The sequence below is a fragment of the Rhodococcus maanshanensis NBRC 100610 genome (assembly GCF_001894865.1).
In the GTDB taxonomy this organism is placed as follows: Bacteria; Actinomycetota; Actinomycetes; order Mycobacteriales; family Mycobacteriaceae; genus Rhodococcus_G; species Rhodococcus_G maanshanensis.
This window is the reverse complement of the sequence record NZ_BCXA01000016.1, coordinates 115,343-160,102: the sequence shown is the minus strand read 5'-3', so window position 1 is coordinate 160,102 and position 44,760 is coordinate 115,343. Positions and strand designations below refer to the sequence as shown.

The following is a 44,760-nucleotide window of genomic DNA, read 5'->3' as shown; positions in this document are numbered from 1 at the left end:
AAGTCGGAGTCCATGGACAAGTTGATCGCCATGGATCTGTCGTTCTCGCAGGCGCGAACTCTGTTCATGCTGGCGCAACACGGAGAACCCGTGGCGATCAACGAGGTGGCCGAGCGACTGCGGTTCTCGGTCGCGGCCGCGGGTCGCAACATCGACCAGTTGGTGAACCAGGGGCTCGTGGATCGTCGCGAGGACCCCAAGGACCGCCGCATCAAGAGGATTTCGTTGTCGGAGGCCGGTCGTAGCATCGCGTCCGGCCACATCGACAGCAAGAAGGACGAGCTGCGAGCCTTCGCCGCCCGTCTGTCGGACTCGGACCGTGACCGGCTGTACGAGTCGCTGAAACCCATTCTCGCGGGAGATGTTCTGCGAGCCAATTGTCAGGAGAACCCATGACGACGCCGACACCTCCGGGCGCCCCCGCGGCCTCGGACAAGATCGACGGCGCAGTTCTGAAGGTCGCAAGCGTGGTGGTGCTCGGCGCCATCATGTCGATCCTCGACGTGACGGTCGTGAGCGTGGCACTGCCGACGTTCATGTCCGAGTTCGACGCGACCTACGCAACCGTCGCGTGGACCATGACCGCCTACACCCTGGCCCTGGCGACCGTCATCCCCGTGACGGGCTGGGCCGCGGACCGGTTCGGCACCAAGCGCCTCTACATGACGGCGCTGGTGCTGTTCGTCGGCGCGTCGGTGCTGTGTTCGATGGCATGGAACATCGAGTCGCTGATCGGCTTCCGGGTCCTGCAGGGCCTCGGTGGCGGCATGCTGATGCCGCTCGGCATGACGATCATGACCCGCGCCGCTGGCCCCCACCGCGTCGGTCGCGTGATGGCGGTGCTCGGCATCCCGATGATGCTCGGTCCCATCGGTGGGCCGATCCTGGGCGGCTGGCTGATCGAGAGCGCGAGCTGGCACTGGATCTTCCTGATCAACCTGCCGGTCGGCATCGTCGCACTGACCGCAGCGTTCGTACTGCTGCCCAAGGACCAGCCGAGCCCGTCCCAGTCCTTCGACTTCGTCGGCATGCTGCTGCTCTCGCCCGGTCTCGCACTCTTCCTGTTCGGTGTGTCCTCGATCCCGGAAACCGGGACCGTTGCGGCCTCGCGGGTGCTGATCCCGGCCGTGATCGGCCTGGCGCTGGTCATCGGCTTCGTGTTCCACGGGCTCCGCGCCGCTCATCCGCTGATCGACCTGCGCCTGTTCAAGAACCGCAGGCTCACCATCGCGGTCGTCACCTCGACGATGTTCGTGATCGCGTTCATGGGTGCCGGGCTGCTGTTCCCGAGCTACTTCCTCCAGGTTCGTGGTGAGACCACGCTGGCGGCGGGTCTGCTGCTGGCGCCGCAGGGCATCGGCGCCATGCTCACCATGCCGGTGGCGGGCACGCTCGTCGACAAGATCGGTCCCGGCAAGATCGTGCTGACGGGCATCACGCTGATCTCGATCGGCATGGCGGTGTTCACGCAGGTGGGTGCCGACACCTCGTATGTGTTGCTGCTCGGCGCGCTGTTCGTGATGGGCCTCGGCATGGGCTGCACCATGATGCCGATCATGACGGCGGCGATGCAGACCCTGACCGACGAGACGGTGGCCCGCGGTTCGACGCTGATGAACATCGTTCAGCAGGTCGCCGGCTCCATCGGAACCGCGACCATGTCGGTGGTGCTCACCAACCAGATGTTGGCGCGCCCGCTGGCGGGGCCCGCCACCGCGGCTGCGCACGATCCGTCGATCGCGGAGAAGATGCCGCCCGGTGCGATCGAGCAGGGCCTGAACGCCGCGGCCGACGCGTTCGGCAACACCTTCACGGTCGCCCTCGTGCTGATCCTGCTGACGCTGATCCCGGCGTTCCTGTTGCCGCGGAGCAAGCCCGCGGCCCCGGCCGACGCGACCCAGGTGATGGTTCACTGAGTCCCTGGGACCCCTCGACTCAACCGACGATGGCCCGCACCCCCGAGGGGGTGCGGGCCATCGTCGTTTCGTGCCCTCGGCCCTAGTTCCCGGCCGCGGGGCGGATCAGGACTCGAATCCGGCTGCGCCGCCGCCGTTCGCGCCGCCGCCTGCGTTGCCGCCGATGGTGCCGCCGAGCGAGCCGCTGTCGAACTGGCCGCCGAACACCGAGGAGAACAGGGACGAGAAGAGGGCAGAGAAGGACATTGAGTACTCCTGTCGCGTGGTGAGCGACGCCGGTCGGCGTCGAGTCCCATTGGTACGCCGGGCACCGGGTCGATCGCTGGGAGTGACGGCGGATTAGGGGCCGATTAGGGGACGCCGATCGGGGCCCGGCGGCGGCTGCCCCGATGGGTCCGGCATCCCCTATCCACAGCCCCGGGTATGCGGTGCGGAATATCCCGGAGCCCCGCGCGGTTCGAAGTTCATGCAAACGTATTGAAATAGCGGACGCGTTCAATCCAGCTCGAGGGAGTCATCATGCAGATCGGAATCTTCAGCGTCGGCGACGTCACGCCGGACCCCACCACGGGGCGGGCGCCGACCGAGCACGAGCGCATCAAGGCGATGACGACCATCGCCAAGCACGCGGAGGACGTGGGCCTCGATGTCTTCGCGACGGGCGAGCACCACAACCCGCCATTCGTCCCGTCCTCGCCGACGACCATGCTCGGATTCCTCGCCGCTCAGACCGAGAACCTGATCCTGTCCACCTCGACGACCCTGATCACCACCAACGACCCGGTGAAGATCGCCGAGGACTACGCGATGCTGCAGCATCTCGCCGAGGGCCGTGTCGACCTGATGATGGGCCGCGGCAACACCGCCCCCGTGTACCCCTGGTTCGGCAAGGACATCCGGGAGGGGATCCCGCTCGCGCTGGAGAACTACCAGCTGCTGCGCCGGTTGTGGGACGAGGACGTGGTGAACTGGCAGGGCCGGTTCCGAACCCCGCTCGAGGGGTTCACCTCCACGCCGCGTCCGCTCGACGGGATCGCCCCGTTCGTGTGGCACGGCTCGATCCGCAGCCCGGAGATCGCCGAGATCGCCGCGTTCCACGGCGACGGCTTCTTCGCCAACAACATCTTCTGGCCGAAGGAGCACTACATCGCGCTGATCAACCTGTACCGCGAGCGGTTCGAGCACTACGGGCACGGCAGCGCCGACCAGGCCATCGTCGGTCTCGGCGGGCAGGTGTTCATGCGGAAGAACTCGCAGGACGCGGTCGCGGAGTTCCGCCCCTACTTCGACAACGCGCCGGTCTACGGTCACGGCCCCTCGCTGGAGGAGTTCACCGAGCAGACCCCGCTGACCGTCGGCACGCCCGAGCAGGTGATCGAGAAGACGCTGGCCTTCGCGGACTACTTCGGCGACTACCAGCGCCAGCTTTTCCTGATCGACCACGCGGGCCTGCCGCTGAAGACGGTGCTCGAGCAGCTCGACCTCCTCGGCTCCGAGGTCGCCCCCGTGCTGCGGCGCGAGTTCGCGGCCCGGCGCCCGGCACACGTGCCGGAGAACCCGCCGACGCACGCGAGCCTGCTGGCGCAGCGGAACGGTCGCGTCGGCACCCTCGAGGCGACGACCGATGCCGCCCACTGAGCGGGCCGGTGGCGGGCGGCCGCGCAGCACGACCGAGCTGGCCGCCGATGCGTGGGAGGCGTTGTTCCGTGCCCAGGTGGCACTGATGCGCCGGTTCGAGTCGGCTGACGCATGGGATCCACTCGGCCGCCGTGAGTACGACGTGCTGTTCACGCTCAGCCGCCGCGAGGGCGCACGGGCCCGGCTGCACGAGCTGAACAGGGAGATCCTGTTGACCCAGCCGTCCCTCAGTCGCATGGTCGAGCGACTCGAGCAGGCCGGGCTGCTGGACCGGCTGCCGGATCCGCAGGACAGACGGGGCACCATCGTGGCGCTCACGGAACAGGGGCGAGCCGTGCAGCGCAGCATCGGCAGGCGGCACGCCGCGCAGATCCGGCGCCACGTCGGCACCGCGCTCGACCGTGCGGAGCTCGAGGAGCTCGAGCGACTGACGACGAAACTGCGACTGGCGCAGGAATAGTCGGGGGCGGGGTCAGGCTTCGCCCGCGAGGGCGGCGACCTCACGCGCGCAGCCCCAGGACAGGGTCACCCCGGCGCCGCCGTGCCCGTAGCAGCAGATGATCCGGCGTGCGCCGGGCAGCGCCTCCAGTCGCACCGACGGCCGGGTCGGACGGAGGCCGACGCCGCGCGAGAGGACCGGTGCGTCCCGCAGCTCCGGCACCAGGGCGTAGCACCGCTCGAGGATCGCGCGCTCGGTGTCGAGATCGACCGCCGTGTCGACGGACCCGAGCTCGGCGGTGCCGCCGCACACCACGTCCTCGAACCGCGGTACCACGTAGGTCATCCCGTCCGGATTGTCGTCGTCGATCAGCCAGTCGGTCAGCCCGGGGTTGGCCACGCGCACCACCTGACCACGCAGCGGGATCAGTGGGGCGTCCCCGGTCAGCGCGGCCGACCGCAGCCCGGCCGCGACCACGATCAGCTCGCCGGTGACCTGCGTGAGGTCGTCGACCCGTCTCCGGATCACCCGGACGCCCGCCGCTTCGCACCGGCGGGCCAGCCACGGCAGGTAGCGGCCCATGTCGATGACCGGGACCTCGCAGCGCACCCCGCTCGTCACGCCGGACGGCAGTTCCTCGCCCGGGATCACCCGATGCCCCGTGACAGCGGGGATCCACCAGCGGTCCGGCGCAGCGGACCGCTCGAGCACCGTGCCGGTCCGCAGGGTCACGCCTGCCGACGGGTCCGACGTCAGGACGGCGAACACCGTCGCGGACTCGGCCGACCAGCGCAGCACGGCGTCGGCGGGTGCCGCCTCATAGGGGAACCAGATCGCGGCCGCGACCGCGGATGTGGTGTCGGCGATCGGATCGGCCGTCAGCACGGTGACGTCGTGTCCCGACCGCGCCAGTTCGAGCGCGCAGGTCAGCCCGATCACGCCGCCGCCGATCACGGTGGCCTCGGTGCTCATGCGGATGCGCCGGTCCGGCCGAGGTCGATCACCGAGGCGGTGCCCTGGGCGGCGGCACAGAGCACCGGCCCGTTCTCGGTGTCCGCATAGATCTCGCAGCGGCACAGTGCCTGCCTGCGGCCCGAACTCACCGCCGTCGCCTCAGCACGCAACGCGGTACCCATCGCCGGACGGAGGTAGGTGATGCTGAACCCGGACGTGACGATGCTAGGGCCGAGCACGCTGCCTGCCGCGAAGGTGAGCGCATTGTCCGCCGCATAGGACAGCACACCGCCGTGCACGAACCCGTGCTGCTGCAGCAGTTCCTGCCGGATCGGGATCGTGAGGGTGGCGGCGCCGTCGGTGAAGGCCGTCAACCGGGCGCCGACCAGGGTGCTGAACGGCTGCGCGGCCAGGGTTTCCGCGGCCTCGTCGAGAGAAAGGGTCACGAGCAATCACTCCCGGTGTCGGTGACGAATCACAAGCGGTGCATGAATGCGATGGTGCCACGTCGACGGCTCCGCGGTTCGTCGGGGAAAACCCGCATCGCGCACCGGCGAGGCGCACCGACGGTGTCGGTGGCCCGCGTTACCGTCGTAGAGACGCCACACCGGAAGACGGAAGAAGGCGCAAGATGGGCACTGTATCCGGTCCCACACACCAGCCAGGCGAGCCCGTGGATTCGGGCGACTCGGAGTACGCCGGGGAATGGCACTTCTACGCGGTGGTCGGAACCACCGTGCAGGGTAGGCACACCCTCGCCAGGTTCGGACCGCGGCCGACCGCGCTCGACGCGCTCCGGCTCGCGATCCACGCGGTGAACCACACGGCGTTCTCGCTGCTCGAGCAGGGAGTGAACGGCGACCCGTGCGCCGACATCCGCCTGCTGGAGCGGCTACCGATCACAGAATTCACCATCGAACGCCACCACCGTACGACCAGGGTGGCCGATCGGCGTTGGGCGCTGACCGGGCGCAAGCACCATCGGAAGAGCAGCAGGCGAGAGCGGCCCGCGGTGGCCTGACGGCGCTGCCGATGCCCGCCCACCTCAGGATCGCGCGAGGTGGAACCAGCGCGGGTTCGCCCGCAGGACCGCCGGCGGCAGCGCGTCGGTGTCCGCGACGTCGGAGATCATCCGCCACCCGGCGAACGTGCGTTCCACCTCGGCGCGGTCCGTGCCACGGGGGAGCGGCCCCCTTCGGCCCGGACCGAATGCGAACATCAGCAGGCTCGCCCCCGGCTCGGTGATCCGGGTGACCTCGTCGGCGTAGTCGACCCGCTCGCCGGCGGTGAGACCGTGAAAGCACCCGATGTCGAGCACGAACCGGTAACCGCGCCCGACCGATTTCTCGAGTTCGGTGACATCGCCGAGCATGAATGTCGCCTCGACCCCTGCCTCTTCGGCGCGCGCTCGGGCGCGGGCCACCGCCAGCGGCACGGCGTCGATTCCGGTCACCCGCCAGCCGCGGCGGGCCAATTCGATCGTGTGAGCGCCGGTCCCGCAGCCCGCGTCGAGCGCCTTCCCCGGCGGTCCCACCGACGCGTCCTGACTGTCGAGGAGCGCCGCCAGCTGCGCGCCGATCGACCGGCCTGCCCACTCCCACGGCGTGAGTCCGAGCCGGTAGGCCAGCCGGTACCCGGCGATCACGACTGCCTTCTCTGCGGTCCCCACGCGTCGAAGTCGGGCGCCGCGGGTTCGATTCGGGGTTCGGCCATCGCAGATCCTCTCGCCGGTGCCAGTGTGCTCCCCGGAAAATCGGTCTGTCCAGGGTCGACGGGCGTGCCGGCGGTCGCCGCCTGTCCAGGTGCGCGATGGCAGGACACTGTCCCAAAATAAGAACGTGTTCTATATTTGGGGTGAGTGTCCGCGCAGTCGCGGCGCCGTCTTCCGTGCCGCACGTAGCGCACGATCCGCCGATCAAGGGGAGTTCCCGACATGTACGAGTGGTCTGACACCGACCTGATGTTCCGCGACGCCCTGCGTGGCTTCATCGAGAAGGAGATCAAGCCGCACGTCGACAAGCTCGAGTCCGGCGAGCTCCCCCCGTTCGAGATCATCCGCAAGATGTACGCCACCTTCGGTATGGACGAGATGGCCAGCGAGGCACTGGAAAAGGCGTTCGCGAAGGAGGAGGCGAAGGAGCGCGGCGAAACGCTGCCCGAATCCGGCGAGAAGGGCGGCGGCTTCAGCGGCGCGGGCAGCATGGGCGTGATCCTCAACAGCGAGCTCGCGGGCGTGAGCCTCGGCCTGGTCGCGTCGATGGGCGTGAGCCTTGGCCTCACGGTCGGCACCCTGCGCAGCCGCGGCACCCTCGCGCAGAAGAAGCGCTGGCTGCCCGAGCTGGTCACCATGGAGAAGGTCGGCGCGTGGGCGATCACCGAGCCCGATTCCGGCTCGGATGCGTTCGGCGGCATGAAGTCCTACGTCCGGCGCGACGGCGAGGACTACATCCTCAACGGCCAGAAGACCTTCATCACCAACGGCCCGTACGCCGACGTGACCATCGTCTACGCCAAGCTCGACGAGGGCGACTCCTCCGTGGATCGGCGGGACCGCAAGGTGCTCGGCTTCGTGCTCGACAAGGGCATGGAGGGCTTCACCCAGAGCCCGCCGTTCAAGAAGATGGGCATGAACTCGTCGCCCACGGGCGAGCTGTTCTTCGACAACGTCCGGATCAGCAAGGACCGGCTGCTCGGCGAGACCGAGAACCCCGCCAAGGGCGATGGCAAGGAGAGCGCCAAGGAGTCCTTCGCGGCGGAGCGGATCGGCATCGCCTCACTCGCGCTCGGGATCATCAACGAGTGCCAGCGGCTGTGCATCGACTACGCCAAGACCCGCAAGCTGTGGGGCAAGGAGATCGCGCAGTTCCAGCTGATCCAGCTCAAGCTTGCCGAGATGGAGGTCGCGCGCCTCAACGTGCAGAACATGGTGTTCAACGCGATCGAGCGCACTGCCGCGGGCAACAAGGTGACCCTCGCCGAGGCATCGGCGATGAAGCTGTACTCCTCGCGCGCCGCCACCGAGGTCGCCATGGAGGCCGTCCAGCTGTTCGGCGGCAACGGCTACATGGCCGAGTACAAGGTGGAGCAGCTCGCGCGCGACGCCAAGTCGCTGATGATCTACGCGGGCAGCAACGAGATCCAGGTGACGCACATCGCGAAGGGCCTGCTGGGCGGCTGACCTCAGGTGGGAGGGAGTTCCTCCCTGGTGATGATGGTCTCGGGGGGTGTCGCTGCCTCAAAGTTGTAGGTGTTCAAGAGAACACGGTATCGCCGAGAGGGATACCGAAACACCTATCAAGGAGGCAATCATGTTGGCACTCATTCTCGCTGCGGTCGGGGCAGTCGCGACCTTCATCCTCAGCAGCGATGCGACCATCAAGCACGACGTCCGACGGCTCACCGACTGAGTGAGGCGACTGTGACTCAGCTTCCCGACACCATGGACAACATCGCACGCGCCGAGCGCACACAGGACCAGGCAGATCGGGCACAGCGCAGCACAGAAACGCCAGACGCCCCCGGCCGGTGGATCGACACCAGCCGGGGGCGTCTGCGCGCCCGGCTGTCCGCCCGGGGGCGCCACCCTGTGGCCTGGCTCTATTCCACCGTGACCCGGCGCCGCGGGGTCGGCGGATCCACTCGGACGCCACAGGGGGCGAACGAGGTTCTCGAACGCGTCGCCGCCTTGCCGATCTGCGTCTGGACCTATGGGTACGATCACGAATCGGTTCGGCACATGGGGCCGATGGCGCAGGACTTCGCCGCGGCCTTCGGTCTCGGCTACACGGACAGGGGAATCCACCCGGTCGACGCCAACGGTGTGTGCATGGCGAGCATTCAGGCGTTGCACCGGAGGCTCATGGCACTGGAGGCAGAAGTGACCGAATTGCGGAAGGGAACCCGGTGACGCCAACCGGCACGGTCGTCAGGCCGTCAGTTGATAGAAGCGCCAGAAACCGAAGCCGTCGATCGGGAGTATCTCGAATCCGGTGAATCCTGCCTCAAAGGCATAGCCGCGGAGTGTGTCCGGGCGCATGACGGTGCCGGTGGCGGCGGTCGGCCGGTGGCTCATTCCGTCCGGCAGGCAGATGAGCAGGCTGAAGCCGTACATCAGCCGTTCGATCTCGTCGCCTGGAGCATCGAAGGAGTCGGCGACCGCCTCGTCCATGATGACGACGCGACCTCCTGGGATCAGCGACCGCCTGGCCGCGGCGAGCACCTCGACGGGGTTCGGCATGTCGTGCACGCACTCGAAGGCGAAGACGCAGCGGAAGGTGGACGCGGGTAGCCGGGCCGCATCGCCGCAGTGGAAGGCGACGCGAGGAGCTGTGTCCGGGTTCGCCTGGCTGGTGCTCGAGGCCAGTCGCACCGAGGCCTCGTCGATGTCGAACCCGTCCACGGTGGCAGCGGGGTACGCCCGGGCCAGCGCGATCGTCGACCAGCCACCGCCGCAGCCCAGGTCGGCGATGCGGGTGCCCGGCTCGCGCAGCAGCGCGTCCAGGTCGGGAACCGACCGCAGTGCCTCCGGCAGGGCCCGCTCATACCAGGGGCGGTTCATCTCGGCCTGCGATTCGCGGGCGTCGGCTCCGTACTGTGCCCAGCCGACCCCGCCGCCCAATCGATACGCCTCGAGCAGCGCGGGCATCTGTTCGGCTGCGGCGCAGAGCATCCGGGCCAGCGGTGCGAGATAGGCGAGGCTGGACCCGTCGGTGAGCACCTCCGCCGCTGCCGATGGCAGCGTGAATCGTCGGGGTTCGTCGGAGTCAACCTCGATCAGACCCGTGACGGCCTGTTGCTCCAGCCATTCCCGCGCGTACCGAGGGTGGGTGTCGGTGCGGACGGCGAGTTCTTCCGGCGTCGCCGGGCCGTCGACCCGGAGACTCCGGTACCAGCCGAGGCGGTCGCCCAGGTGGATGGACAGCAGGTCGACGGTGCCGAGTGCGGCCTCGACGATGCGTTGCGCGAGAGCGTCGGCAGTGGCGACCGGTTGCGTTGTGGACATGAGCCCTCTCCCGCGTCTGAAGAAACGACGGATGCGTCCCTCCCGGACCATCGTCGTCCGTTCGCGGCGTGCTGTCACGGGTCGAGCAGGCGGAGAGTCGGGATCAGCCCGTGGCGTCGGTACTGGCGAGCTCCTCGACCCGGCGGCGCAGGGTGGACTCGGTGTGTTTGATGGCCGTTCCCACGATCGGCTCGACGATCTTCGCGAGCACCTTGCCCGCGAGTCCGCCCGGCAGGGAGTACTCGAAATCCACCGTCATCTCGGTGCTGTCGTCGCCCGCCGGGGCGAAGCGCCACGTCGATGTATTCGAGATCCCGTCTACCGAGGCCAGCGTGATCAGCCGGTCCTGTTCCCACTCGGTGATCGTGACCCTGGAGTTCAGTGATTTGGGGCCGAGTTGCATGGTGGCGTCGAAGGTCGCCCCGAGTCCATGGGTCTGCTCGCCGACCGGCTCGAAGCGGGTCACCCCGAACATCCACGCGGGCACATTCTTGTAGTCGTCCACATAGGCGAAGCCGGCGTGCACCGGAGCCTTCGCGACCGCGGTGATGTGGATGGTGCCCATGTCTCTCCTCGTACTGACGTCGGCCCTGATGGCCACAACTAGACGGTACTAGGTTTCACAGTTACTTGGATATGGGTTCGGCTTTGGGTTCTGTCGGCTTCATTACAGTTGAGAGCATGGAGCAGCGTGAGCGGGACGGCCAGGGCAGGCCGCTCAACGCGCGCCCCCGCGACGGGCTGGGCAGGCCGTTGGCGCGCGGCGCCGAGGGTGTCGCGCGGGTGCCGGAGGGAATCCTGCTGACGCCTGCGGAGGCGATTGCGGAGGCCCAGCGACTGCTGGACGCGGGGAGGCCGTTCCACGCACACGAGGTGCTCGAGGGTTCGTGGAAATCGGCGCCGGATTCCGAACGTGAGCTCTGGCAGGGTCTTGCTCAGCTTGCGGTGGGCCTGACGCATCTGTTGCGCGGCAATACCATCGGCGCCCAGTCGCTGCTGCGGCGCGGCCAGGGCCGGATTCGAGGGTTCGAGCTCGATCCTCCGCATGGACTCGACGTCGCCGGCCTGGTGGCCTGGGCACAGGGCCTGCTGGACGCACTTGCGGCCGGAGGTGTCACGAGTCAGGAGCAGGCGGCGCCGCGGCTGTTGCGCGCGCCCGGGTGACGGGCGATCGATCAACCGCGCCGCCGCAGGTCCGTGCGTGAGACGCACGGACCCGCGCCGTCGATCACGGAAAGGTGCTGCCTACGAAATGATCGCCGGTGCTGCTGCCGACGAACTGCTGGTCGGCGCCCGCCGGAGCGAGCCCGAGAAGGCCCTTCAGGGTGGCCATCAGTGTGCTCAGATCGGACGATCCCATAACTCACTCCTCGTGTTCTCGATGTTTCCGGACGCGCCCCCGAACGCGGCGCGGTCCAGTTCTACCGCACACGTCGTGGGTCCGGGCTCGATTCGGAGATGCGGATCGCTACTTCGTTAGTGCGTCGAAATATGCTGCGGTGTAAACCTATTGGGTTGCCACAGGGCACAGTGGATCCGAACGCACTGTGGGGGCTGTCGATGTCCGACAGCCCCCACAGTGAGTCTGCGTGATTACTCGGCCGAGCCCGCTGCGTCCTCGACAGATCCGAGGACGCCGAAGATCTTGCTCAGGGTGCCGAACAGGTCGGACAGTTCGGACGAAGTAGGCATGGATTCTCCTGTGTGTTGTCTTCGATCGTGATGCGCCGAGGGTTTGCGCGCGTCTTGTATTTCTACCCGACGAGGTCTCGATCTGGTCACAAACGGGCTACGAGGTGATCTACCTCACATTCATTCGAACCATGAGGCCACCCTCGGTTGATCCGGTATCAGCTGCCGATCGCGAGCTGGGGGCCGAACGGCAGGCCGATCACGGTGCCGATGAAGATGTCGTGGGCCTGGCTGAAGTTCAGCAGGGTGGCTAAGTCGATTAGGGGCACGTGCGTCTCCTCGTGTCGGTGGAGTGGTTTGCGTCCTGGGCGGGCGCGCACCAGTTCTACCGCACGAGCCGTGGCCTCGGGGTGAAATCAATGAACCGATCTATCACTGAAATGGACTGCGGCACAAGCTAGTTCAGTGATCTAACGAATGGGGGGAATGGTCGTGGGGGTGGATGGTTGAGCCCCTGCGCGCCGCCGTTGTTCGTGCCGCTGCCCTTCGGAAGCGGACTGGACGCCCGCCCTATTTTCGAGCATCAAACCGCATGCGAGGCGTATGCGGTGTGTGAATCCCGAAATCCTTCTGGATGCCGCGAGGGGTGGGGCGTGGTCCCAATAACAAGCAAGCGTGCTTGATTTTTATGGCGGGTGGTGTGATGCTGGTCGCAGCACTACTCGAGGGAGCATCGATGGCCGATCTGAGTACCACCATCAGCGATCTGCAGGCGGAGGGCGAGCAGCTCGACGCGCTGGTCGCGAGCCTGACCGACGAACAATGGGCGGGTCCGACGCCCGCCAAGGGCTGGTCGATCGCCCACCAGATCGGGCACCTGGCCTGGACGGATCGCGCCTCGCTGATGGCGGTGACCGATCCCGAGGCCTTCGCCGAGTCGCTGGCCGCCGCATGGAAGAACCCCCTCGGTTTCGTCGACGAGGCGGCCGAGGTCGAGGCAGCCCGGCCGCCCGCCGAGCTGTTGGCGGACTGGCGCGCCGGTCGAACCGCACTCGCCGAGGCGCTCGCGGCAGTGCCGAGCGGGACCAAGCTGCCCTGGTACGGCCCTCCGATGAGTGCGATGTCGATGGCCACCGCCAGGCTGATGGAGACCTGGGCGCACGGACAGGACGTCGCCGCGGCGCTCGGTGTGGATGCTCCGCCGACAAATCGCCTGCGCAGTATCGCGCATCTCGGCGTGCGCACCCGTGACTTCGCATACGCCGTGAACGAGCTGACCCCGCCTGCGGAGGAGTTCCGGTTCGAGCTGACGGCCCCCGAGGGTGACGAGGTCTGGACCTGGGGCCCCGAAGACGCGGCACAGCGCGTCACCGGTCCCGCTGCGGACTTCTGCCTGCTGGTCACCCAGCGGGCGAACCCGGCGGATCTGGATCTGACCGCTGTGGGGCCCGATGCCACCGCGTGGATCGCAATCGCCCAGGTCTTCGCCGGTCCTCCCGGCGCCGGCCGTGACCCGAAGGTGGACGCATGACAACCCCCGTCCGGATCGGAAACTGCTCAGGCTTCTACGGAGACCGCATCTCGGCGATGCGCGAGATGCTCGAGGGTGGCGAACTCGACTACCTCACAGGCGATTACCTCGCCGAATTGACGATGCTGATCCTCGGTCGCGACCGGATGAAGGATCCCGCCCGAGGCTATGCCAAGACGTTCCTCCGCCAGGCCGAGGACTGCCTGGGACTGGCGCTGGACAAGGGCGTCAAGATCGTCGCCAACGCGGGCGGGCTGAACCCGGCCGGCCTGGCGCAGGCTCTGCGCGAGGTGAACGAGCGGCTCGGTCTCGGGGCGGTCATCGCCCATGTCGAGGGCGACGACCTGATCGCGAGGGCGGCGGATCTGGGCCTGACGGGGGCGCCGGGCGCGCCTGCTCCGCTGACCGCCAATGCCTACCTCGGTGCGTGGGGCATCGTCGAATGCCTCGGCGCGGGCGCGGACGTCGTGGTCACCGGCAGGGTCACCGACGCGTCCGTGATCGTCGGGCCCGCCGCGGCGCATTTCGGCTGGGGAAGAACGGATTTCGATCAGCTGGCCGGGGCCGTCGCGGCCGGGCACGTGATCGAGTGCGGCACCCAGGCGACGGGCGGCAACTACTCGTTCTTCACCGAGATCGCCGACATGGGACGACCCGGATTCCCGATCGCCGAGATCCACGCGGATGGATCCTCGGTCATCACCAAGCACGCGGGCACCGGGGGCGCGGTCAGCGTCGGCACCGTCACCGCCCAGCTGCTCTACGAGATCACCGGTGGCCGTTACGCCGGACCGGACGTCACCACCCGGATGGACTCCCTCGAACTCACCTCCGACGGACCCGACCGGGTGCGCATCAGCGGGGTGCGGGGCGAGGCGCCGCCGCCGACGTTGAAGGTCTCCCTCAACGCGCTTGCCGGGTTCCGCAACGAGTTCACGATGATCCTGACCGGCCTGGACATCGAGGCGAAGGCTGAGCTCGCCCGCACGCAGTTCGAGTCGTGGATGACCACCAAACCGGCCGAGATGACGTGGACCCTCGCGCGCACCGATCATCCGGACGCGGACACCGAGGAGACTGCGAGCGCGTTGCTGCGCTGCGTCGTTCGCGATCCGGATCCGAACGTCGTCGGTCGAGCCTTCTCGTCCGTCTCGGTCGAGCTCGCGCTGGCCAGCTACCCGGGCTTCAGCCTGACCGCACCGCCGTCGAACGGACAGCCGTACGCCGTGTTCACGCCCGGCTACGTCGACGCCGCCGAGGTGCCGCACACCGCGGTCCTGCCCGACGGCACCCGGATCCCGGTCGCCCCGTGCGGGCCGACCAGGGAACTGGACACGGTGACCGATCCCGAACTGCCGCAACCATTGCCGACGACGCCGACCATCCGTGTCCCGCTCGGCACGATCGCGGCCGCCCGCAGCGGCGACAAGGGCGGCAACGCCAACGTAGGCGTCTGGGTTCGCACCGACGAACAGTGGCGATGGCTGGCCAACACGCTCACGGTGGAGGAGCTCGGGCGGCTGCTCCCCGAGACTGCCGGGCTGCCGGTGACCCGGCACCTGTTCCCGAAGCTGCGCGCGGTGAACTTCGTCATCGAGGGCATCCTCGGGGCGGGCGTCGCCTCGCAGGCCCGATTCGATCCCCAGGCCAAGGGCCTCGGGGAGTGGTTGCGGGCCAGGCACATCGACATTCCGGAGGAGCTTCTACTCGGTGACCGACCCCTGGGAGGGACGCTGTGAGTGTGTGGACCACCGACGAACGAAAGGCGTTGCGCGAGACGGTTCGCCGATTCGCCGAGCAGGATGTGCTGCCCCATCTCGAGGATTGGGAGCGACACGGCGAGCTGCCTCGTGAGCTGCACAAGAAGGCGGGAGCCCTCGGGCTGATCGGCGCCGGGTTCCCCGAGTCGGTCGGCGGATCCGGCGGCGATCTCGTCGATGCCGTGACGATCTGCGAGGAGATGCACTACGCGGGCGGGTCGGGTGGCCTGTTCGCCTCCCTGTTCACCTCGGGCATCGTGTTGCCGCACCTCGTCGCTGCGGGTGACGAACGTCAGATCGAACGCTGGGTGCGGCCGACCCTCGCAGGCGAGCTGATCGGCTCGCTGGCGATCACCGAGCCCGGCGGCGGCTCGGATGTCGGGCACCTGCGGACCAGGGCGGTTCGGGACGGCGACCATTTCGTCGTCAACGGGGCCAAGACGTTCATCACCTCCGGTTGTCGCGCCGACTTCGTTGTCACCGCCGTCCGCACCGGTGGGGAAGGGGCGGCGGGCGTCTCGCTCCTCGTCATCGAGAAGGGCACGCCCGGATTCGAGGTCACGCGCAAGCTCGAGAAGATGGGCTGGTTGGCCTCGGACACCGCGGAGCTGTCCTTCGTGGACGCCCGGGTTCCGGCGGAGAACCTCGTCGGGGCCGAGAACAGCGGCTTCCAGCAGATCGCGCAGGCCTTCCTCACCGAACGGATCGCGCTCGCCGCCCAGGCCTACTCGAGCGCCCAGCGATGCCTGGACCTGACCCTGCAATGGTGCCGGGACCGGGAGACGTTCGGCAGGCCGTTGATCAGCAGGCAGTCGGTGCAGAACACCGTCACCGAGATGGCTCGCCGGGTCGACGTCGCACGGGTGTACACCCGCGCGCTCGTCGAGCGCTCGCTGGAGTCGGAACAGGATTTCATCGCCGAGGTCTGCTTCGCGAAGAACACCGCCGTCGAGGCGGGCGAGTGGGTGGCGAACCAGGCGGTGCAGTTGTTCGGCGGGCTCGGCTACATGCGGGAAAGCGAAGTCGAAAGGCAATACCGGGACATGCGAATCCTGGGGATCGGTGGAGGCACCACCGAGATCCTCACCGGATTGGCGGCAAAGCGATTGGGGTATCAGTCATGACGGTTCTTAGGTCCACCCTCGACACCGGGTCGGAGGTGTACGCGACCGCGGTGGAGACGATGAACGCCAAACTCGCCGAGCTCGAGACCGAGCACGCCAAGGCGCTGGCAGGCGGCGGCGAGAAGTATGTGGCGCGGCACCACAAGCGGGGCAAGCTGCTCGCCCGTGAACGGATCGAGCTGCTTATCGATCAGGATTCGCCGTTCCTCGAGCTGTGCCCGCTCGCGGCGTGGGGAAGCGACTTCCCGGTCGGCGCCAGCACCGTGGTGGGCATCGGCGTCGTGGAGGGGGTCGAGTGCCTGATCGTCGCGAACGATCCGACCGTTCGTGGCGGCACAAGCAACCCGTGGACCCTGCGGAAGGGCTTCCGGGCCAACGACATCGCGATGCAGAACCGACTGCCGGTGATCTCCCTCGTCGAGTCCGGTGGTGCGGATCTGCCGACCCAGAAAGAGGTCTTCATCCCTGGCGGCCGGATGTTCCGCGATCTCACGCAGCTGTCCGCGGCCGGGATCCCCACCATCGCGCTGGTATTCGGTAACTCCACCGCTGGCGGTGCCTACATCCCGGGCATGTCCGATCACGTGGTGATGATCAAGGAACGCTCCAAGGTGTTCCTCGCAGGCCCGCCGCTGGTGAAGATGGCGACGGGCGAGGAGTCGGACGACGAGTCGCTCGGCGGCGCCGAGATGCACGCGAGGAAGTCGGGTCTGGCCGACTACTTCGCCGTCGACGAACAGGACGCGATCCGCATTGGCCGGAGCATCGTCAAGCGGCTGAACTGGAAGAAGGAGGGACCGGCTCCCCGCGCGGAGGTGATCGAGCCGCTCGCGGACCCGGAGGAGCTCCTCGGCATCGTCCCCGCGGACCTGAAGATCCCGTTCGACCCGCGCGAGGTGATCGCCCGCATCGTCGACGGATCCGATTTCGACGAGTTCAAGCCGATGTACGGCTCCTCGCTGGTCACCGGCTGGGCGGAGCTGCACGGCTACCCGATCGGCATCCTCGCGAACGCCAGGGGCGTGCTCTTCAGCGAGGAGTCCCAGAAGGCCACCCAGTTCATCCAGTTGGCGAACCGGTCCAACACCCCACTGCTGTTCCTGCACAACACGACCGGGTACATGGTCGGCAAGGAGTACGAGGAGGGCGGGATGATCAAGCACGGCTCGATGATGATCAACGCCGTCGCGAACTCGAAGGTGCCGCACATCTCGATCCTGCTCGGCGCGTCCTACGGCGCCGGTCACTACGGAATGTGTGGCCGGGCCTTCGATCCCCGATTCCTGTTCGCGTGGCCGAGTTCGAAGTCCGCGGTGATGGGCGGCGCACAGTTGGCCGGCGTCATCTCCATCGTCAGCAGGGCCTCCGCGGAGGCCCGCGGGCAGGCGTTCGACGAGGAGGCCGATGCCGGCATCCGCGCCATGATCGAGAACCAGATCGAGGCCGAGTCGCTGCCGATGTTCCTGTCCGGCCGGCTGTACGACGACGGCGTCATCGATCCGCGTGACACCCGCACGGTGGTGGGAATGTGCCTGTCGGCCATTGCCTCCGCCCCGATCCAAGGCACCGAGAACTTCGGCGTCTTCCGCATGTGAGGCAGACCGTGATGACTTCCCCTATCGCTTCGCTCGGACCGGCGATCCGGTCCGTCCTGGTGGCAAACCGCGGCGAGATCGCACGGCGGGTGTTCGCGACCGCGCGTCGGGCCGGCATGGGCACCGTCGCGGTGTTCTCCGACGCAGACGCGGCGGGCCCGCACGTGGCCGAGGCAGACGCGGCGATCCGGCTCCCCGGCAACACCCCTGCCGAGACCTACCTGCGCGCCGACCTCATCATCGACGCGGCGCGTGCCGCGGGGGCGGATGCGATCCACCCCGGGTACGGATTCCTCTCGGAGAACGCGGGATTCGCGCAGGCTGTCGAAGACGCGGGCCTGACCTGGGTCGGCCCCCCGGTCAAGGCCATCGAGTCGATGGGCTCCAAGGTCGAGTCCAAGAAGCTGATGGACGCCGCGGGTGTTCCGGTCCTCGCCGAGCTCGCGCCAGACGAGGTCACCGAGGCACACCTGCCCGTGCTGATCAAGGCGTCGGCGGGTGGCGGCGGACGCGGCATGCGTGTGGTGCGCGACCTGTCGGCGCTGGCGGGCGAGCTGGAGGCGGCCCGCCGCGAGGCGCAGTCCGCCTTCGGCGATCCGACGGTGTTCTGCGAGCGGTACCTCGAGACCGGGCGGCACATCGAGGTACAGGTGATGGCCGACAAGCACGGCACGGTGTGGGCGGTGGGTGAGCGCGAGTGCTCCATCCAGCGCAGGCACCAGAAGGTCGTGGAGGAGGCGCCGTCGCCGCTGGTCGAGCGGACCCCCGGTATGCGTGAGCGGCTCTTCGAGGCGTCGCGGATGGCGGCCAATGCCATCGGCTACGAGGGAGCGGGCACCGTCGAGTTCCTGGCGGACGAGCGTGGCGAGTTCTTCTTCCTCGAGATGAACACCCGGCTGCAGGTCGAGCACCCGGTGACCGAGTGCACCACGGGTCTCGACCTGGTGGAGCTGCAGTTGCAGGTCGCGGCGGGCGTCGCGCTGCCTGCCGAGCCCCCGGCGCTGCGCGGACACTCGATCGAGGTCCGGCTCTACGCCGAGGACCCGGCGAAGAACTGGCAGCCGCAGAGCGGGACCGTGCACCGCATCGAACTCCCCGGTGCCGTGGAGGAATTCGCGGTCCTCGACCGGCAGGGCGTGCGGCTGGACTCCGGCGTTGTGGCCGGCTCGGTCGTCGGGGTGCACTACGACCCGATGCTCGCCAAGGTCATCTCGTTCGCGCCGACCCGAGGACAGGCCGCGCAGTTGCTCGCCGGGGCGCTGGCCCGCACCGCGCTGCACGGACTGCGGACCAACAGGGACCTGCTGGTGAACATCCTGCGGCACCCGGCCTTCCTGGCCGGGGACACCGACACCGCGTTCTTCGACACCCACGGGCTCGATACCCTCGCGCGGCCGCTGGCCGATCCGGATGCCGAGGCGCTGTCCGCTCTGGCGGCGGCGTTGGCCGATGCCGCGGCGAACCGGGCGGCGGCGCGGGTCGACGGCCGGATCCCGAGCGGGTGGCGGAACCTGACGTCGCAGCCGCAGCTCAAGCAGTACGCCAGCGCGTCGGGGGAGTACGACATCCGGTACCTGCTCGGGCGCGGCGGCCTCCGCGCCGAGGGCTTCGAGCACGTCGCGCTGGTCTCCTCCACCCCGGATGCGGTGGTGCTGGAGGTGGCGGGCATGCGCCGGACCTTCGACGTCGCCCGGTACGGCGACGAGGTGTTCGTCGACTCGCCGCTCGGACCCGTCGCACTGACCGCGACCCCGCGATTCGTGGATCCGGCGACGATCGTCGCCGCGGGTTCGCTGCTCGCGCCGATGCCGGGCGCGGTCATCCGCCTCGGCGCCGCACAGGGCGATTCGGTCACCCTCGGCCAGCCGATCGTCTGGCTCGAGGCGATGAAGATGGAGCACACCATCACCGCCCCCGCGTCGGGTGTGCTCGTCGAGCTCCCGGTTGCGGTCGGCCAGCAGGTCGACGTCGGGTCTGTCCTTGCCATTGTTGAACCTGAAGAGACGGAAGAGGAATCGGCATGAGTTTTATCGAGAGCGACGAGCAGAAGGCACTGCGCGCGGCGGTGTCCAAGCTCGGCGAGCGCTTCAACTACGTCGACTACGTGCTGCCGCGGTCGCGCAGGGGCGAGCCGCTGACCGAGCTGTGGAACGAGGCGGGCAAGCTCGGCTTCCTCGGGGTCAACCTGCCGGAGGAGTACGGCGGCGGGGGAGCGGGCATCTACGAGCTCGCCCTGGTTCAGGAGGAGCTGGCCGCGCACGGCGCTGGGCTGCTGCTCGTGGTGGTCTCGCCCGCGATCTGCGGCACCATCATCGGTAAGTACGGCACCGACGAGCAGAAGCAGCAGTGGCTGCCGGGCCTGGCCGACGGCAGCAAGATCATGGCCTTCGGGATCACCGAGGCCGATGCGGGCTCCAACTCGCACCAGATCTCGACCACGGCCCGCCGCGACGGCGCGGACTGGATCCTGACCGGGAACAAGATCTTCATCTCGGGCGTGGACCAGGCGGACGCGGTGCTGATCGTGGCGCGGACCGAGGACCACAAGACCGGCAAGCTCAAGCCGGCCCTGTTCATCGTGCCGACCGACACCGAGAACTTCGTCAAGACGCCGATGGAAATGGACGTCATCGAGCCGGACCACCAGTTCACGCTGTTCCTCGACGAGGTCCGGGTGCCGGGTGAGGCGTTGGTCGGATCGGAGGACGCCGCGCTCATGCAGCTGTTCGCAGGCCTGAACCCGGAGCGGATCCTCGGTGCGTCGATGGCGATCGGCGTCGGCCGGTACGCGATCGAGGCCGCCGTGAAGTACGCGAAGGAGCGCATCGTCTGGAAGACCCCGATCGGGGCGCACCAGGGCATCGCGCATCCGCTCGCCCAGGCGAAGATCGAGCTGGAGCTGGCCAAGCTGATGATGCAGAAGGCCGCGGTCCTCTACGACAGCGGCGACGACTTCGGCGCTGCCGAGGCCGCGAACATGGCGAAGTACGCGGCGGCCGAGGCGAGCATCAAGGCGCTCGACCAGGCCATCCAGACGCACGGTGGCGCCGGGCTGAGCAAGGAGTACGGCCTGGCCGCCATGCTCGGGGCGGCTCGGATCGCGCGGGTGGCGCCGGTGAGCCGGGAGATGATCCTCAACTTCGTCTCCCAGCACTCGCTCGGGCTGCCGAGGTCGTACTGATCATGACGGGTCCCGAGACGAGCGCGCCGTACGTCCGCTCCGAGGTCGCGGGCGGGTTCGCCACCGTAACCCTGGACTCGCCGCACAACCGCAATGCGATCTCCTCACGGTTGGTCGGCGAACTCCGGCAGGCGCTGGCGGACGCGGCGGCCGACGACTCGGTCCGCGCGGTGGTGCTCACCCACACCGGCGGCACCTTCTGCGCGGGTGCGGATCTGTCGGAGGCGAGCGGGGCGCCGGACGCCGACCCGGCGGAGCTGGCGGCGGGCCGCACGGCTCAGATGACCGAGCTGCTGCGAGAGTTCCTCGAACTGCCGAAGCCGATCATCGCCCGGATCGATGGTCACGTTCGTGCGGGCGGCATGGGACTGGTCGGCGCGTGCGACGTCGCGGTCGCAGGACCGTCGAGCACCTTCGCGCTCACCGAGGCGCGGCTGGGCCTGGCGGCGTCGATCATCTCGCTCACGGTGCTGCCGAGGATGACCTCCCGCGCGGCGGGCCGTTACTTCCTGACCGGCGAGAAGTTCGATGCGGCCGCGGCCGAGCGTCTCGGCCTGATCACCATCGCGTCGGAGGACACCGCGGTGACCGTCGCGGAGGTCTGCGCGGAACTCGCGCTGGCGTCCCCGCAGGGGCTGGCCGAGTCGAAGCGGCTCACCACCGTGCGGATGCTCGCCGACTTCGACCGTTACGGTGAAGAGCTCGCCGCCCAGTCGGCGAGACTGTTCGGATCGCCGGAGGCCGTCGAGGGCATGACCGCTTTCTTCCAGCGCCGCCCGCCTGCCTGGGCGCCGAGCGAATAGCAAGGAAGTCGAGGAGTAAGAGGTGGCCGGATACGACAGGACCCGCGCTCGAGGAGTCGAGCGCGGGTCCTGTCGGGTTTCGGTGAACGCTTACTTGGGCAGCGCGTCCGAGGAGCCCGCGAAGAAGCTCAGCGCGCCGGTCAGGTCGCTGACCGCGCCGGTGAAGTCGGAGGCGAAGTCGAGGAACGGAATGATCTCTGCAGAACCCATGATGTGCTCCTTGGTGGTGTCGGTTGATTCTCATAGGGGCGCATCAGTAGCACCGCTAACCTTCGTACCGGCGACGCCGGGACGTGCACAAGGTAAATGTGCGAAAGGTAACAAAATTATAACGTTACTGCCGAGTCGTCCGCATGTGTATGGGGGTGTGGTTAATGCGTGAGCCGCAGCAGGACCGCAGCCGGCTGACCCGGCAGCGGTTGCTCGAGGCGACCATCGATTGCCTGGCCGACCAGGGATGGGCCGCGACCACGGTCGGTGTTGTCGCCAAGCGTGCCGGTGTCTCCCGCGGCGCCGCCCAGCATCATTTCCCGACGCGCGAGGACCTGATCACGGCAGCGCTCGAGTTCATGTTCGACAGCCGGATGGAGGCCGCCCGCCTGGAGGCCACCGGCCTGCCCGCCGGGCCTGGCCGCACCGAGGCGATCGTCACGCGCCTGGTGGAGTACTACACCGGCACCCTCTTCAAGGCGGCCCTGCAGGTGTGGACCGCCGCCGCCTCGGACCCGGCGCTGCGGGAGCGGGTGCTGCCGCTGGAGGAGAAGTTCGGTCGGGTTGCGCACCGGACGGCGGTCGCCATGCTCGGGGTCGAGGACGGCGACCTGATCGCGCACCGATGGGTCCAGCTCACGCTCGACCTTGCGCGCGGACTCGGTCTGGCCGACGTGCTCACCGACGACTCCAAACGGCGGGCCGAACTGATCAAGCAGTGGGCCGCGGACCTCGATTCGGTCCTGCACCGCAGGCGGTCGGGGGAGCAGGAACCGGTGGCCCTGTCGTGACCCGGCTCGTGCCGTTACCACCGATCGGCTCGCTTTGACCTGAAGGCGCGCCGCCGGGTATCGTTGTGGGTCGTGCCCGGCCTGCCCGGGTCGATTTGTGTGCCTAGCAAGGTAAGGCCGCGCGCGCGCTCTCCTCAGAGACGAGCATTCGGCTGCCTGTGTGGGGGTATGCGACACGCCCGACCTCGGGGTCGAGGGACGGGTGAGGAGCAGCGTTTTCTTGCTCCAACTGCTAGATCCCTAATTACACACCGGCCAGGCCTGCCCAGCGCAGGTCGGCCGACAGAAGAAAGCCGGTATATGCCAACCATCAACCAGCTGGTCCGAAAGGGGCGTCGCGACAAGGTCGCGAAGCTCAAGACCGCTGCCCTGAAGGGAAGCCCGCAGCGTCGTGGCGTGTGCACCCGCGTGTACACCACCACCCCGAAGAAGCCGAACTCCGCGCTCCGTAAGGTCGCGCGTGTCCGCCTGACCAGCTCGGTCGAGGTCACGGCGTACATCCCCGGTGAGGGCCACAACCTGCAGGAGCACTCGATGGTGCTCGTCCGTGGCGGTCGTGTGAAGGACCTCCCGGGTGTTCGCTACAAGATCATCCGCGGCTCCCTCGACACCCAGGGTGTCAAGGGTCGCAAGCAGGCACGCAGCCGCTACGGCGCCAAGAAGGAGAAGAGCTAATGCCACGTAAGGGCCCCGCTCCCAAGCGCCCGCTGATCAACGACCCCGTTTACGGGTCGCCGCTGGTCACGCAGCTCGTGAACAAGATCCTCCTGGACGGCAAGAAGTCCACCGCCGAGCGCATCGTCTACGAAGCCCTCGAGCAGGCGCGCGAGAAGACCGGCACCGATCCGGTCGTCACCCTCAAGCGCGCGCTGGACAACGTCAAGCCCGCCCTCGAGGTGCGCAGCCGCCGTGTCGGTGGCGCCACCTACCAGGTGCCGGTCGAGGTTCGCCCCGGCCGCTCCACCACGCTGGCCCTGCGCTGGCTGGTGACCTTCTCGCGTGCACGTCGTGAGAAGACCATGGTCGAGCGTCTCGCCAACGAGCTCATGGATGCCAGCAATGGCCTCGGTGCAGCCGTGAAGCGTCGCGAGGACACCCACAAGATGGCTGAAGCCAACAAGGCGTTCGCGCACTACCGCTGGTGATCTGGCGCCGGGGCGGCACTCAATGTGCCGCACCGGCGTTGTCACTATGTGTCGGTTCCTCGCGGGCCGGCTGACAACACAAAAAGACGTGGTCCGCGAAGGACCGACACGAGCTACGAGCGGGGAAGAATCCTGTGGCACAGGAAGTGCTGACCGACCTGAACAAGGTCCGCAACATCGGCATCATGGCGCACATCGATGCCGGCAAGACCACCACCACCGAGCGCATCCTGTTCTACACCGGTGTCAACTACAAGATCGGTGAGACGCACGACGGTGCGTCGACGACGGACTGGATGGAGCAGGAGAAGGAACGCGGCATCACGATCACGTCTGCCGCCGTGACCTGCTTCTGGAACAACAACCAGATCAACATCATCGACACCCCGGGCCACGTCGACTTCACGGTCGAGGTCGAGCGCTCGCTGCGCGTGCTCGATGGCGCCGTTGCCGTGTTCGACGGCAAGGAGGGCGTCGAGCCCCAGTCCGAGCAGGTCTGGCGTCAGGCCGCCAAGTACGACGTCCCGCGCATCTGTTTCGTCAACAAGATGGACAAGATGGGCGCGGACTTCTACTTCACGGTCCAGACCATCATCGACCGCCTCGGCGCGAAGCCGCTGGTCCTGCAGCTGCCGATCGGTGCCGAGGACGACTTCGACGGCGTCGTCGACCTGGTCGAGATGCGCGCCATCACCTGGCGCGGCGTTGTGCCGACCGGTGCCGAGCCGACCATCGAGGAGATCCCCGCGGATCTGGCCGACAAGGCCGCCGAGTACCGCGAGAAGCTGCTCGAGACCGTTGCCGAGTCCGACGAAGCTCTCATGGAGAAGTACTTCGGCGGCGAGGAGCTCACGGTCGAGGAGATCAAGGGCGCCATCCGCAAGATGACGGTCAACTCCGAGCTGTACCCGGTGCTGTGTGGCTCCGCGTTCAAGAACAAGGGCGTTCAGCCCATGCTCGACGCGGTCATCGACTACCTCCCGACCCCGCTGGACATCGGCGAGGTCGAGGGTCACGCGCTGAACAACGAAGAGGAAATCCTCAAGCGCAAGCCGAGCAAGGACGAGCCGTTCTCGGCCCTGGCCTTCAAGATCGCCGCGCACCCGTTCTTCGGCAAGCTGACCTTCGTTCGCGTCTACTCCGGCCGGATCGATCCGGGTGCCCAGGTGCTCAACGCCACCAAGGGCAAGAAGGAGCGCATCGGAAAGCTCTTCCAGATGCACGCCAACAAGGAGAACCCGGTCGACGAGGCCGTGGCAGGCCACATCTACGCGATGATCGGTCTGAAGGACACCACCACCGGTGACACCCTCTGCGATCAGGCCAGCCCGATCGTGCTCGAGTCCATGAGCTTCCCTGACCCGGTCATCCAGGTCTCGATCGAGCCCAAGACCAAGTCCGACCAGGAGAAGCTGGGCACCGCGATCCAGAAGCTGGCCGAAGAGGACCCGACCTTCTCCGTCGAGCTCGACGAGGAGACCGGCCAGACCGTCATCGGCGGCATGGGCGAGCTCCACCTCGACATCCTCGTCGACCGCATGCGTCGCGAGTTCAAGGTCGAGGCCAACGTCGGCAAGCCGCAGGTCGCGTACCGCGAGACCATCACCAAGGCGGTCGAGAAGCACGAGTTCACCCACAAGAAGCAGACCGGTGGTTCGGGTCAGTTCGCAAAGGTGATCATCGCGCTCGAGCCGTACATCGGCGAGGAAGGCGAGCCGTACACCTTCGACAACAAGGTCTCCGGTGGCCGCGTTCCGCGTGAGTACATCCCCTCCGTCGACGCCGGTGCGCAGGACGCCATGCAGTACGGCGTGCTCGCCGGCTACCCGCTGGTGAACCTCAAGCTGACGCTGCTCGACGGCGCGTACCACGACGTCGACTCGTCCGAAATGGCCTTCAAGGTTGCCGGTTCTCAGGCACTGAAGGAAGCCGCCCGCAAGGCCGGTCCGGTCATCCTCGAGCCGCTCATGGCGGTCGAGGTGACCACGCCCGAGGAGTACATGGGCGATGTGATCGGCGACCTGAACTCCCGCCGTGGCCAGATCCAGGCCATGGAGGAACGCAGTGGTGCCCGTGTCGTGAAGGCGCTGGTTCCGCTCTCGGAGATGTTCGGCTACATCGGTGACCTGCGGTCGAAGACCCAGGGTCGAGCGAACTTCTCCATGGTGTTTGATTCCTACGCAGAGGTTCCCGCGAACGTCTCGAAGGAAATCATCGCCAAGGCGACCGGCGAGTAATACCGGCTGGGAGCAAGACCGCTGGCGAGTTTTCACCAGCTGAGCACGACCGAATAACAAACAACCGCACTGCTGCATACCGCAAGCAAGACAACAGGAGGCCATCAAGTGGCGAAGGCGAAGTTCGAGCGGACGAAGCCGCACGTCAACATCGGGACCATCGGTCACGTTGACCACGGCAAGACCACGCTGACTGCAGCGATCACCAAGGTCCTGCACGACAAGTTCCCGGATCTGAACGAGGCCTCGGCCTTCGACCAGATCGACAAGGCGCCTGAGGAGAAGGCTCGTGGTATCACGATCAACATCTCCCACGTCGAGTACCAGACGGAGAAGCGCCACTACGCGCACGTCGACGCCCCGGGCCACGCGGACTACATCAAGAACATGATCACGGGTGCGGCGCAGATGGACGGCGCCATCCTCGTGGTTGCGGCCACCGACGGCCCGATGCCGCAGACCCGCGAGCACGTGCTGCTGGCCCGCCAGGTTGGTGTTCCCTACATCCTGGTCGCGCTCAACAAGTCCGACATGGTCGACGACGAGGAAATCCTCGAGCTCGTCGAGATGGAGGTCCGCGAGCTGCTGTCGTCGCAGGAGTTCGACGGCGACAACGCTCCCGTCGTGAAGGTCTCGGCGCTCAAGGCGCTCGAGGGCGACGCCAAGTGGGGCGAGAGCGTTCTCGAGCTCATGCAGGCCGTCGACGACTCGATCCCGGACCCCGTCCGTGAGACCGACAAGCCGTTCCTCATGCCCGTCGAGGACGTCTTCACCATCACCGGTCGTGGCACCGTTGTGACCGGTCGTATCGAGCGTGGCGTCATCAACGTGAACGAGGAGGTGGAGATCGTCGGCATCAAGGAGACCTCCACCAAGACCACCGTCACGGGCATCGAGATGTTCCGCAAGCTGCTCGACTCCGGCCAGGCGGGCGACAACGTCGGTCTGCTGGTTCGTGGCATCAAGCGCGAAGATGTCGAGCGTGGCCAGGTCGTCGTGAAGCCGGGCACCACCACCCCGCACACCGAGTTCGAGGGCAACGCCTACATCCTGTCCAAGGACGAGGGCGGCCGCCACACGCCGTTCTTCAACAACTACCGCCCGCAGTTCTACTTCCGTACCACGGACGTTACGGGCGTCGTGACCCTGCCCGAGGGCACCGAGATGGTCATGCCCGGTGACAACACCGAGATGTCCGTCAAGCTGATCCAGCCGGTCGCCATGGACGAGGGCCTGCGGTTCGCCATCCGTGAGGGTGGACGTACCGTCGGCGCCGGTCGCGTCACCAAGATCATCAAGTGATCTAGCATCACCAGATGATCTAGCAGTACCAAAGCCGAATGGCGCTCACTCCCTCGGGAGTGGGCGCCATTCGGCTTTTTGTGTCGGGACATCCGGCCCGAGGGACGATCGTCCATCAGCCGGGCGTGCGGGTACCCGGGCCGTCGCCCTTTTGGGCGCGGCCGGGGTACCCGAGGATGGGGAAGGGTCCGGTCAGACCGGCAGATCGGCGCGGTCGAGGTGCAGTAGCACCTGTGTGGCGACCGGAGCATCGGGCAGGGCGGCGGCCATGGACCTGGCAAGGGACTCCGCGTCGCGGGTGAACTCCGCGATATCGACCGCCGGATCGGCGACCACCGTCACTCGCAGGGTCAGCAGCCCGCGATCATCCACCGCGGCGGCCCGCACGGAGCGGACCCCCTGCAGGGTGGACAGCTCCGAGGCCAGCCCGACCGCCATCGGCGCGAGGTCGACCGACAGATCGGACTCGCCGAGGACCTCCCCGATCTGCACCGTCGAGGTCCGGCCGCGCCTGAGGTTGATCACCAGCAACGTCACCCCGGCGACGAGGCTCGCGACGCACGCCACGCCGAGCAGCGTCGGCCACCAGTCCCTTGTCGGTATCGCCGCGTACTCGGCCCGGTCGAACCGGCGCCAGAACTCTTGGGACACATCGAGGTCCATGTTCCAGGTCAGGGCCAGCGCGCCGGCCGCGACCAGGGCGAGGCCTGCGCCGAGGGCTATCGATCGGTCGATGACCGACGTGCGGCGTCTCACGATCGCACCTTGCCGATCCGGACGCGCAGCGGCCGCGGCGAGGCGAGTGTGGCCAGCCCCGGCTCCACCGCGTCGCGTACGGCCGATTCGAGCGCGGGGGCCGCGACCTCACCGTCCGGGGAGATCCTGATGGTGGTCCGCCTGCCGTCGACGATGGTCTGCGCCGACCGGACACCCGCGACGGTGCGCGCGTGCGCGCTGCACATCCGCGCCACATCGATCGGACGCATCCACACCACCGCCGATCCCGCGTGGCCGAGCGGGAGATGGGTGCGGATCCGCGGCTTGATCGCCACGAAGATCAGCACCAGGCCTGCGAACACGGCCGCGACCGCGGCAGGCACCATCCACGGCTGCCAGTGCTGACGTGCGGACCACTCGATCGAATTGCGCAGCCACGCGGCGGGAGCGATGACCTCGTGCGCGATCAGGAACTCGCGACCGGCCAGTACCGACAGCACCAGCAGGGCGCAGGCGAAGAGCAGCGCGACCGGGGCTGCTGCGGGCCGGGTGATCGGTGCCCGCGACGGGACAAGGGGTGCCAGGGCGGCGCCGGGCGCCGCGAACTGCTGGCTGTCGACCTCGGCCCCCTCCGGTGCCGCGGCTGGTACCGCCGCGGCGACGACGACGTGCAGTTGGTCCATCGGCAGACCGCTGAGGGCGGCGATGCGATCACCCACCTCGCGGTGTACCTCGCGGGAGAGCAGGGCGATCGGGCACGGCCATGCGACCGCGATGTACAGCGTGACAGCGACCGACTCGGTGCCCATCGACACCTCGGCTCGCGGCAGGTCGCGGCCGGTGAGCCGGGACAGCCCGCCGCGCTGGCGGACCACCCCCGGCACCTGTAGCGCCGCCGCCACCGCGATCCGTGAGACCGCTCGGTCCTTGATGATCAGCTGGCCCCTGGTGCTGCGCTCGTCGTCCAGGTCGGCATCCGCGCCGTATGCCGCGCCTGCTTCGCCCGTGGTCTCAGCCACGGCCCCGGCTCCGCAGCAGCGCGCCGAGATCGACGTGCCCGTCGCGGTGGGCGCCGATGGCCATTCCGAATCCACCCAACAGCACTGCGAACACGAAACCGCTGAAACCGCCGAGGATTACGGCGATCGCGAGCAGTAGACCGGCGATCAGACCGACGACTGTGCTGTTCATGGCGCTGTCCTCTCCGTGAGTACATCTTCGACCGTGACATCGACCGGGACGTCGAGCATCGGGGCGAGCGCCGCGCGAACCCGCTCCGCCGTCTCGACGACGTGTGCCGGGTAGCGCACGCTGATGTGGACGGCGCAGGAGTCCTCGCCGAGCGCGATCCCGAGCACCCGCTTGCCCGGCAGGTACGTCGCGACCTCACCGAACATGCCGCCGTGCAGCCCGGCGACCCCGGGTACCGCGAGCACGGCGTCGGCGATCAGCTCTGCGGGCTCATCCGGGGAGCTCCGCGGGCTCCGCTCCTGCGCTGCCGGGGAGCTCCGCGGGCTCCGCTCCTGTGTCACTGGACTCTCGGTCTGCCGTCGGTCTCGCCCGGCTGCTCGTTCTCGTCGAACAGGACGACGTCGTAGACGGTGATGTTGACCTCGGTGACCTCGAGCCCGGTCATCCGCTCCACGGCCGCGATCACGTTGCGCCTGATGCCGGCAGCCAGCTCGTGCAGCGCGACGCCGTACTCGGCGACGATGCCGATGTCGATGGCGGCCTGTTTCTCGCCCACCTCGACGGCGACGCCCTGACCGTGGTTGACGCGCGCCCCCGGTATCCGGTCGCGCAGCGCCCCGACGACGCGGGCGGTGCCGCCGCCGACATCGAACACCCCGCTGATCTCCCGGGTGGCGATACCGGCGATCTTCGCCACGACCGCGTCGGCGATGATCGTGCGCCCCTGCGAGCTCACCAGTTCGGTGGTGGAGGTGCCGTATTGCACTGGGGCGATGCCCCTGTTCGGATCGGTGGTCACGCACTCAACTCTAGTGAGTTGTTGGCGCGCCGCGACGCCCGTGCGTCGATTCACCTAACGTGGAGCAGTCCACGCATCGTCGACGAAGGATGTAACCCGATGGCACGAGACCCGGGCACGCCGGACCCCGCGGGGGTCACGTCGCCCGCCGCCGCGGCCGGATCCCGCCCGAGGCGAGCGCTCGCCGCGGGAACGGCGCTGCTCGCCGTGGTCGCGGTGCTCCTGGCGACCGCGTGCGGAGTCATGCTCTGGCAACACCGTTCGGCTACGGAGCTGCAGTCCCAACGGGAGACCTTTCTGCGGGTCGCCAGGGAGGGCGCGCTGAACCTGACCACCATCGACCACAACGACGCCGAGGCCGCCGTGCAGCGGGTGCTGGACGGCGCGACGGGTGAGTTCTACGACGATTTCGAGCGACGCTCGCAGGGTTTCATCACGGTGGTGCGGGACGCCAAGGTGACCACGGTCGGTGAGTCCGCCGTCGCCGGTATCGAAACGGAAGCAGGCGATTCCGCCACGGTTCTGGTCCAGGTCTCCTCGCGGGTCAGCAACGGAACCGGGGCAAAGGACCAGCAGCGGGTCCAGCGGCTCCGGGTGACCGTCGATGGGGAACGGTCGAAGATCTCGAGGGTGGAGTACCTGGCGTGAGTGCGCAGCGAAGGCTGATGGTCGGACTGACCGCAGGGGTCCTGGTGCTGGCGGCGCTGGCCGGGTTCCTGTACTTCGCCGAGTACCGGCCGGACCAACGGGTGGACGATCGGGCAAGGGCCGAGGCCCAGCAGGCCGCCGCCGACGGTGCGAAGGCGCTGCTGACCTACACGCCGGAGACCGTTTTCACGGACATGGCCGCCGCGCGCGAGCTGCTGACCGGGGAGTTCAAGGACTATCACGATCGGCTCGCGCAGCGGGTGATCGTGCCTGCGGCGACGGACAAGAAGATCACCGCGACGGCCACGGTCACCGCGACCGGGCTGACCTCTATGACCGACGACAGCGCGGAGGTGCTGGTGTTCCTCGACCAGTCGACGACGACAGCGGAGCAGCAGGCGCCGGTCGACACACGCGTCGGCGCCGAAGTGGGGCTGCGGAAGGTGGACGGTCGCTGGCTGATCTCCGAGTTCGACGCGAGGTGATCGGAGCCGCGCGCGAGACTCCAAGCCCGACAACAACTCTGGAAGGATGCGGATCATGACCGAATCAGGACGGAGCGTGCTCCTGACCGGCGGCACCGGTGGGCTCGGAGTCGCGGTGACCGGGAGGCTGCTCGCCGACGGGTGGCGTGTGGTGGTTCCGTGGATCGCGGAGAAGGAGGTCGAGCGTCTGGACCCGCACCCGAGCCTCGTCCTCAGTCGCGCCGATCTGTTCGACCCGGCGAGTGTCGCGGAGGTGGCCGCTCTGGCTGGAGGCGACGAGCGGGCGCCGCTGCGCGCGGTGGTGAACCTGGTCGGCGGCTTTGCCAGTGGCGCGCGGGTCCACGAGAGTCCGATCGAGGACTTCGAGTCCATGCTGCGGCTGAACCTGCGCCCGCTCTACCTGTGCACCCAGGCGGCGCTGCCGTTCCTGATCGACGCGGGCGGCGGGTCGGTGGTCGCGATGTCCACCAAGGCGGCCTTTGCGCCGTTCTCGGGCGCATCGGGCTATGTCACGTCGAAGGCCGCGGTCTGGGCGTTCATCAGCGCCCTGGCCGTCGAGTACCGCGACGAGGGTATCCGGGCGAACGCGGTACTGCCCTCGGTGATCGACACCCCAGGCAACCGGGCGAGCCAACCCGGGTCGAGCCGCAAGGGCTGGGTCGCACCCGAGGCGATCGCCGAGGTGATCGCATTTCTGTGCGGCGATTCCTCGGCCGCTGTGACCGGCGCGCAGGTCCCGGTTCCCGGGGTCGGCTGACCGTCATCGCGTCGGCCGTGTGGTCCGGCGCGATCTCGAGGGTGTGGCATTCCTCGGCCCCTTAGGGCACGCTATCTAGAACACGTGTCAGTTTGGTATGAAGTGTGCGTGGCCCACGTGGGCGCACAACGATCCATCGGGTGAGAGGTTGAGCGGGATGAGCGTTGGACGGGTCGTCGTCGTCGGTGCCGGGCTGGCCGGTCTGCGGACCGCCGAGGAACTGCGGCGGGCGGGCTTCGACGGTGAACTGACGCTGATCGGCGCGGAACCGCACCTGCCCTACGACCGGCCCCCGCTGTCCAAGGAGGTCGTCCGAGGTGAGCAGGACGACGTCACCCTCAAGCCGGCCGAGTTCTTCGAGGAGCAGCGCATCGACCTGCGGCTCGGCGTCGCGGCGACCGGCGTGGACACCGGCGCCCGCGCGGTGACCCTCGCCGACGGATCGACCGTCGACTACGACCACCTGGTGGTCGCCACCGGGCTCGTCCCGCGCCGGATCCCCGGTCTGGCCGAGCTGGGCGGCGTGCACGTGCTGCGCTCGTTCGAGGACGCGATGACGTTGCGTTCCGAGCTCGCCCCCGACCGCACCGCCCTCATCGTCGGGGCCGGGTTCATCGGGTGTGAACTCGCCGCGAGCATGCGCGCCCGCGGTATGAACGTCATCCTGATCGAGCCCCAGCCCACCCCGCTGGCCTCCGTGCTCGGTGAGCGGATCGGCGGCCTCGTGGCCCGCCTGCACCGCGAGGAGGGGGTCGACCTGCGCACCGGGGTCGGCCTCACCGCCCTGCTCGGGGAGGGCCGGGTCACCGGCGCGGTGCTCTCCGACGGCACCGAGGTCGCGGCCGACCTCGTGGTCATCGGTATCGGGTCCGTCCCGGTCACCGAGCTCCTGGACGGGTCGGGCGTGCAGGTCGCCGAGCCGCGCGCGGGCGGCGGCGTGCTCGCCGACGAATGCGGCCGGACCAGTGATCCGAACGTGTGGGCGGTCGGTGACGTCGCCGCCTGGCGCCATGCCGACGGCCATCGGCGGGTCGAGCACTGGACCAACGCGGGCGACCAGGCCAAGGCGCTTGCGCTGGCGTTGATCGGTGCCGACGCCCCCGCGGGCCCCGGCCAGGTCCCGTACTTCTGGAGCGACCAGTACAACGTCAAGATCCAGGCGCTCGGCGAGCCGTCCGCAACGGACACCGTGCACCTGATCCGCGACGACGGCCGCAAGTTCCTCGCGTACTACGAGCGCGACGGCATTCTCGTCGCCGTGGTCGGTGGCGGTCTCGCTGGAGCGGTGATGAAGACCAGGGCGAAGATCGCGAGCGGCGTGCCGATCACCGAGGTGCTCGAGGCCGCGGGCGTCTAACGTGAATGCATGGTCCATGACCAGCGGGCACTGCCTGAGCTGACGGATCTGACCGCCGCGCACTGGACGTCGGGCGCGTCCGGGCGATTGTCGGTGCGGCGGTGTGTGCACTGCCTGCGTTGGTCGTTCCCGCCGTCGCGGTGCTGCAGGCACTGCTGGTCTGCCGACTTCACCGTCGAGCCGGTCACGGGAAAGGGCGTGCTGCTCACCTGGACCGAGGTCCGTGACCCGGGTGCGCAGGAGCGGAGCCCCTACCTCGTCGCCGTGGTCGAGCTCGAGGAGGGGATCCGGCTGCTGCTGGGCCTCACCGGAACCGAGCCGGGCGCGCTGCGCGTCGACATGCCCATCCGGTTGTACTTCGAGCATCTCGGCGGCGACATCTGGTTGCCGTTCGCCGAGATCGAAGAGCTGGAGCTGCCGGAGGATCGGCTGGAGGCCGTGTCGTGATCACCCACGGGGCCGTGGTCAGCGGGATCGGACGGGTGCCGCGCGGACCAGATCCCGCCGATGTTCGTGTTGCCGCACTGGCCGCGCGTGGGGCGCTGGCCGATGCGGGCCTGACCGGCGGCGCGGTCGACGGCCTCGTCACCTGCGGGCTGCCGGACGTGGTCGACGTCGCAGACGCCCTCGGGCTCGAACTTGCATGGCGCACAGCGGAATCAGATCGGCTAGGCGTACTCGCTGCGGTCTCGGCCGCGGTGGCGGCGGTGATCTCCGGCCTGGCCACCCACGTGCTGTGTGTCGAGGCGAGTGAGCCGCCGTCGCCCGCGCGAGCCGCCGCGCGGCGTTTCTCCGGCCGGCCGTCGGTGTCCGGGTGGGCGCAGTGGCACGCACCCTACGGGGCCGGAACGGAGCTGGTGACGACCGCACTCGCCGCGCGCAGCTACATCGAGGCGTTCGGGCTGACCCGGGTCGAGTTGGCCCAGATCGCACTGACCGCGGGCCGAAACGGCGGACGGGGCATCGGGCTTCGGGAGTATCTCGACGCCCCGATGCTGGCCGACCCGCTCTGCGCGCACGACTGCGCGCTCCCCGCGGGAGGGGCGACGGCCGTGCTGATCAGCCCGGGTGACACGGCGGAGGATCTGCCAGGACCCGCGGTCACGGTCGAGGCCGTCGCGGCGGCGCGAAGCGCGAGCCCGCTATGGGAACAGCGCGCCGACCTGACGGGGATGGCGATTCACGATGCGGGTGAAAGGCTCTGGGAAGGTACCGAACTCGTCCCCGAGAATGTGGACGTCGCGCTGTTCGAGGACGAGTTCAGCTTTCTGGCACTGATGTGGCTGGAGGCGCTCGGGTTCTGTGCGCCGGGGACGGCGGGCGCGTTCGTCGCCGGGGGTCAGCGGATCTCGCGGGCGGGCGCGCTACCGCTCAACCCACACGGCGGCCAGTTGGGGCTGGGGCGATCGGCCGCACTCGAGCTGGTCGCCGAGGCGGTGTCCCAGCTGCGCGGAGCGTCGAGTGCCCAGCTCGACGGCCCGCCCGAGGTGGCCGTCGTCGGCATCGGCGGCGCGACCGCCGCCGGCTGCATGCTGTTGGTGCGCTGACCCGGGAAGAGTTGCTAGGAAAGGAATTCCGCGAGGATCCTGGTCAACTGACCCGGTTCGTTGCCGGGCAGGGTGTGGTGACTGCTGTCCGGCAATACCTCGACCCGGACGTCCGAGAGGGTTCCGTGTGCCGCCGTGCCCACCCGGTCGGTATCGATCGCACGCGAGTCCTTGGCGAGCGCGACAAGGGTCGGGACACGCAGCTCGCCGAGCGCGGCCGCGGACGGGCGCTTCGGTAGCACGACTCGCGGCCGAGGGGACCCCGCGACACCGAGCGCGTAGACGGTCAGCCAGTCCGGGTCGACCGCCCGACCGCGGGTTTCCCACTCGATGAAACGCCGGGCCCGGCTCTCGTTGGGGCGCAGCAACATCGGGAGCGCCCGCAGCACATAGCCTGCCCGGAGTCCGGAGAAGCAGTTCGACGGGTCGAGCAGGGCGAGCCGGTTCACCCGGTCCGGGTGGCTCAGCGCGTACGAGAGTGCGATCCACGCACCGTAGGAGTGCCCGATCAGCGTGGCCCGCGGCACGCCGAGTTCGGCGCGTACGGCGTCGAGCCACGTCATCAGGTCTGCCGGGGTGCGCGGCCGCCGGTAGCCGGGCACGCTGCGTCCGACGTCCCCGATCAGATCCGGGGCGTACACCCGGTGCGTGCTGCCGAGTGTGGTCGCGACCGCGGACCAGGCGGTCGAGGTGGCGCCCCCGCCGTGGAGCAGGAGAACAGGTGGTGCGCCGGTCGGCCCGCAGGCGTGCACGCGGGTGACGCCGAACTCGGAGGTGGTCTCCAGGGCCGTCACGCCGTCCCATCGGGCGAGAACTGCGTCGTAGGCGGCGTCGAACCGGCCTTTCGTGCGGATCTGCGTGTCGTCGTCCATGTACCGCCCCCGGATTCTCTCGGCCTTAGATAATCTCGATGATAGAGATAATTGTTCATCGAGAGATACGAATCGAGGAGTAGATCGTGGGAGCAGCGCAGTGAGCGCGACCGACGACCCCGGCGCGGCATTGCGGCTCGTGCACGAGGTGCGCAGGCTGACGGTCGAGCTGGACCGTTTCGGTGCCGCGTTCGCGAGCCGCAACGGCCTGCACGCGACCGACCTCTGCGCGCTCATCGCGCTGCTCGACGCCGACCGGGCCGGGATCGCCGCGACGCCGGGCTGGCTGGGCGGGCAGTTGGACCTGGGCTCGGCGGCGACCACCGCCCTGCTCGACCGGCTGGAACGGGCGGGCCACATCGGGAGGACGCCGGACCCCGGGGACCGCCGCCGGGTGCTGCTGCGGGTGCAGGAACAGGCGAAGTATCTGGGCTGGTCGTTCTTCGGACCGCTGATCGGGCGCATGATCGCTTCGATCGGAGAGTTCGACGAGGCCGAACTGGCCGCGGTGACCAGATTTCTCGGGGCGATGAACGAGGCGGTCGGCTCCGCGGCAGGCGGCGCCGACGGGAGCCGTTGACATCCGGTCCGTGGCCGGAGAAGGCTCGGGTTCATGGAACGGCTGCGAGGCCGCGTCGCCCTGGTGACCGGGGCGACCGGTGGGCTCGGTCCCGTCATCGCCCGCGCGCTCGCGCGCGAGGGGATGGATGTGGTGATCACCGGCAGGCGGGTCGATGCCCTCGACGAAACCGCGACGGCCCTGCGGGCGATCGGGGTGCGGGCGGACTCGGTACCGGCCGACCTCACCGATCTCGATGCGACCGGGGCCCTGATCGAGCGCGCCGAGCGGTCCTTCGGCCCGATCGACGTTCTGGTCAACAATGCAGGCGTCGAGAACGTCGCGGCGTTCACCGCGCTCACTCCCGAGGAGCTGACGGGGATGGTCGACGTCAACCTCTCGGCGCCGATGTTGCTCACCAGGCACGTGCTGCCCGGCATGCTGGCGCGCGGGCGCGGCCACGTCGTGTTCATCAGCTCGATGGCAGGCAAGTTCGGGCTCGCGTACTGCGAGCCCTACGCCGCGACCAAGGCGGCCCTGATCGGGCTCACCCAGGCGCTACGAGCCGAGTACGGGCAGTCCCCGGTCGGCTTCTCGGTGGTGTGTCCTGGCTTCATCGGTGGTGACGGCATGTACCAGCGGATGGTCGAACGCGGCTTCCGGTCCAATCGGGTGATCGGCGAGACCACGACAGTGAAGGTGGCGGACAAGGTGGTGAAGGCGATCCGGCGCGACCTGCCCGAGGTCATCGAGAGCGGAGCGCCGGTCCGCCCGTTGCTGTCCGTCGGTGCGCTTGCCCCCCGTTTCGCGGAGCGGATGGTCGCATGGACCGGTGCCAACGCGATGTTCCGGCGCCTGAGCGAGGAGCGTGGCAGGGCCGGGTGACGCGGGTTCGGTGGGATCGGCGCACGGCCCTGCCCCGGCGTCGGGATAGATTTGTCGGGTGATTGTTGCGCTCATCGACTCCGGCCTCGGTCTGCTGCCGACGTCGGCCTGGTTGCGGCGTCTGCGCCCCGAACTGGACCTGCTGCTCTCACTCGACCCGGACGGTGCGCACTGGGGGCCCAAGCCCGAGGAGTGGGTCATCGACCGTGTGGTCGGGGCGGCGGAGCACGCGGTGGATCTGGGTGCCGAGGTCGTCGTGCTGCCCTGCAACACCGCCAGCGTGACCGCGCTCGACCATGTCCGGGCCCGACTGGGCGACGAGATTCCGGTGATCGGGACCGTTCCCGCGATCAAGCCAGCGGCCGCGGCCAGCCGCTCGGTCGCGATCTGGGCCACCGCGGCCACCACCGCCAGCAGATACCAGGCCGATCTGATCGAGCGGTTCGCCAATGGCACCGCCGTGGTCGGGGTGGCGTGTCACGGGCTGGCCGAGGCGATCGACCTCGGCGACACCGACCGGGCGAAGCAGGCGATCGCGGACGCCGTGGCGCGCACCCCGGCCGACTGTGACGGGGTGGTCCTCGGCTGCACGCACTACCCGCTGATGGCCGGGGAGATCGCGGACCAGTTGCCTGCCGGGGTCACCCTCTTCGACAGCGCGGAGGCGGTCGCCGCCCAGACGCTCCGGCGCATCGACGCGCTCGGCCGCGACGCGAGTGGGAGCGGCTCGGTGACGGTGCTGCTCAGTGGCAGGCCGGGGGAGTTGCCCGCAGGCGCGGCGGCGTTCGAGGCGGGCCGCCTGCTCGGCTAGCTCGCGGCACGCGCACGGCTATGCACCGGCCGCGCCGAGCTGTTCGAGGCCCGCGGCCACAACGCGGGCGACGCCGCCCAGGTCCTCGCGGTGCTCGCGGGTGCCGTCGAGATCGCGGAGTCGGTCGATGCTGGCGACGGAGAACATCGCGGCCACCCAGGTGGTCGCGCAGGAATCGAGCACCCGCGCGGACACCGCCACCGGCGAGCTCGCGCGCAGGACCTCGACGGTCGCATCGTGGAGGTACGTGCGAAATCGCCGCAGGTGCGCGCGCACGGCGGGGTGCGTCTCCGCCTCGCGCCAGATGATCACCCGCATCACCGAGGAGTGGTGGTCCCTGAGGTTGAGCGCGGCCTCGAGGTTGACCAGGGTGGACTCCGGTTCGCCGGTGACCACCAGGCCGGCGACGTCGGCCAGCGGTTCCGCGGGCAGTCGCTCGGCGATGAGCGTGGTCAGGATCGCCGACTTGGTCGGGAAGTAGTAGAAGACCAGGCCCTTCGGCACGCCCGCCTGTTTCGCGATGGCCGCCGTCGAGGTCGCGTCGAAACCCGACTCGGCGATGAGCTCCTCGGCGGCGTCGAGGATCAATTCCCTCGCGTCACCATCCACGCTGGCGGTCCGGCGCTGGCGCGGACCTGGCATTCGGTTGCCTCCACACGTGTTTCGTCAGGCGCGATCGGCCGACGCGCCTGGGCTTCGGGCCGGATGGAGCGAGGCGGTCGGCCATCGCCCCGGTCCGGGACTGTTGTTGATTCTGTCAGGGATCGACTGTCCGTCAGTGATGCGTCGCCAATCCACCACCGTGTCCGATGTGCAGCCTCGAGCCCTCCGGCATCGCGGCCATCGCCGTGAGCACCGTCAGTACTCCGCCGATCCATGAGGTCCAGGCGGCACCAGCCATGTCGGCGAAGCCCATCACCCACGGAGAGAGGAACATCAGCACGCCGAGAACACCCATCGCCCACGGGAGCGCCGGCATCTCTGCCGACATCATGTGCGCCAACCCGGCGACCGCCACCAGTGCACCCAGCACGATCATCGACCACATCGCGGCGTCGTTCGTGTCCATCCACAGCGGGGACAGAGCCACGACCACGCCGATCACCACGGCGGCCCAATCCTGCCACCGAGCCATTGCTGCCTTCATTTCCTGCCTCCTCGACGAGGGAACCCCGCTACCTCAGGTATAACCCTGATTGACCGGCCGATCAATAGCTGGCGCCGTCGGTTCGGATTCGTTCCGCCCGGCCTTCTGGCAAGGTCGGGGCATGGACGATGCAGCGGCGGTGACCAGGGCGTTGGCGCAGGTGGCGAACCCGGACGACGCCGTCGAACTACAGCGGTTCTTCAAGACCGGCCCGGGGGAGTACGGCGAGGGTGACGTCTTCATCGGGGTGCGGGTGCCCGCCACCCGGCAGGTGGCGAAGCGATTCGTCGACCTGCCGCTGGCCGAGGTCGACGCCTTGCTCGACAGCGGGGTGCACGAGCACCGCATGGCGGCTCTGGTGATCCTGAACGGCCGGTTCACGCGGGCCTCAGGGACGCGGAAGCGCGACGAGGCCGAGCGCGAACGGATCGCCGATTTCTATCTGGCCGCCGTGCTCCGGGGCCGGGTGAACAACTGGGACCTGGTCGACACCTCTGCGGTGATCGTGCTCGGCGGCTGGTTGTTCGACCGGCCACGAGACCTGGTCCACGAACTCGGTGCGGACCCCGACCTGTGGCGTCGCCGGGTGGCACTACTGACCACGTTCGGCTTCATCCGCCGGGGCGACGCGACGACCACGCTGGAGTTGGCGCCCCGCCTGCTCGAGGACCGGCGCGACCTCACCCAGAAGGCGCTCGGCTGGATGCTGCGCGAAGTGGGCAAACGGGTGGACCGGGAGCTGCTCATCGGGTTCCTCGACGAACACGCCGCCGGGATGGGCGCCACGGCGCTCAGCTACGCCACCGAGCACCTGGATGCGGACGTCCGCGCGCGGTACCGGCGGCTACGCCGCCCGTGAGCGCCCGACGAGTGTGGGGACTCGGTAACCGCGCACGGGCGGCAACGGCGCCTAGAACTCGATCTTGAGGTGGTCGGTGATCGGGCGCGCCTGGCAGCCGAGGATGTAGCCGGCGGCGATGTCCTCGGGGTCGAGGATCTCGCTGTTCCCCATCTCGACCTTGCCCTCGAGCACGGTGCAGGCGCAGGAGCCGCACTCGCCCTCCTGGCAGGAGTACGGCACGTCGAGACCCTTGGACAGCATGATGTCGACGAGGGTCTGCTTGCGCGGCCAGCTCATCGTGTGGGTCTCGCCGTCGAGCTGCACCTCGACGGTGGCGGCGTCGGCGGCCTCCTCCTCGGTGACCTCTTCGAGCTCGACGTCCTGGAACGGGTCACCAGCCAGCGAGTTGAACACCTCGGCGTGCACCGAGGTGCGCGGGACGCCTGCCTCGGCGAGCGCCTTGTGGACCGTGTCCATGAACGGGCCGGGGCCACACATGAAGGACTCGAAGCCGCCGAACGGCTTGGCGAGCGTGGCGAACTGGTCGGGCGTGGGCAGGCCCTGCAGGGACTCGAGCCAGTGCACGACGGTCAGGCGGGTCGGGTACTGGGCCGCGAGGCCGCGCAGCTCGTCGGCGAAGATGACCGACTTCTCGTCGCGGTTGGCGTATACGAGCACCACCTTGCCGGTGCCCTCGGTGAGTGCGGACTTGAGGATCGAGATCACCGGGGTGATCCCACTGCCCGCGCCCCAGAGCAGGAAGTCGTGGTCGAGCGACTTGGGGGTGAACACGCCGGACGGGGGCAGCACCTCGATGGTGTCGCCGGCCTTGACGTTGTCGCAGAGCCAGTTGGAGCCGTATCCGTCCACGGTCCGCTTCACGGTGACCTTCGGCTCGGAGTCGCTGAACGGCGAGCTGGCGAGGGAGTAGCAGCGGGCCACGGAACCGGTCTGATCGCTGGGAATGCGCAGGGTGAGGAACTGGCCGGGCTTGTAGTCGAACTTGCCGCGATGCTCGTCAGGGACGGTGAAGACCAGCGACCGGGCGTCGGAGGTCTCCTCGACGACCCCGGAGACAGTGAGGACAACCGACCTGGAGCTGTGCGGCATGTCAACGGTGGTCATCGCGGCGGATCCTCTCGGGGGTGAATCTGGAACGTGTTCTAGTTTTCAAATGTAGCAGGAAAACATGCAACCAGGTGGATCGTAAATTGCAGAGTGGCGATCCCGATAATCGGGATGGGGCAGCTCAGGGATGGTCGGCCGAGCCACCCCGAGGCGCGATCGGGCTGGTCAGTCGCGTTCGGTCGCGGAGGCGCCGAGCCCGTGCGAGAGAACCTCGCTCCCGGCGCGGAGCAGGTCCGGCAGTTCGAGGGAGTCGTCGGTCAGCCATTGCTCATAGGCGGAGAGGGCGATGCCGAGGACCATCCAGCCGATCGTGCGCGGCAGGTGGTCGCTGGGTCGGCAGCCCATCCGGTCCGCCACGTAGTCGGCGATCACGCCGCGCCAGCCGTCGTACATCACCATCGAATACGCCTGCAGCGCGGGAGCTTGCAGGATGATCTCCATCCGCTTGCGATGCAGCGCTGCCACGTCGGGCGGGAAGCTGTTGAACTCGAGCAGTGCCGAGGCGAGCCCCTCGGCCAGCGGGATCTCGCGGGGGAGTTCGGCGAGCTGCTCGCGCATGTTCGCCAGATGGAGGTCGAAGTCGCCCCACGGCACCGCGTTCTTGGACGGGAAGTAGCGGAAGAAGGTACGCCTGGCGATCCCGGCGGCCTCCGCGATCTGATCGACGCTGGTCTCCTCGAAACCGTGCTCGGCAAACAGTTCGATGCCGATATTGCTGATCCGATCGCGCGTCGTCGACGGTCGACGACCAATGCGACCTGCGGGTTTGCTGCCGGCCTGCGTCAATTTCCCCTCCGGACCTTTCATTGTGCACTCGATGCCATTAGTGTGGTGAGCCGAGTCACAGCGAACCGATCGCGGTGACTGACGCCAACCCTGACACAGGAGGTATGTAGATGTCTGAGCATCGCGAAAGCGTCGTTGCCGGAACCGAGCTCGTCGAGGAGGCCCTGGTGGAAGAGGTCTCGATCGACGGCATGTGCGGCGTGTACTGACCGTGGATCTCGACACCGGGTGGAAGCTTCACCCGCAGGTGGCGCTGCGCCCCGAACCTTTCGGGGCGTTGCTCTACCACTTTGGGACCAGGAAGCTCTCGTTCCTGAAGAACCGCACCATCGTCGAGATCGTGCGGGCCCTGCCCGACCATCCCGACGCCAGGACCGCCATCCGTGCTGCGGGCATCGACGAGGCGCAGGTGGACACCTACGCCCGTGCGCTCGCCACGCTGGCCGATTCGAAGATGATCGTGCCCGGCGCGTCCGCGGCCTGAGCTCGCCTGATCCGCAACCCCACACCCCGAGGACACAGCCCATGACCTCCATGCTCGATCGCCCCGCGCCCGCCCCGGTCGGCCGGCTCGTCGAACAGTTCGAACTCGGACTCGACGCGCCCATCTGCCTCACCTGGGAGCTCACCTACGCCTGCAACCTCTCCTGCGTGCACTGCCTGTCGTCCTCCGGCAGGCGCGATCCGCGCGAGCTGAGCACCGAGCAGTGCAAGTCCATCATCGACGAGCTGCAGCGGATGCAGGTGTTCTACGTGAACATCGGCGGCGGCGAGCCCACCGTCCGGTCCGATTTCTGGGAGCTCGTGGACTACGCCACCGAGCACCAGGTCGGCGTCAAGTTCTCCACGAACGGTGTGAAGATCGACAAGAAGGTCGCCGCCCGGCTTGCCGCCAGCGACTACGTCGATGTGCAGATCTCCATCGACGGCGCGACCGCGGAGGTCAACGACGCGGTGCGCGGCCCCGGGTCCTTCGCGATGGCGGTCCGTGCCCTCGAGAATCTGGCCGAGGCCGGATTCAAGGACGCCAAGATCTCGGTCGTCGTCACCCGCCACAACGTCGGCCAGCTCGACGAGTTCAAGGCGCTCGCCGACAAGTACGGCGCGACGCTGCGGATCACCCGGCTCCGTCCGTCCGGCCGTGGCGCCGACGTCTGGGACGAGCTGCACCCGACCCAGCCGCAGCAGCGCGAGCTGTACAACTGGCTCGTCGCGAACGGCGAAGGTGTCCTGACCGGCGACTCGTTCTTCCACCTGTCCGCCTACGGTGACGCGCTCCCCGGCCTGAACCTGTGTGGCGCGGGACGGGTGGTGTGCCTGATCGACCCCGTCGGCGACGTGTACGCCTGCCCGTTCGCGATCCACGAGCAGTTCCTCGCGGGAAACATCGTGGCCGACGGCGGTTTCCAGCACGTGTGGCAGCACTCCGACCTGTTCGCCGAGCTGCGTTCCCCGCAGACCGGCGGCGCGTGCAGCAAGTGCGACCACTACGACTCCTGCCGCGGCGGCTGCATGGCGGCCAAGTTCTTCACCGGCCTGCCGATGGACGGCCCTGACCCCGAGTGCGTGCAGGGTTACGGCGAGACCGCGCTCGCGGGCACCCGCGGCGAGATCCCGAAGTCGAGCGTCGACCACTCCCGCACCGGGAACCGCCGCACCCCGCGGGCACCCGTCCCGCTGCAGCTGATGGTGCGCCCGCCCGCCAAGGTCTGCGACGAGAACCCGCTCGCGGGAATGAATTAACGAGACTTGTTCACCTCAGTAGAAAAGGTTCAGTGATGGCCAAGAATGCCTGGTTCGAAACCGTTGCGGAGGCGCAGCGGCGGGCCAAGAAGCGGCTGCCGAAGTCGGTGTACGGCGCGTTGATCGCCGGTTCGGAGCAGGGCCTGACCCTCGACGACAACACCTCGGCCTTCGGTGAGCTCGGATTCGCCCCGCACGTCGCGGGGCTGTCGGACAAGCGGGATCTGTCGACCACCGTGATGGGACAGCCGATCTCGATGCCCGTGCTGATCTCGCCGACCGGCGTGCAGGCCGTGCACCCCGACGGCGAGGTGGCGGTCGCAAGGGCCGCAGCCGCCCGCGGCGTCGCGATGGGGCTGAGTTCGTTCGCCAGCAAGTCGATCGAAGAGGTGACGGCGGCCAACCCGCAGACCTTCTTCCAGATGTACTGGGTCGGCAGCAGGGAGGTGCTCCTGCAGCGCATGGAGCGGGCGCGCGCGGCAGGGGCGACCGGGCTGATCATGACCCTGGACTGGTCCTTCTCGCACGGCCGCGACTGGGGCAGCCCGGCGATCCCGGAGAAGATGGACCTCAAGGCCATGGTCCGGTTCGCGCCGGAGGCCATCACCCGGCCGAAGTGGTTGTGGGAGTTCGCGAAGACCGGCCGCGTGCCGGACCTGACCACCCCGAACCTGGCCGCGCCCGGCGAGCAGGCACCGACCTTCTTCGGCGCGTACGGCGAGTGGATGGGCACGCCGCTGCCGTCCTGGGAGGACGTCGCATGGCTGCGTGAGCAGTGGGGCGGCCCGTTCATGCTCAAGGGCGTCATGCGGGTCGACGACGCCAAGCGCGCGGTCGACGCGGGCGTCACCGCGATCTCGGTGTCGAACCACGGCGGCAACAACCTCGACGGCACGCCCGCACCGATCCGGGCGCTGCCCGCGATCGCGGAGGCGGTGGGAAGCGACATCGAGGTGCTGCTCGACGGCGGCATCCGGCGCGGCAGCGACGTCGTCAAGGCGGTCGCCCTCGGTGCCCGCGCGGTGATGATCGGCCGGGGTTACCTGTGGGGCCTTTCGGCCAACGGCCAGGCGGGCGTCGAGAACGTGCTCGACATCCTCCGCGGTGGAATCGATTCGGCGCTACTGGGTCTCGGGCACTCGTCCGTGCAGGACCTGACCGCTGCGGACATCGTGATCCCGCCGGGATTCGCCCGCCCCCTCGGCCTCTGAGCCAGGTATAGGCGTC

Annotated in this window: 51 protein-coding genes; 34 read left to right on the top strand and 17 right to left on the bottom strand. The window is 68.5% G+C overall.

The window, feature by feature from the left end; translation table 11 throughout:
* Positions 1-396, top strand: a 396-nt coding sequence (locus RM1_RS09095; RefSeq protein WP_245816166.1) for a MarR family winged helix-turn-helix transcriptional regulator, incomplete at its 5' end; no start/stop codon positions are given.
* Positions 393-1,916, top strand: a complete 1,524-nt coding sequence (locus tag RM1_RS09090) for a DHA2 family efflux MFS transporter permease subunit (RefSeq protein WP_072750986.1) — start codon at positions 393-395, stop codon at positions 1,914-1,916. The genes RM1_RS09095 and RM1_RS09090, both read left to right, overlap by 4 nt.
* Positions 1,917-2,021: 105 nt before the next feature.
* Here RM1_RS09090 and RM1_RS26370 read toward each other — a convergent pair whose 3' ends face one another.
* Entirely contained in the window at positions 2,022-2,162 is a 141-nt protein-coding gene (locus RM1_RS26370) for a hypothetical protein (RefSeq protein ID WP_169922295.1), read from the bottom strand.
* A 273-nt stretch (positions 2,163-2,435) separates the two neighbouring features.
* Here RM1_RS26370 and RM1_RS09085 point away from each other — a divergent pair, with 273 nt between their 5' ends.
* A complete protein-coding gene (locus tag RM1_RS09085; protein ID WP_072750985.1) occupies positions 2,436-3,554 on the top strand; it encodes an LLM class flavin-dependent oxidoreductase in 1,119 nt (372 codons plus the stop codon).
* Complete coding sequence (locus RM1_RS09080) at positions 3,541-4,014, top strand: MarR family winged helix-turn-helix transcriptional regulator (protein ID WP_083576614.1); 474 nt, start codon at positions 3,541-3,543, stop codon at positions 4,012-4,014. The genes RM1_RS09085 and RM1_RS09080 overlap by 14 nt, the downstream gene beginning before the upstream one ends.
* Positions 4,015-4,026: 12 nt before the next feature.
* Here RM1_RS09080 and RM1_RS09075 read toward each other — a convergent pair whose 3' ends face one another.
* Together RM1_RS09075 and RM1_RS09070 are read right to left on the bottom strand one after the other, a co-directional pair.
* Positions 4,027-4,965, bottom strand: coding sequence for an FAD-dependent oxidoreductase (locus RM1_RS09075; protein WP_072750984.1), 939 nt, complete (start codon positions 4,963-4,965; stop codon positions 4,027-4,029).
* A complete protein-coding gene (locus RM1_RS09070; RefSeq protein WP_072750983.1) occupies positions 4,962-5,399 on the bottom strand; it encodes a PaaI family thioesterase in 438 nt (145 codons plus the stop codon). Before RM1_RS09070 ends, RM1_RS09075 begins: the two co-directional genes overlap by 4 nt.
* A 179-nt stretch (positions 5,400-5,578) precedes the next feature.
* Between RM1_RS09070 and RM1_RS09065 the strand changes: the two genes are divergently transcribed.
* The gene (locus RM1_RS09065) at positions 5,579-5,968 is read left to right on the top strand and encodes a hypothetical protein (protein WP_072750982.1); all 390 of its coding nucleotides are present in this window, start codon (positions 5,579-5,581) and stop codon (positions 5,966-5,968) included.
* A gap of 24 nt (positions 5,969-5,992) precedes the next feature.
* Here the strand turns inward: RM1_RS09065 and RM1_RS09060 are convergent, their stop codons facing one another.
* On the bottom strand, positions 5,993-6,616 hold the full coding sequence (locus RM1_RS09060) for a class I SAM-dependent methyltransferase (protein ID WP_245816164.1): 624 nt from the start codon (positions 6,614-6,616) through the stop codon (positions 5,993-5,995).
* Between the two features lie 264 nt (positions 6,617-6,880).
* Between RM1_RS09060 and RM1_RS09055 the strand changes: the two genes are divergently transcribed.
* Together RM1_RS09055 and RM1_RS09050 are read left to right on the top strand one after the other, a co-directional pair.
* Positions 6,881-8,125 carry an acyl-CoA dehydrogenase family protein gene (locus tag RM1_RS09055; RefSeq protein WP_072750981.1) on the top strand — a complete coding sequence of 415 codons (1,245 nt, stop codon included), beginning with the start codon at positions 6,881-6,883 and terminating at the stop codon, positions 8,123-8,125.
* Between the two features lie 240 nt (positions 8,126-8,365).
* The gene (locus RM1_RS09050) at positions 8,366-8,854 is read left to right on the top strand and encodes a tail fiber domain-containing protein (protein WP_245816163.1); all 489 of its coding nucleotides are present in this window, start codon (positions 8,366-8,368) and stop codon (positions 8,852-8,854) included.
* 18 nt (positions 8,855-8,872) lie between these two features.
* Here RM1_RS09050 and RM1_RS09045 read toward each other — a convergent pair whose 3' ends face one another.
* Both RM1_RS09045 and RM1_RS09040 read right to left on the bottom strand, forming a co-directional pair.
* Positions 8,873-9,949 (bottom strand): class I SAM-dependent methyltransferase, encoded by a 1,077-nt coding sequence (locus RM1_RS09045; RefSeq protein ID WP_072750980.1) that lies wholly within the window; start codon positions 9,947-9,949, stop codon positions 8,873-8,875.
* 103 nt (positions 9,950-10,052) lie between these two features.
* The gene (locus RM1_RS09040; RefSeq protein WP_072750979.1) at positions 10,053-10,514 is read right to left on the bottom strand and encodes an SRPBCC family protein; all 462 of its coding nucleotides are present in this window, start codon (positions 10,512-10,514) and stop codon (positions 10,053-10,055) included.
* A 116-nt stretch (positions 10,515-10,630) separates the two neighbouring features.
* Here RM1_RS09040 and RM1_RS09035 point away from each other — a divergent pair, with 116 nt between their 5' ends.
* Positions 10,631-11,113, top strand: a complete 483-nt coding sequence (locus tag RM1_RS09035) for a DUF309 domain-containing protein (protein ID WP_072750978.1) — start codon at positions 10,631-10,633, stop codon at positions 11,111-11,113.
* 64 nt (positions 11,114-11,177) lie between these two features.
* Here the strand turns inward: RM1_RS09035 and RM1_RS27020 are convergent, their stop codons facing one another.
* Entirely contained in the window at positions 11,178-11,309 is a 132-nt protein-coding gene (locus RM1_RS27020) for a hypothetical protein (RefSeq protein WP_281252131.1), read from the bottom strand.
* A 1,008-nt stretch (positions 11,310-12,317) separates the two neighbouring features.
* On the opposite strand from RM1_RS27020, the gene RM1_RS09030 reads away from it, so the two are divergent.
* The 12 genes from RM1_RS09030 (at position 12,318) to tuf (ending at position 27,260) form a co-directional block, all read left to right on the top strand.
* A complete protein-coding gene (locus tag RM1_RS09030; protein WP_072751002.1) occupies positions 12,318-13,112 on the top strand; it encodes a TIGR03084 family metal-binding protein in 795 nt (264 codons plus the stop codon).
* Positions 13,109-14,851 carry an acyclic terpene utilization AtuA family protein gene (locus RM1_RS09025; protein ID WP_072750977.1) on the top strand — a complete coding sequence of 581 codons (1,743 nt, stop codon included), beginning with the start codon at positions 13,109-13,111 and terminating at the stop codon, positions 14,849-14,851. Before RM1_RS09030 ends, RM1_RS09025 begins: the two co-directional genes overlap by 4 nt.
* The gene (locus RM1_RS09020) at positions 14,848-15,996 is read left to right on the top strand and encodes an acyl-CoA dehydrogenase family protein (RefSeq protein WP_072750976.1); all 1,149 of its coding nucleotides are present in this window, start codon (positions 14,848-14,850) and stop codon (positions 15,994-15,996) included. Before RM1_RS09025 ends, RM1_RS09020 begins: the two co-directional genes overlap by 4 nt.
* A complete protein-coding gene (locus tag RM1_RS09015; protein WP_072750975.1) occupies positions 15,993-17,591 on the top strand; it encodes an acyl-CoA carboxylase subunit beta in 1,599 nt (532 codons plus the stop codon). The genes RM1_RS09020 and RM1_RS09015 overlap by 4 nt, the downstream gene beginning before the upstream one ends.
* An 11-nt stretch (positions 17,592-17,602) precedes the next feature.
* Entirely contained in the window at positions 17,603-19,615 is a 2,013-nt protein-coding gene (locus RM1_RS09010; RefSeq protein ID WP_072751001.1) for an acetyl/propionyl/methylcrotonyl-CoA carboxylase subunit alpha, read from the top strand.
* Complete coding sequence (locus RM1_RS09005; RefSeq protein ID WP_072750974.1) at positions 19,612-20,772, top strand: acyl-CoA dehydrogenase family protein; 1,161 nt, start codon at positions 19,612-19,614, stop codon at positions 20,770-20,772. The genes RM1_RS09010 and RM1_RS09005 overlap by 4 nt, the downstream gene beginning before the upstream one ends.
* Before the next feature lie 2 nt (positions 20,773-20,774).
* On the top strand, positions 20,775-21,575 hold the full coding sequence (locus RM1_RS09000; RefSeq protein WP_072750973.1) for an enoyl-CoA hydratase family protein: 801 nt from the start codon (positions 20,775-20,777) through the stop codon (positions 21,573-21,575).
* A 374-nt stretch (positions 21,576-21,949) separates the two neighbouring features.
* On the top strand, positions 21,950-22,576 hold the full coding sequence (locus RM1_RS08995; protein WP_072750972.1) for a TetR/AcrR family transcriptional regulator: 627 nt from the start codon (positions 21,950-21,952) through the stop codon (positions 22,574-22,576).
* Positions 22,577-22,876: 300 nt separating this feature from the next.
* Positions 22,877-23,251 carry a 30S ribosomal protein S12 gene (rpsL, locus tag RM1_RS08990; RefSeq protein WP_027500620.1) on the top strand — a complete coding sequence of 125 codons (375 nt, stop codon included), beginning with the start codon at positions 22,877-22,879 and terminating at the stop codon, positions 23,249-23,251.
* On the top strand, positions 23,251-23,721 hold the full coding sequence (gene rpsG, locus RM1_RS08985; protein WP_027500619.1) for a 30S ribosomal protein S7: 471 nt from the start codon (positions 23,251-23,253) through the stop codon (positions 23,719-23,721). Before rpsL ends, rpsG begins: the two co-directional genes overlap by 1 nt.
* Before the next feature lie 134 nt (positions 23,722-23,855).
* Positions 23,856-25,958, top strand: a complete 2,103-nt coding sequence (fusA, locus tag RM1_RS08980; protein WP_027500618.1) for an elongation factor G — start codon at positions 23,856-23,858, stop codon at positions 25,956-25,958.
* Between the two features lie 108 nt (positions 25,959-26,066).
* Positions 26,067-27,260 (top strand): elongation factor Tu, encoded by a 1,194-nt coding sequence (gene tuf / locus RM1_RS08975; protein ID WP_027500617.1) that lies wholly within the window; start codon positions 26,067-26,069, stop codon positions 27,258-27,260.
* A 192-nt stretch (positions 27,261-27,452) separates the two neighbouring features.
* Here tuf and RM1_RS08970 read toward each other — a convergent pair whose 3' ends face one another.
* The 5 genes from RM1_RS08970 to RM1_RS08950 all read right to left on the bottom strand — a co-directional run bounded on the left by RM1_RS08970 (position 27,453) and on the right by RM1_RS08950 (position 29,967).
* Complete coding sequence (locus RM1_RS08970; RefSeq protein ID WP_072750971.1) at positions 27,453-28,016, bottom strand: hypothetical protein; 564 nt, start codon at positions 28,014-28,016, stop codon at positions 27,453-27,455.
* Positions 28,013-28,996, bottom strand: coding sequence for a DUF6286 domain-containing Asp23/Gls24 family envelope stress response protein (locus RM1_RS08965; protein ID WP_072750970.1), 984 nt, complete (start codon positions 28,994-28,996; stop codon positions 28,013-28,015). Before RM1_RS08965 ends, RM1_RS08970 begins: the two co-directional genes overlap by 4 nt.
* The gene (locus RM1_RS08960) at positions 28,989-29,168 is read right to left on the bottom strand and encodes a DUF2273 domain-containing protein (protein WP_072750969.1); all 180 of its coding nucleotides are present in this window, start codon (positions 29,166-29,168) and stop codon (positions 28,989-28,991) included. Before RM1_RS08960 ends, RM1_RS08965 begins: the two co-directional genes overlap by 8 nt.
* A complete protein-coding gene (locus tag RM1_RS08955; protein WP_072751000.1) occupies positions 29,165-29,428 on the bottom strand; it encodes an Asp23/Gls24 family envelope stress response protein in 264 nt (87 codons plus the stop codon). Before RM1_RS08955 ends, RM1_RS08960 begins: the two co-directional genes overlap by 4 nt.
* A gap of 77 nt (positions 29,429-29,505) precedes the next feature.
* The gene (locus tag RM1_RS08950; protein WP_072750968.1) at positions 29,506-29,967 is read right to left on the bottom strand and encodes an Asp23/Gls24 family envelope stress response protein; all 462 of its coding nucleotides are present in this window, start codon (positions 29,965-29,967) and stop codon (positions 29,506-29,508) included.
* A gap of 99 nt (positions 29,968-30,066) precedes the next feature.
* Between RM1_RS08950 and RM1_RS08945 the strand changes: the two genes are divergently transcribed.
* The 6 genes from RM1_RS08945 to RM1_RS08920 all read left to right on the top strand — a co-directional run bounded on the left by RM1_RS08945 (position 30,067) and on the right by RM1_RS08920 (position 34,761).
* Positions 30,067-30,615, top strand: a complete 549-nt coding sequence (locus RM1_RS08945) for an Rv1363c family protein (RefSeq protein WP_072750967.1) — start codon at positions 30,067-30,069, stop codon at positions 30,613-30,615.
* On the top strand, positions 30,612-31,100 hold the full coding sequence (locus RM1_RS08940) for an Rv1363c family protein (protein WP_083576613.1): 489 nt from the start codon (positions 30,612-30,614) through the stop codon (positions 31,098-31,100). The genes RM1_RS08945 and RM1_RS08940 overlap by 4 nt, the downstream gene beginning before the upstream one ends.
* Before the next feature lie 55 nt (positions 31,101-31,155).
* Positions 31,156-31,857, top strand: a complete 702-nt coding sequence (locus tag RM1_RS08935) for an SDR family NAD(P)-dependent oxidoreductase (RefSeq protein ID WP_072750998.1) — start codon at positions 31,156-31,158, stop codon at positions 31,855-31,857.
* A 157-nt stretch (positions 31,858-32,014) separates the two neighbouring features.
* Positions 32,015-33,214, top strand: a complete 1,200-nt coding sequence (locus RM1_RS08930) for an NAD(P)/FAD-dependent oxidoreductase (RefSeq protein WP_037176045.1) — start codon at positions 32,015-32,017, stop codon at positions 33,212-33,214.
* Between the two features lie 9 nt (positions 33,215-33,223).
* Positions 33,224-33,661 (top strand): Zn-ribbon domain-containing OB-fold protein, encoded by a 438-nt coding sequence (locus RM1_RS08925; protein WP_072750966.1) that lies wholly within the window; start codon positions 33,224-33,226, stop codon positions 33,659-33,661.
* The gene (locus tag RM1_RS08920; RefSeq protein ID WP_083576612.1) at positions 33,658-34,761 is read left to right on the top strand and encodes a thiolase C-terminal domain-containing protein; all 1,104 of its coding nucleotides are present in this window, start codon (positions 33,658-33,660) and stop codon (positions 34,759-34,761) included. The genes RM1_RS08925 and RM1_RS08920 overlap by 4 nt, the downstream gene beginning before the upstream one ends.
* 14 nt (positions 34,762-34,775) lie before the next feature.
* Here RM1_RS08920 and RM1_RS08915 read toward each other — a convergent pair whose 3' ends face one another.
* The gene (locus tag RM1_RS08915; protein WP_072750964.1) at positions 34,776-35,633 is read right to left on the bottom strand and encodes an alpha/beta fold hydrolase; all 858 of its coding nucleotides are present in this window, start codon (positions 35,631-35,633) and stop codon (positions 34,776-34,778) included.
* A gap of 100 nt (positions 35,634-35,733) precedes the next feature.
* Between RM1_RS08915 and RM1_RS08910 the strand changes: the two genes are divergently transcribed.
* The 3 genes from RM1_RS08910 to RM1_RS08900 are packed head-to-tail and all read left to right on the top strand — an operon-like array spanning position 35,734 to position 37,888.
* Positions 35,734-36,213, top strand: a complete 480-nt coding sequence (locus RM1_RS08910; RefSeq protein WP_072750963.1) for a MarR family winged helix-turn-helix transcriptional regulator — start codon at positions 35,734-35,736, stop codon at positions 36,211-36,213.
* A 33-nt stretch (positions 36,214-36,246) separates the two neighbouring features.
* Positions 36,247-37,077 (top strand): SDR family NAD(P)-dependent oxidoreductase, encoded by an 831-nt coding sequence (locus RM1_RS08905; protein WP_072750962.1) that lies wholly within the window; start codon positions 36,247-36,249, stop codon positions 37,075-37,077.
* A 58-nt stretch (positions 37,078-37,135) separates the two neighbouring features.
* Positions 37,136-37,888: a glutamate racemase gene (locus tag RM1_RS08900; protein ID WP_072750961.1), complete on the top strand. Its 753-nt coding sequence runs from the start codon at positions 37,136-37,138 to the stop codon at positions 37,886-37,888.
* Positions 37,889-37,906: 18 nt separating this feature from the next.
* Here RM1_RS08900 and RM1_RS08895 read toward each other — a convergent pair whose 3' ends face one another.
* The gene (locus tag RM1_RS08895) at positions 37,907-38,530 is read right to left on the bottom strand and encodes a TetR/AcrR family transcriptional regulator (RefSeq protein ID WP_072750960.1); all 624 of its coding nucleotides are present in this window, start codon (positions 38,528-38,530) and stop codon (positions 37,907-37,909) included.
* Between the two features lie 133 nt (positions 38,531-38,663).
* Positions 38,664-39,035, bottom strand: coding sequence for an SPW repeat protein (locus RM1_RS08890; RefSeq protein ID WP_027500601.1), 372 nt, complete (start codon positions 39,033-39,035; stop codon positions 38,664-38,666).
* Between the two features lie 121 nt (positions 39,036-39,156).
* On the opposite strand from RM1_RS08890, the gene RM1_RS08885 reads away from it, so the two are divergent.
* On the top strand, positions 39,157-39,894 hold the full coding sequence (locus tag RM1_RS08885; RefSeq protein WP_072750959.1) for a DNA alkylation repair protein: 738 nt from the start codon (positions 39,157-39,159) through the stop codon (positions 39,892-39,894).
* A 51-nt stretch (positions 39,895-39,945) separates the two neighbouring features.
* On the opposite strand, the gene RM1_RS08880 is transcribed toward RM1_RS08885, so the two are convergent.
* On the bottom strand, positions 39,946-41,001 hold the full coding sequence (locus RM1_RS08880) for a ferredoxin--NADP reductase (RefSeq protein WP_027500599.1): 1,056 nt from the start codon (positions 40,999-41,001) through the stop codon (positions 39,946-39,948).
* A 168-nt stretch (positions 41,002-41,169) separates the two neighbouring features.
* Positions 41,170-41,790 (bottom strand): mycofactocin system transcriptional regulator MftR, encoded by a 621-nt coding sequence (gene mftR / locus RM1_RS08875; RefSeq protein ID WP_245816161.1) that lies wholly within the window; start codon positions 41,788-41,790, stop codon positions 41,170-41,172.
* A gap of 110 nt (positions 41,791-41,900) precedes the next feature.
* Between mftR and mftA the strand changes: the two genes are divergently transcribed.
* The 4 genes from mftA to mftD are packed head-to-tail and all read left to right on the top strand — an operon-like array spanning position 41,901 to position 44,744.
* A complete protein-coding gene (gene mftA, locus RM1_RS08870) occupies positions 41,901-41,999 on the top strand; it encodes a mycofactocin precursor MftA (protein ID WP_072750957.1) in 99 nt (32 codons plus the stop codon).
* Entirely contained in the window at positions 41,984-42,274 is a 291-nt protein-coding gene (gene mftB / locus RM1_RS08865) for a mycofactocin biosynthesis chaperone MftB (RefSeq protein ID WP_072750956.1), read from the top strand. The genes mftA and mftB overlap by 16 nt, the downstream gene beginning before the upstream one ends.
* A gap of 41 nt (positions 42,275-42,315) precedes the next feature.
* Positions 42,316-43,533, top strand: a complete 1,218-nt coding sequence (mftC, locus tag RM1_RS08860; RefSeq protein ID WP_072750955.1) for a mycofactocin radical SAM maturase — start codon at positions 42,316-42,318, stop codon at positions 43,531-43,533.
* A gap of 35 nt (positions 43,534-43,568) precedes the next feature.
* A complete protein-coding gene (mftD, locus tag RM1_RS08855) occupies positions 43,569-44,744 on the top strand; it encodes a pre-mycofactocin synthase MftD (protein ID WP_027500595.1) in 1,176 nt (391 codons plus the stop codon).
* Positions 44,745-44,760 lie beyond the last annotated feature (16 nt).

Coding starts and splice junctions, on each gene's coding strand:
- RM1_RS08945 (WP_072750967.1), top strand. CDS start 30,067: ATGGCACGAGACCCGGGCACGCCGGACCCCGCGGGGGTCACGTCGCCC.
- RM1_RS08930 (WP_037176045.1), top strand. CDS start 32,015: ATGAGCGTTGGACGGGTCGTCGTCGTCGGTGCCGGGCTGGCCGGTCTG.
- RM1_RS09045 (WP_072750980.1), bottom strand. CDS start 9,949: ATGTCCACAACGCAACCGGTCGCCACTGCCGACGCTCTCGCGCAACGC.
- RM1_RS09075 (WP_072750984.1), bottom strand. CDS start 4,965: ATGAGCACCGAGGCCACCGTGATCGGCGGCGGCGTGATCGGGCTGACC.
- RM1_RS08915 (WP_072750964.1), bottom strand. CDS start 35,633: ATGGACGACGACACGCAGATCCGCACGAAAGGCCGGTTCGACGCCGCC.
- RM1_RS09085 (WP_072750985.1), top strand. CDS start 2,436: ATGCAGATCGGAATCTTCAGCGTCGGCGACGTCACGCCGGACCCCACC.
- RM1_RS09090 (WP_072750986.1), top strand. CDS start 393: ATGACGACGCCGACACCTCCGGGCGCCCCCGCGGCCTCGGACAAGATC.
- RM1_RS08890 (WP_027500601.1), bottom strand. CDS start 39,035: ATGAAGGCAGCAATGGCTCGGTGGCAGGATTGGGCCGCCGTGGTGATC.
- RM1_RS09030 (WP_072751002.1), top strand. CDS start 12,318: ATGGCCGATCTGAGTACCACCATCAGCGATCTGCAGGCGGAGGGCGAG.
- RM1_RS09035 (WP_072750978.1), top strand. CDS start 10,631: ATGGAGCAGCGTGAGCGGGACGGCCAGGGCAGGCCGCTCAACGCGCGC.
- rpsG (WP_027500619.1), top strand. CDS start 23,251: ATGCCACGTAAGGGCCCCGCTCCCAAGCGCCCGCTGATCAACGACCCC.
- rpsL (WP_027500620.1), top strand. CDS start 22,877: ATGCCAACCATCAACCAGCTGGTCCGAAAGGGGCGTCGCGACAAGGTC.
- RM1_RS09025 (WP_072750977.1), top strand. CDS start 13,109: ATGACAACCCCCGTCCGGATCGGAAACTGCTCAGGCTTCTACGGAGAC.
- RM1_RS08935 (WP_072750998.1), top strand. CDS start 31,156: ATGACCGAATCAGGACGGAGCGTGCTCCTGACCGGCGGCACCGGTGGG.
- RM1_RS08905 (WP_072750962.1), top strand. CDS start 36,247: ATGGAACGGCTGCGAGGCCGCGTCGCCCTGGTGACCGGGGCGACCGGT.
- RM1_RS27020 (WP_281252131.1), bottom strand. CDS start 11,309: ATGGGATCGTCCGATCTGAGCACACTGATGGCCACCCTGAAGGGCCTT.
- RM1_RS09080 (WP_083576614.1), top strand. CDS start 3,541: ATGCCGCCCACTGAGCGGGCCGGTGGCGGGCGGCCGCGCAGCACGACC.
- mftA (WP_072750957.1), top strand. CDS start 41,901: ATGTCTGAGCATCGCGAAAGCGTCGTTGCCGGAACCGAGCTCGTCGAG.
- RM1_RS09005 (WP_072750974.1), top strand. CDS start 19,612: ATGAGTTTTATCGAGAGCGACGAGCAGAAGGCACTGCGCGCGGCGGTG.
- RM1_RS08895 (WP_072750960.1), bottom strand. CDS start 38,530: ATGCCAGGTCCGCGCCAGCGCCGGACCGCCAGCGTGGATGGTGACGCG.
- RM1_RS08880 (WP_027500599.1), bottom strand. CDS start 41,001: ATGACCACCGTTGACATGCCGCACAGCTCCAGGTCGGTTGTCCTCACT.
- RM1_RS26370 (WP_169922295.1), bottom strand. CDS start 2,162: ATGTCCTTCTCTGCCCTCTTCTCGTCCCTGTTCTCCTCGGTGTTCGGC.
- RM1_RS08960 (WP_072750969.1), bottom strand. CDS start 29,168: ATGAACAGCACAGTCGTCGGTCTGATCGCCGGTCTACTGCTCGCGATC.
- RM1_RS09065 (WP_072750982.1), top strand. CDS start 5,579: ATGGGCACTGTATCCGGTCCCACACACCAGCCAGGCGAGCCCGTGGAT.
- RM1_RS09055 (WP_072750981.1), top strand. CDS start 6,881: ATGTACGAGTGGTCTGACACCGACCTGATGTTCCGCGACGCCCTGCGT.
- RM1_RS09040 (WP_072750979.1), bottom strand. CDS start 10,514: ATGGGCACCATCCACATCACCGCGGTCGCGAAGGCTCCGGTGCACGCC.
- RM1_RS09000 (WP_072750973.1), top strand. CDS start 20,775: ATGACGGGTCCCGAGACGAGCGCGCCGTACGTCCGCTCCGAGGTCGCG.
- RM1_RS09015 (WP_072750975.1), top strand. CDS start 15,993: ATGACGGTTCTTAGGTCCACCCTCGACACCGGGTCGGAGGTGTACGCG.
- RM1_RS08995 (WP_072750972.1), top strand. CDS start 21,950: ATGCGTGAGCCGCAGCAGGACCGCAGCCGGCTGACCCGGCAGCGGTTG.
- RM1_RS09010 (WP_072751001.1), top strand. CDS start 17,603: ATGACTTCCCCTATCGCTTCGCTCGGACCGGCGATCCGGTCCGTCCTG.
- RM1_RS08885 (WP_072750959.1), top strand. CDS start 39,157: ATGGACGATGCAGCGGCGGTGACCAGGGCGTTGGCGCAGGTGGCGAAC.
- mftC (WP_072750955.1), top strand. CDS start 42,316: ATGACCTCCATGCTCGATCGCCCCGCGCCCGCCCCGGTCGGCCGGCTC.
- RM1_RS08925 (WP_072750966.1), top strand. CDS start 33,224: ATGGTCCATGACCAGCGGGCACTGCCTGAGCTGACGGATCTGACCGCC.
- mftD (WP_027500595.1), top strand. CDS start 43,569: ATGGCCAAGAATGCCTGGTTCGAAACCGTTGCGGAGGCGCAGCGGCGG.